Source organism: Alteromonas sp. 1_MG-2023 (assembly GCF_030547075.1).
In the GTDB taxonomy this organism is placed as follows: Bacteria; Pseudomonadota; Gammaproteobacteria; order Enterobacterales; family Alteromonadaceae; genus Alteromonas.
Map to the genome: position 1 here is coordinate 173,015 of NZ_JAUOQH010000007.1, position 57,671 is coordinate 230,685.

Annotated in this window: 43 protein-coding genes (2 of these 43 running past the window's edge); 23 read left to right on the forward strand and 20 right to left on the reverse strand. The window is 42.9% G+C overall.

All coding sequences use genetic code 11. The annotated features are described in order from the left end of the window. The 5 genes from Q4561_RS09800 to Q4561_RS09820 all read left to right on the forward strand — a co-directional run. Window positions 1-104, forward strand: the 3' portion of a protein-coding gene (locus Q4561_RS09800; RefSeq protein WP_303459694.1) for an NAD(P)-dependent oxidoreductase. Its footprint begins 775 nt before the window's first position; only the last 104 of its 879 coding nucleotides appear in the window; its start codon lies beyond the left edge, outside the window; the stop codon is at window positions 102-104. Between the two features lie 435 nt (window positions 105-539). Next, the gene (locus tag Q4561_RS09805; RefSeq protein WP_303459696.1) at window positions 540-884 is read left to right on the forward strand and encodes a cupin domain-containing protein; all 345 of its coding nucleotides are present in this window, start codon (window positions 540-542) and stop codon (window positions 882-884) included. Window positions 885-888: 4 nt separating this feature from the next. Next, window positions 889-2,196, forward strand: a complete 1,308-nt coding sequence (locus tag Q4561_RS09810; protein WP_303459697.1) for an MFS transporter — start codon at window positions 889-891, stop codon at window positions 2,194-2,196. 456 nt (window positions 2,197-2,652) lie between these two features. After that, window positions 2,653-3,219, forward strand: coding sequence for a DUF2780 domain-containing protein (locus Q4561_RS09815; protein WP_303459699.1), 567 nt, complete (start codon window positions 2,653-2,655; stop codon window positions 3,217-3,219). Window positions 3,220-3,307: 88 nt separating this feature from the next. Next, a complete protein-coding gene (locus Q4561_RS09820) occupies window positions 3,308-6,664 on the forward strand; it encodes a DUF748 domain-containing protein (RefSeq protein ID WP_303459701.1) in 3,357 nt (1,118 codons plus the stop codon). A gap of 96 nt (window positions 6,665-6,760) precedes the next feature. Here the strand turns inward: Q4561_RS09820 and Q4561_RS09825 are convergent, their stop codons facing one another. The 9 genes from Q4561_RS09825 to Q4561_RS09865 form a co-directional block, all read right to left on the reverse strand. Then, window positions 6,761-7,726 (reverse strand): VWA domain-containing protein, encoded by a 966-nt coding sequence (locus Q4561_RS09825; RefSeq protein ID WP_303459703.1) that lies wholly within the window; start codon window positions 7,724-7,726, stop codon window positions 6,761-6,763. Window positions 7,727-7,748: 22 nt separating this feature from the next. Next, window positions 7,749-9,245 carry an FHA domain-containing protein gene (locus Q4561_RS09830; RefSeq protein WP_303459705.1) on the reverse strand — a complete coding sequence of 499 codons (1,497 nt, stop codon included), beginning with the start codon at window positions 9,243-9,245 and terminating at the stop codon, window positions 7,749-7,751. Between the two features lie 51 nt (window positions 9,246-9,296). Further along, complete coding sequence (locus Q4561_RS09835) at window positions 9,297-10,115, reverse strand: PP2C family serine/threonine-protein phosphatase (protein WP_303459708.1); 819 nt, start codon at window positions 10,113-10,115, stop codon at window positions 9,297-9,299. A 2-nt stretch (window positions 10,116-10,117) separates the two neighbouring features. After that, a complete protein-coding gene (locus Q4561_RS09840) occupies window positions 10,118-10,924 on the reverse strand; it encodes an FHA domain-containing protein (RefSeq protein ID WP_303459711.1) in 807 nt (268 codons plus the stop codon). Window positions 10,925-10,933: 9 nt separating this feature from the next. After that, window positions 10,934-11,743, reverse strand: a complete 810-nt coding sequence (locus Q4561_RS09845) for a MotA/TolQ/ExbB proton channel family protein (RefSeq protein ID WP_303459714.1) — start codon at window positions 11,741-11,743, stop codon at window positions 10,934-10,936. Between the two features lie 33 nt (window positions 11,744-11,776). Next, window positions 11,777-12,145 (reverse strand): FHA domain-containing protein, encoded by a 369-nt coding sequence (locus Q4561_RS09850; RefSeq protein WP_303459715.1) that lies wholly within the window; start codon window positions 12,143-12,145, stop codon window positions 11,777-11,779. A gap of 1 nt (window position 12,146) precedes the next feature. Beyond that, window positions 12,147-12,674 (reverse strand): hypothetical protein, encoded by a 528-nt coding sequence (locus tag Q4561_RS09855; RefSeq protein WP_303459718.1) that lies wholly within the window; start codon window positions 12,672-12,674, stop codon window positions 12,147-12,149. 11 nt (window positions 12,675-12,685) lie between these two features. Further along, window positions 12,686-13,492 (reverse strand): hypothetical protein, encoded by an 807-nt coding sequence (locus tag Q4561_RS09860; protein WP_303459720.1) that lies wholly within the window; start codon window positions 13,490-13,492, stop codon window positions 12,686-12,688. Between the two features lie 69 nt (window positions 13,493-13,561). Then, window positions 13,562-15,334 carry a serine/threonine-protein kinase gene (locus Q4561_RS09865; protein WP_303459722.1) on the reverse strand — a complete coding sequence of 591 codons (1,773 nt, stop codon included), beginning with the start codon at window positions 15,332-15,334 and terminating at the stop codon, window positions 13,562-13,564. 535 nt (window positions 15,335-15,869) lie between these two features. On the opposite strand from Q4561_RS09865, the gene Q4561_RS09870 reads away from it, so the two are divergent. Genes Q4561_RS09870 through Q4561_RS09880 form a run of 3 tightly spaced genes read left to right on the forward strand, consistent with a single transcriptional unit; the run spans window position 15,870 to window position 22,712 of the window. Next, entirely contained in the window at window positions 15,870-17,732 is a 1,863-nt protein-coding gene (locus Q4561_RS09870; RefSeq protein ID WP_303459723.1) for a PP2C family serine/threonine-protein phosphatase, read from the forward strand. Further along, the gene (locus tag Q4561_RS09875; protein WP_303459726.1) at window positions 17,719-20,139 is read left to right on the forward strand and encodes a M4 family metallopeptidase; all 2,421 of its coding nucleotides are present in this window, start codon (window positions 17,719-17,721) and stop codon (window positions 20,137-20,139) included. Before Q4561_RS09870 ends, Q4561_RS09875 begins: the two co-directional genes overlap by 14 nt. 41 nt (window positions 20,140-20,180) lie before the next feature. Beyond that, on the forward strand, window positions 20,181-22,712 hold the full coding sequence (locus Q4561_RS09880) for an ATP-binding cassette domain-containing protein (protein ID WP_303459728.1): 2,532 nt from the start codon (window positions 20,181-20,183) through the stop codon (window positions 22,710-22,712). Between the two features lie 154 nt (window positions 22,713-22,866). Here Q4561_RS09880 and Q4561_RS09885 read toward each other — a convergent pair whose 3' ends face one another. Beyond that, window positions 22,867-24,264: a DEAD/DEAH box helicase gene (locus Q4561_RS09885; RefSeq protein ID WP_303459730.1), complete on the reverse strand. Its 1,398-nt coding sequence runs from the start codon at window positions 24,262-24,264 to the stop codon at window positions 22,867-22,869. Window positions 24,265-24,660: 396 nt separating this feature from the next. On the opposite strand from Q4561_RS09885, the gene Q4561_RS09890 reads away from it, so the two are divergent. Beyond that, window positions 24,661-26,739 (forward strand): EAL domain-containing protein, encoded by a 2,079-nt coding sequence (locus Q4561_RS09890; protein WP_303459731.1) that lies wholly within the window; start codon window positions 24,661-24,663, stop codon window positions 26,737-26,739. Here Q4561_RS09890 and Q4561_RS09895 read toward each other — a convergent pair. From Q4561_RS09895 to Q4561_RS09920, 6 genes are all read right to left on the reverse strand, one after another. After that, window positions 26,736-27,152, reverse strand: a complete 417-nt coding sequence (locus Q4561_RS09895) for a hypothetical protein (RefSeq protein ID WP_303459733.1) — start codon at window positions 27,150-27,152, stop codon at window positions 26,736-26,738. The genes Q4561_RS09890 and Q4561_RS09895 overlap by 4 nt on opposite strands. Further along, window positions 27,152-28,306 carry a hypothetical protein gene (locus Q4561_RS09900; RefSeq protein ID WP_303459734.1) on the reverse strand — a complete coding sequence of 385 codons (1,155 nt, stop codon included), beginning with the start codon at window positions 28,304-28,306 and terminating at the stop codon, window positions 27,152-27,154. The genes Q4561_RS09895 and Q4561_RS09900 overlap by 1 nt, the downstream gene beginning before the upstream one ends. 248 nt (window positions 28,307-28,554) lie before the next feature. Next, complete coding sequence (locus tag Q4561_RS09905) at window positions 28,555-28,974, reverse strand: hypothetical protein (protein WP_303459737.1); 420 nt, start codon at window positions 28,972-28,974, stop codon at window positions 28,555-28,557. After that, window positions 28,974-30,167, reverse strand: coding sequence for a hypothetical protein (locus Q4561_RS09910; RefSeq protein WP_303459739.1), 1,194 nt, complete (start codon window positions 30,165-30,167; stop codon window positions 28,974-28,976). The genes Q4561_RS09905 and Q4561_RS09910 overlap by 1 nt, the downstream gene beginning before the upstream one ends. 191 nt (window positions 30,168-30,358) lie before the next feature. Continuing rightward, entirely contained in the window at window positions 30,359-30,973 is a 615-nt protein-coding gene (gene eda / locus Q4561_RS09915) for a bifunctional 4-hydroxy-2-oxoglutarate aldolase/2-dehydro-3-deoxy-phosphogluconate aldolase (protein ID WP_303459742.1), read from the reverse strand. A gap of 29 nt (window positions 30,974-31,002) precedes the next feature. Further along, window positions 31,003-31,932 (reverse strand): sugar kinase, encoded by a 930-nt coding sequence (locus tag Q4561_RS09920; RefSeq protein ID WP_303459744.1) that lies wholly within the window; start codon window positions 31,930-31,932, stop codon window positions 31,003-31,005. Between the two features lie 391 nt (window positions 31,933-32,323). On the opposite strand from Q4561_RS09920, the gene Q4561_RS09925 reads away from it, so the two are divergent. Continuing rightward, on the forward strand, window positions 32,324-33,058 hold the full coding sequence (locus tag Q4561_RS09925) for a FadR/GntR family transcriptional regulator (protein WP_303459746.1): 735 nt from the start codon (window positions 32,324-32,326) through the stop codon (window positions 33,056-33,058). Window positions 33,059-33,525: 467 nt separating this feature from the next. Continuing rightward, the gene (locus Q4561_RS09930; RefSeq protein ID WP_303459748.1) at window positions 33,526-34,851 is read left to right on the forward strand and encodes a mechanosensitive ion channel family protein; all 1,326 of its coding nucleotides are present in this window, start codon (window positions 33,526-33,528) and stop codon (window positions 34,849-34,851) included. Here the strand turns inward: Q4561_RS09930 and Q4561_RS09935 are convergent. Both Q4561_RS09935 and katG read right to left on the reverse strand, forming a co-directional pair. Beyond that, on the reverse strand, window positions 34,848-35,333 hold the full coding sequence (locus Q4561_RS09935; RefSeq protein ID WP_303459749.1) for a hypothetical protein: 486 nt from the start codon (window positions 35,331-35,333) through the stop codon (window positions 34,848-34,850). The genes Q4561_RS09930 and Q4561_RS09935 overlap by 4 nt on opposite strands. Window positions 35,334-35,691: 358 nt before the next feature. Further along, window positions 35,692-37,992, reverse strand: a complete 2,301-nt coding sequence (gene katG / locus Q4561_RS09940) for a catalase/peroxidase HPI (protein ID WP_303459751.1) — start codon at window positions 37,990-37,992, stop codon at window positions 35,692-35,694. 545 nt (window positions 37,993-38,537) lie between these two features. Between katG and Q4561_RS09945 the strand changes: the two genes are divergently transcribed. The 5 genes from Q4561_RS09945 (at window position 38,538) to Q4561_RS09965 (ending at window position 45,650) form a co-directional block, all read left to right on the forward strand. Then, window positions 38,538-39,116, forward strand: coding sequence for a porin family protein (locus Q4561_RS09945; protein ID WP_303459753.1), 579 nt, complete (start codon window positions 38,538-38,540; stop codon window positions 39,114-39,116). A gap of 173 nt (window positions 39,117-39,289) precedes the next feature. Next, a complete protein-coding gene (locus Q4561_RS09950; RefSeq protein ID WP_303459755.1) occupies window positions 39,290-41,140 on the forward strand; it encodes a monovalent cation:proton antiporter-2 (CPA2) family protein in 1,851 nt (616 codons plus the stop codon). Window positions 41,141-41,294: 154 nt separating this feature from the next. Beyond that, entirely contained in the window at window positions 41,295-42,428 is a 1,134-nt protein-coding gene (locus Q4561_RS09955) for a diguanylate cyclase (protein ID WP_303459757.1), read from the forward strand. 304 nt (window positions 42,429-42,732) lie between these two features. Next, window positions 42,733-44,934: a VTT domain-containing protein gene (locus Q4561_RS09960; RefSeq protein ID WP_303459760.1), complete on the forward strand. Its 2,202-nt coding sequence runs from the start codon at window positions 42,733-42,735 to the stop codon at window positions 44,932-44,934. Then, the gene (locus Q4561_RS09965) at window positions 44,922-45,650 is read left to right on the forward strand and encodes an endonuclease/exonuclease/phosphatase family protein (RefSeq protein WP_303459761.1); all 729 of its coding nucleotides are present in this window, start codon (window positions 44,922-44,924) and stop codon (window positions 45,648-45,650) included. The genes Q4561_RS09960 and Q4561_RS09965 overlap by 13 nt, the downstream gene beginning before the upstream one ends. On the opposite strand, the gene Q4561_RS09970 is transcribed toward Q4561_RS09965, so the two are convergent. Then, window positions 45,599-46,603, reverse strand: coding sequence for a LysR family transcriptional regulator (locus Q4561_RS09970; protein ID WP_303459764.1), 1,005 nt, complete (start codon window positions 46,601-46,603; stop codon window positions 45,599-45,601). The two genes, Q4561_RS09965 and Q4561_RS09970, sit on opposite strands and share 52 nt — an antisense overlap. 422 nt (window positions 46,604-47,025) lie before the next feature. Here Q4561_RS09970 and Q4561_RS09975 point away from each other — a divergent pair, with 422 nt between their 5' ends. The 6 genes from Q4561_RS09975 to Q4561_RS10000 all read left to right on the forward strand — a co-directional run bounded on the left by Q4561_RS09975 (window position 47,026) and on the right by Q4561_RS10000 (window position 54,291). Continuing rightward, window positions 47,026-49,671: a TonB-dependent siderophore receptor gene (locus Q4561_RS09975; RefSeq protein ID WP_303459766.1), complete on the forward strand. Its 2,646-nt coding sequence runs from the start codon at window positions 47,026-47,028 to the stop codon at window positions 49,669-49,671. Between the two features lie 114 nt (window positions 49,672-49,785). Then, window positions 49,786-50,610 carry a sulfite exporter TauE/SafE family protein gene (locus Q4561_RS09980; protein ID WP_303459767.1) on the forward strand — a complete coding sequence of 275 codons (825 nt, stop codon included), beginning with the start codon at window positions 49,786-49,788 and terminating at the stop codon, window positions 50,608-50,610. A 28-nt stretch (window positions 50,611-50,638) separates the two neighbouring features. Beyond that, window positions 50,639-51,808: a histidinol-phosphate transaminase gene (locus Q4561_RS09985; protein WP_303459769.1), complete on the forward strand. Its 1,170-nt coding sequence runs from the start codon at window positions 50,639-50,641 to the stop codon at window positions 51,806-51,808. 250 nt (window positions 51,809-52,058) lie between these two features. Next, a complete protein-coding gene (locus tag Q4561_RS09990; protein ID WP_303459771.1) occupies window positions 52,059-52,427 on the forward strand; it encodes a response regulator in 369 nt (122 codons plus the stop codon). Then, the gene (locus tag Q4561_RS09995) at window positions 52,424-53,008 is read left to right on the forward strand and encodes a chemotaxis protein CheX (protein WP_303459773.1); all 585 of its coding nucleotides are present in this window, start codon (window positions 52,424-52,426) and stop codon (window positions 53,006-53,008) included. The genes Q4561_RS09990 and Q4561_RS09995 overlap by 4 nt, the downstream gene beginning before the upstream one ends. Then, window positions 53,008-54,291: a sensor histidine kinase gene (locus tag Q4561_RS10000; RefSeq protein ID WP_303459776.1), complete on the forward strand. Its 1,284-nt coding sequence runs from the start codon at window positions 53,008-53,010 to the stop codon at window positions 54,289-54,291. The genes Q4561_RS09995 and Q4561_RS10000 overlap by 1 nt, the downstream gene beginning before the upstream one ends. Window positions 54,292-54,294: 3 nt before the next feature. Here Q4561_RS10000 and Q4561_RS10005 read toward each other — a convergent pair whose 3' ends face one another. After that, complete coding sequence (locus tag Q4561_RS10005) at window positions 54,295-55,305, reverse strand: MBL fold metallo-hydrolase (RefSeq protein WP_303459778.1); 1,011 nt, start codon at window positions 55,303-55,305, stop codon at window positions 54,295-54,297. A 231-nt stretch (window positions 55,306-55,536) separates the two neighbouring features. Between Q4561_RS10005 and Q4561_RS10010 the strand changes: the two genes are divergently transcribed. Continuing rightward, window positions 55,537-57,671 carry the 5' portion of a DNA polymerase II gene (locus Q4561_RS10010; RefSeq protein ID WP_303459780.1) on the forward strand. It continues 235 nt past the right edge of the window, so the window shows 2,135 of its 2,370 coding nt (coding positions 1-2,135); its start codon is at window positions 55,537-55,539; its stop codon lies off the right edge, out of view.

The window sequence follows — 57,671 nt, forward strand, 5'->3', positions numbered from 1 at the left end:
TTGCTGAAGGTTCATCTTCTAACTTGCAAGCTGCATTTGAAGCTGGCATGGGTAACGGTAACGTACCAGAAATTTTTGATTATTTTCTTAAATTAAAAAAGTAGATTCTATCTGAACTACTTAGGCGCTCGATGCTAACCGTTAATTTTTAAACTAAACTCGGTTAGTGTTAAGCGCCTTGCTACATTTCAATTTACAAAGCAAATAGCAAGACTGCTATGATATTTTTTGAATGACGAGACCATAGTTAAAGTGCAAAGCAACCTATGCTGTGCTGTGAAGTTAACCAATCTCTTACTGTATTAGAACTGAACTGTTTCATTGATAATAAAAAAAGGTGAGGTAACACCGGTATGTACTTCTTATCCTGTCTTACGATAGTCATTTCCCATACTTCTGCACGATTTGCTTTGTGGCATGCGTGTGTAGCACCCCATCTAACAAAGACATTAGTTTCAAATCTATACAAATATTCAAAGCCTATTCGTTAAATGGTTGACCGCCATTTAAGAACTGTTTAATTATTAGGAGCAAGTAAGATGCAAAAGCAAAGCGAACTTTTTTTATCCGGCGAAGAAACTGAAATTGAAGACATCGGTGGCGGACTAAAACGCCAAATGCTTGGTTATAACGAAGAATTGATGATGGTTAAAGTCTTTTTCGACAAAGGTGCTGAAGGGTATGTGCATGCACATAGACACTCTCAAGTAACTTACGTTATTGAAGGCGAATTCCACTTCAGCATTAATGGTGAAGTTAAAGTAATGAAACCAGGTGATAGTTGCCTTATTCCACCTCATGCAGACCACGGCGCAGTTTGCCCTACGGGCGGCATATTAATTGACACCTTTAGTCCTCCTCGTGAAGACTTTTTAGAGGGATAAAACTGTGAAATTAAACGGCTTACGTTGGTGGGTAATCGCATTAATTGCGCTTGCCACCGTAATTAACTATATCGACCGTCAGGCGCTTAGCGTGTTGTGGCCTGATATTGTTGAAGAGTTATTTCCGGATGAATCAGCGTTAGAGCGCAAGCAAATATATGCGAATATCTCTATTGTATTTGTATTTGCCTATGCCTTTGGGCAGGCCATTTTCGGAAAAATATTCGACTGGGTGGGTACGCGTTTAGGGTTTGTGTTGTCTATTGGCGTTTGGTCGCTAGCCACCATTGCTCATGCGTTTGCTCAGGGTTTATTAACTTTTAGTCTCTTTCGCGCCATATTAGGTGTTGCTGAAGCCGGCAACTGGCCAGGCGCCGCGAAAGGTAATGCCGAATGGTTCCCAACAAAGGAACGGGCATTAGCTCAGGGTATCTTTAACTCTGGGGCGGCTATAGGCGGCATTATCGCCATTCCGTTAATTGCGTTCTTAACCGTTTATTTCAGTTGGCAAATGCTGTTTGTCGTTGTGGGTGCAGCGGGTTTGCTTTGGTTAATTCCTTGGCTAATTTTGGTGAAAGCACCGCCTGGTGCACATCCATGGATTACTGATGAAGAGCGGGAATATATTCTCACTGGCCAACGACAAACTACTATGTCTGCAGACGCAGTAGAGACAGAAGTAGAAGAGTACAACCCTTCTACCGGTGAACTACTTAAGCGTAAGCAAAGCTGGGGCGTCATTATTGCCTCTGCAGCTATCGATCCTATCTGGTGGCTGTTTGTATTTTGGATCCCTATTTACCTTAATGAAGTTTATTCAATGGATGTTAAGTCTATTGGTATTTACGGATGGGTACCTTACGTAGGCGCTATGTTTGGTGCATGGTTTGGCGGTTTGCTGGCGCAAAATAGGCTTAAAGCAGGCTGGAGCACGGATAAAACCCGTAAACTGACCATCACCCTTGGTTGCTTAATCATGCTTCCATCGCTTCTAGCGATGTCACAACCGGGCTCACCTACCATGGCCGTTATTATTATGGCGATCATCTTATTTGGCTTCCAAACCGCAATTGGTAATGTGCAAACCCTACCCAGCGATTTGCTAGGCAAAAAAGCCGTAGGTACCTTGGCTGGTTTCTCTGGAATGGCAGCAAAGTTAGGTGCAGTGGGCTTAACCGCGCTAGTGCCTATCCTTACTGCGGATGGTAACTATGCTCCTGCATTTATCATTGGCGCAACGCTTGCCATTGTAGCAATGGCAGCGGTATGGCTATTAATTCCTAAAATTGAGCCGCTGAAAAAGCTAGATTAAGTCCAAATAATTCAAGACAAAGAGTAACTTAAGACAAAGATTAGGCTAAGCCGAAGGTGGCTACAATATTCAGTTGTAGCCACTTTATCCTTTTTTTCTGGCCGCTTGAATAATCATCCTAAAATGGCTCCCATTAAACCACTGTGCATAAGCAGCTTTTGCAGCACCCACTAATTTCCTTAAAGCCCCAGTAGTATCACTGTAATTTTGCTTTCCTCGAGCACATTATTAGCGCTGTTTATTTCCCACCACTTTGTAAAGTCGCTTTACACTTTAAATCAGGCAATAGCACTAAATTTACGTTAGGATAGCGCTCTGGAAGACCATTCAAATTTCACCTATTGCAATATCCGGCTCTGCAAAAGCGCATTAGCACATTTTGCTCCTCAGTTTGCTCATATGCTTGCGCTCGCACGGTGAATTGCTATTTCAAAGAGCTAATTTAAGGACAATCAAATGAAAATTTTATCAGTATTAGTTATCGCAACATTATCGTTCTCAGCACAGGTATCTGCCGATGATACGCTTAACAAACTAAAAGGTATGTTAGGCAGTGCAACTACCACAACAGCTTCACAAACCGACGAAGCGACAGCAGCTAGCTCGATGGATGTGTCTAGCCTTGTAAATATGGTGTCTGAAAACTTGGGCGTAAGTGAAACGCAATCTGAAGGCGGTTTAGCGTCTATTTTTGACTATGCGAAAGGTAACCTTAGCACAACTGATTATTCAGAACTTGCTAGCTCAATCCCTGGGCTAGATTCTTTATTAGAAAACGTACCTTCTGTTGCAGCCGATTCTACAAATGGCGGTTCAACTATGTCAGGATTACTAAGCAAAGCCTCTGAATACAGCAGCTCACTAGGGTCAATAAACGAATTGAAGCAACAATTCGATGCACTTGGTCTAGATGCAGATATGATCAGCAGTTTTATTTCGCAAATTAACACTTACCTAAGCAGCAATGAAGAAACCCAATCTTTACTTGAGTCTGGCCTAGGTAATTTAGGCGCGATGCTTTAATATTTATTTAGGCGGCGTAAATAGCTGCTTGGCTTTTGCCAACGCTTAGCCGCCTTCTTTCTCTCCTACCAAAGCGTTAAAAAACACAATGCCTATAAAAAACTTAGCAAGTTCGTTTAAGCAACAACCTAAATGGCGACGTATTTCCACTTACGTTGTTTTGGCATATTTGTTTTACGCTTTATTGGTTGGTTTGATTACCCCTGCCATTTTAGAATCTAAAGTGCCAAAGATATTAAGCGAGAAGTTAGGTCGAAATGTAGCGATTGAACATATTCGAATAAACCCATTCTTGCTACGCCTTAGATTATCCGATTTTTCCATTGAAGAGGCCGATAGCACCGAGCAATTCATCGCCTTTAAATTACTGGAAGTAGATATAGGCTTTTGGCAAACCCTATTCAGTTTTACTCCTACGGTAGAGCATTTCTACCTTGATGCCCCTTATGCGCACCTTGCAAGAATGTCAGAAAGTGATACTTCGCCAGCATCAGACAAAGATACCACCGTATTCAATTTTTCTGACATTATCGACACGCTAGCTAGCGACGAAACACCAGAACCTGAAGCGCAAGAACAGAGCGAAATACCTCATATTCGATTAGGCGAATTTCGCCTGAGCAATGGTCACATATCAGTGGCCGATAACGTCACCGACACTCATCTTGATTATCCAGAGCTATCCTTAAAGCTAACCAATCTTGATACGTTAGCCAGTTCTTTGAACGTGGATGAGGCCAATAGCTCAACCGCTGCTGATAATAGCAGCGACGACAAACCCGCTAATTATTATGCGTTCACCTTGAAAACCACTGAAGGTGGCAGCGTTCACTTCGATGGACAGTTTCAGCTATCCCCCATTGATGTAGCAGGTAGCTTTGAAGTTAGCCAAATTGCATTAGCCCCACTATGGCCATTATCTAACGATGTCATTGATGCAAAAATAACAGATGGCGCCTTAAGTTTTTCTCTAAATTATCACTTATCAGAAGTCAGTAATGATTTTCGCTTTCAAGCAAATAACGCAAACTTGTCTTTGTCTCAATTTGCTATATCTGACAAAGAAAGTCCCAGAGTTAAGTTTGCTGAATTACGTGTTAATGACATAAACCTAGACACAAAAACACAGCAAGTTGATGTGGCCAACTTTAGCCTAGAACAACCTTGGTTGAGTGCTAAAATTGATAAAGTAGGTGTAGATTTAGTTTCAATATTTACCCCAAAAGAGCTTGATGATGACGCCACGCAAGCAGCGTCGAATTCTGTTTCTACAACAGCCCCGTCTTCTGTAACAACAGCTCCGCCCCCAACAACAGGTGTGCCAACGTCATCAGGTTCTAGTTCTAGCACTGTAGCACCAAATACAGGTAACTCAGCAGAAGATGATAAATCAGATTGGCGAGTGACATTGCAAGGGTTCGCACTAAACGACGGCGATATACTCATACAGGAAGGTATGGTTTCTGATGGAGTTAATTGGCGAGTATTCCCGCTAAATTTAACCACGGGCGTAATGGATTCTACACTTACTACCCCTATCGATTACGCTATTGACATGAAGCTCGGTGGTAGCCTAGTGCAGTCATCTCCTGCAAACCTATCAGACACTTCATCGATAGCCCCACCCGCCTCATCAATAAGCAGTAAAGGCATTATTTTGGCTAACGAGCAGTCTGTTTCGGGCACCATTGATATAAGCCAGTTTGGCCTTTCACAACTTCAGCCTTATGTAGAGCAGTATTTAAACCTTGCTCTTGAAGATGGAAGTGCAGCCCTTTCAGGTAGTTTCGAAGCGGATAGTGACAGTAAAATAGTATTTGATGGTCAAGCAAATATAGCTTCACTCACCATTATTGATGGGTTGAAGCAAGAGCCCTTGCTGCAGTGGACCGACTTACAGGCAGAGGGTATTAGCTATAATTCAACCGCAAGCACACTTTCTTTGCAAAAGATCACCCTAGATAAACCTTACGCTAAGCTTTTAATAGCACAAGATAAGCAAACTAACTTTAGCAATATTGTGGTGGAACAAACTGCCTCGACATCTAATACGTCCGAAAGTGCCCAATCTGATGCCGAGCCTGATTCTGATTCTGGCTCGCAAACAGAAGCCCATTCTACTTCAGCCGAAGAAACGTCTGAGCTTGTTATCCGCATTCAAGAAATAGTCTTTAATGATGGTAGCGCCTACTTTGCTGATAATTCTTTGCGACCACGCTTTGCTTCCGGTATTGAAAGCCTAAACGGCACTATTACTAAGCTTTCATCCAATGCCGACACTGCCGCTGATGTAGACATAAAAGGTAAAATCGATGGTTACGCGCCAGTCGCTTTATACGGCTCTGTTAACCCGCTAATAGAAGATATCTTTTTAGACCTCACGTTTACCGTAGAGGGAGCTGAACTAACGTCAGTAAACCCTTATTCTGGCACTTACATGGGCCACTTTATCGACAAAGGTTTATTGTCTTTAGATATACAGTATTCGCTAGAAAATAATCAATTAGCAGGTAATAACCACGTAGTTATCGACCAGCTTACCTTGGGTAGAAAAACGGACTCTGACCAAGCGCTAAGCCTACCGCTTGGGCTGGCCATTGCTTTATTAGAAGACTCGAACGGTGTTATCGATCTTGGTCTTGAAGTGTCAGGCGATTTAGATAGCCCCACCTTTGGGTTTGGCTCTATCATATTAAAAGCGATTGGTAACTTGATCACGAAAGCCGTGACAGCGCCATTTTCGTTGCTAGCGAACTTAGTCGGTAGCGACGACGATGAGCTCAACGAAGTAGAATTTGCTCATGGCTCATCACAGTTAACTGATGCCGCATCAAGCAAACTCGCTACCCTTGCCGATGCATTAACAAAACGCCCAGGGCTTCGCGTAAACATTGAAGGCACAGTAGATGAAGTACCTGATGCCTATGAACTAGCAGAACAGAAACTGCAACAACAGCTGTTAGCACTTTCTGGCCACGAAACACTACCAGAAGGCTTATCGCCAAGTACCATGCCTGTAAGCGGTCCGCTCGCTGACGCATTAAGTGAGTTATTCGTTAGCACCACCGGCAAAACAGTGGAAGAAGAACGCCTAGTGGTAATCGCTAAGTTGCAGCAAAATGAGGCTGGTGAGGGTACTGATAAAGGTGCAGCTAAACAGGCAGGTGACGATGCTGCAAATAGCGGAACAGCATCCACTCAAGCAGAGCCTGATACAACACAAGTTGAACAAGCACTGTATATCGCTATGTACAACCAAGTACGAAGTGGTATTGATATACCGAAGCGAGAGCTTGCCCATTTGGCCGATGCGCGCGCTAAAACCGTAAAGAACGTTTTGGCAAATGACCTTCAGATTGACGCGAATCGTCTGTTTTTGCTTAACAGTCGTCAACACTTACAACTTAAAAAGAGCGGTGTTGCACTCACTCTTGAAGCTAACTAGTCCTTTAGGCAGCTTTTCATATTTTTCGATGCCTGTTGTTACAGATTAGTTATTACAGACTACTTATTACATACAGCTTACTAGTTAGCCGCTTCATTAAGACGCGGCTAATACTGCAATAAGTAGCATTGAGAGCATTTCCGAAGGCTCTTCAGAATAATGCCCATTATCCGCACCACCTATCTCCGACACAGCCTTAAAGAACGGGATACTGTGCGGTTTAGTTAGCGCAATAATATTGTACGAACTGTCACCCCGTCGAGTCGCGTTCCCCGTGTACATGGCCATCACGCTTCGCAGTTTGTTGCCTGAGATAAAACTTCTTACGCTGTTTAATATTTCAGCCTCATAATTTTTGCTCACTTGTACTCCCCTACCCGAGTTAATCAATATATTGGCCTGAGCTTCAGATATTGCATAAATATCAAAACTTCGAGAGCCAATCATTTCATAGGGACCTACATCACCGATAAGTACGTAAGCTTTGCGCACTTTGTTATTGGGTGGCGTGAACATCGCCATGGCATTCGATACCGCTTCTGGTACATCGGTTTCACCTGGTAAAAGCTCAAGCGCATCTATCTGCTGAATGAAGCCTGCCCGAGATGCTTTTGTAATAACAACACTTGGCACAGTGACAAACTTGCCATCGCCACCATAGGCCACCACACCAATCTTAAATTCTCGAGTAACCTTGGGCACTTCAATAGTGAGCCGTTTAATGGCATCTTTTAATCTCTGCAAAGGCACAGCCATCGAACCGCTAATATCAATGGTGATCACCAATTCAATGGGGTATTTATTAATGCCTTCTGCAAGTTCTTGCTTAGCTTCTTCTAAGCTTTTTTGCGTAGAAGCTAACTCTTTTTTGGTCTGGGTGGACTCGGCTTTAGCCGCATCAAGTTCTTTTTTAATTTCACTTATAGATTCGGGAGAAGAACCCGTGTTGGGGAAAAACGGCAGTGCAATGATGGCTAAAAACATAAAAGCGCCCATCGCAGACGCAAAGAGATCAAGTGCAGACATGCTGAATACGTTGACTTCCCTGTTACGTAGTTTCATTTGGTTTCACCTGTTCTTTCACCTAAGACGGTAAAAAATGGACAGAAAAAGTCACCGTACCTATTCGAAGGGTATCGCCGTTTTCTAGTTCGGCCTTCGTATTTGGCGCTAAGTTTTTATCATTGATGGCAGTCCCATTTACGCTGCCTAAATCTTCAATCATTACCTTATTGTCTATCAAAATAACGTTTAAATGCTCTCGTGAAACACCCGGCACATTAATAACGTAGTTGGCTTTTTGTGCTGAACGGCCTATTAATATGCCGCCTTCGGTTCTTGCCAAAGTAGACCCAATCACTTTAATACGATGTTCACCACCCTCTTCATCTTTGCCATCTAGAATAATGTCGTCGAACGTAGCCGATGCCATACTGAGCGCTTCTTGTGCCGATGCCACTTTGGCTTTCTCTGCCGATAGTTGTTGCTTGTTTTCCGAGGCCTCTTGCTCGACTTCAAGCAGTTTTTTTCTACGGCGGCTTAAAACAATAAGCACCACAATCAGCACTAAAATGATTGGAGTAGCATAGTAAATGAGTTTTTGTTGCTCACTTTTCTTTTCTTCTTCGAACTCCTGCTCTTTTTGTTTACTCTTTGCTTCGGTTTCTTTTACTTTTTCTTCTTGTTCTTTAATTGCTTTTTCAGCATCTTCCAGCTTTTTCTGTTGCTCAATAGTCTGTTGTCTGGCTTCTTCCAGTGCCTCTTCGGCCTTTTGTCGTTCTGCATCTTGGCGGGTCGTATCAGCTTTAGCTTCTTCTAGCGCTTTTTTCTTTGCTTCCGCTTCCTTCTTTAACTTTTCAAGCTCTTCTTCCACCGCCTTGCGCTCAGCTTCTTGCTTCTCAAGTGTTGCTTGCTGCTTTTTCTTTTCTTCTTCTAACGCGGCCAGCTGGTCAGCTTCAGACAAACAGCTATTTTCTGATTCGGTGAAATCTATGTTGTGCTTAGAAAGGAACGCTTTTAGGGTTGTTAAGTTGGTTGCGGCTGAAAATGATGAAGATATTTTAAGGCGCTTGTCGAATACCCCTTTGGTATCGTTAACACTCACGCCTAATAGCTCTTGGCAATTGTTCACTAGCGGCGCACCGAACTCGCCTTCAGTTGATAATGCCGTATGCTGCCAGCGCTGTTCAGGGTGGCTTTTATCTACAGGAAGTATGGAGTGAAGAGTACCTGCCGTAGAGAGTCCATTTAGCTTTACCAAATAGATTTTGCTACCAATGGCTGTATTTTCTTTCGCCACCAACACAGGGGTACCCGATAGTCCATTCACATGCAGAATCGCTAAGTCTAAGCTTTCATCTTTTGCTGATAGGTCAGCTATCAACTTTGCCTTGCTGGTAGGGTCGGTGACGACGTACTGATTGCCTTGCGCCAGCAGTTTTTGGTTGATAATGATGGTTTCGTTTGCAACCAGCGTAGCAATGCCTGTTTGCTCAACTTTTCCATCATCAAGCACCTCTATAGGAACGGTAGTAAAGGCATAGGATGGCAAAGTAAAAAGTACCCAAAGTGTAATAAACATCCCTACTCTATACACAAGCGTATTCCTCAAATTATCTATCAGTTGATTTAGTTAATGGGTAGATGGCTCTTCTAGTGTTTCACCTGCTTCCGGCTGCACCGTAGCGGGCTCATTTACCACAGGTTCTTTTACCTGCATGACAATAAGCGTCGCGTTATCTTGCTTGGGTCGCTCTTGTGCTTTAACCGCATTTAACAGTGCCATTGTTAGCTCAGCACTATCATTTGAAGACTGTTGGCATACCCCAATAATGGTTTCATCACTACAACTTTCCACCCCATCACTAGCCAAAATAAGCAAATCATTTGGTTTAAGCTCTCTGGAATCGTCCGGCGCATCAACCCGTTCAATATTTTCGCCCATTACTGCTTCGAGTAATTGAGAGCGAACCGGTGATGTCCTTGCTTCCTCGCTTGATATTTCGCCTAATTCCACTTTTCTAGCCAAGACTTCCGACATAGAATGGTTTTCGTTAAGTCGCACCAACGTATTGTTACGCAGTAACCACATTGGGCTGTCTCCTACACTTAACCACTGTAGATGTAAGCCATCAAAAACTGCCGCTATTAACGTGGTTCCCATACCTGATAACTCAGGGTTTTCTTTTACCTGATGATAAATAGCAAGGTTGGCCGCATCTAACGCGTTAATTAAACGCTGCTTAATATCCTGTTCATCGCTTTTAATAAATTGCTGTTTGAATGTATCGATAACCAAGTTGCTGGCGATATCTCCCCCAACATGCCCCCCCATCCCATCAGCTAACAGCAACAACCGGAAACCGTTAGGCCAAGTTACTACTGAGGCACTGTCTTGTTGGCTTTTTCGCGCACCAATTATTTGAGACCACGCCACCTGAACCGAATACATGATTAATCCTCTTCCATACTTTCCCAAGTGAAGTTTTCACCACACAAAGGCACAAACCTCAGTGTGGTTTCACCAATAGAAATATGACTAAAAGCAGGTAATATCATGGGCTGCAGTACGGGCGCAGGCTGGTTATCTAAATAGGTCATATTGGTACCTGAGCCCGGCTGAATATAGAACTGATTACCCCTAGGATCGTAAGAGATAGTGGCATGATTAGCCCTTGATACTTGCCCATCACCAAAATCAACACTGACTCTTTCAGATGCACTTCGCCCAATACTATTTTGACCAAAGCCCAATTTTAAAAAGTGCCCTTTTCCTGGCCCTTTTACCACTACTAGCCAACCAGAGATAGGGTCTTGCATAGGATCAGGCATAGAATGTGGTGACTGCGCAGCGCTTTCAGTCGTATTGACTGGCGGCGCACTAGGTCTTCTATTTCCCCCTACCACAGTGGGTAGTGCATCGATATCATCGTGTTCTGATATTCCAGAGTTTTCTCTAATATCAACGGACTCAGCAGGTGTTGTTGATTGTTGTCGTTTTGCTGGGGTCGTTGAAGGTTCATCAAATATTAAACCCGAATTTGCAGGCCTTGATGGGTTGGTGCTGGAGGGCACAGTATTAACGGGGGTAGCATTAGAGGGTGTGGTCACTGTTGGCCCGTCATTAGCGGTATTGCTACCTATACCACTCGCACGAGTTTCAGGTTCGGTTGGAGCTGTACCTCCAGACGCTTTACCCTCAGGAGCTATGACTGAAGGCATATCAACTGGAACGCCATCAGGGCCTCGTTTAATCGCCATGGTGCACCTCTATTTGTTTTCGTAAAGTCTATTAATTAAATTATCCATACAATATTGACCGGCACTATTAAGTGCCATTTCTTCTCTGGCCTGCACTATATGCAGTAAAAAAACCAATACCGCTGACATGATCAGCGCCACTAACGTGGTGTTGAATGCTAAACCTAAATCTGTGGTGAGTAGCCCTAGCCACTCTCGAATAGCATCTGTGTCTGATACATCGGGCATGTCTGCCGCCGACGATAAGGCTAATGCGATACCCACCACCGTACCGATAAATCCCAGCGTAGGTATTAACCACACAAGGTATCGCAACATATTAAATTTGAGCTCTATTTCATGCTGCATTAACTCAAGGCTGGAATTCATTAAGGAGTTGGCTTGGTCGGCTGAATTACTGCCTTGGAATTGCAGGATCACCCGTTTGGTAAGCCGTTGAATAAAGAAGTGTTGAGCAACTTTTCGCTCGCATATACCAGTATAAATAGGTACGAGGTCTTTCGCCCTCAGCATAACGTCATCTTCTTCAGGCAAAATATAAAGCTTAAGCTGCTCTAACTCTTTGGCTGAACGATTGTGCCTAACCCACATTTCGCCTAGCCCTATAAAGAACATGAGCCACATGAGGTTTTGTAAGGTAGCGGGAAACATACCACTACTGCGATCGAACAATACATCGCCCACGTTTATTTGACCGGTTTTGGTTTCGCTGACAGGGAGTATTAATGCAAATACTCCAACCACAAATATGGTGATAAATATGGCGACTAAAGCCACAATAACCCGATATTTCTGCTCGTCTGATTCCAATAAATTCATAACGTTTACCAATCCATGCTTCATGTTAGCTATTTACGAGGACGATTCAATTTCACCCGTAGCAGTGTTGCGAATAGGCTTAAATGACATAGGCTCGACATCTTCATTCACTTCTTTTTGCTTTGAAAAGCCAGCCACTGCGGGCGAATTTATAATGCTACTGAGCTTAATTTTTTTCGTTCCCAATACGAGGGAATCGGCTTCGTCTATGTAGCCTTGCTTAAGCGGCTTCCACTCGCCGTTTTTTTTAAAAAAAGTGCCGTGGGTAGACCCATGATCTGCACAAAAATAACGCCCACCACTAGTCATAGTAATTTCCATGTGAATGCGAGAGATACTTGGGTCGCTTACACAGATGTCAGCTTGACTCGACCTGCCTACGGTATAGGTTGCAAACGCCATATTATTCTTCCAATGAGTAGCGGGTTCGCATGGCCACAATGTCTTTTATACCTGTAGATACAATACCCACCTGCTTTTCCACACTGTCTACTTGTGAGTCTAATTGCTTTAAATCGTTAACCAGTTCACCTTGGCTACCTTTTTTCTCGCGAAGCTGCGCATTTTTATTTTCAATGAGCTGAGCACTGTCTTTGTTCTGTTGATCAAGTGCTAGGGTTTGCTGTTCAACTTGTGCTATTTCCTGTTTTAAATCGGCAAGCTGCTGCTCGGTGAGTTCATAGGTAGATAACTCTTTTTTAACCAAAAAAAGCTGACTTTTATAATAATCAACTTCTTCATCTACCCCTTTCACTCGGCTGTTTAAGGCATCCAGTTTTTCCTGCATACTCGCAATGGTTTTTTCATCGAGCCCGCTAACACTTGCCCAAATTCGATCCGCCGTGCTCTGTTCTCTAGGATCAGCAGATACTGCACAGCCCACCACCATTACACTTAACATTACCGCAGCTACTTTATTAAAAGGGTTCATTTCTAAGCTCCTTAGCCTGCAATTAGGCTAGTAAGTGCGGTACTTTGCTCATCGAGTTGTGACGACTGGGTTTGAATAGAAGCCAGCTGCATTGAAAGTTGATTACGCTTAGCCAGTAGCTCTTCATGCGCCTGTTGAGTCTTTGCTTTATCTTCTGTTAGCGACGCAATTTCTTCTTCACTGTCTTCAAGTGCACTGTCTAAATATAAAAGTGTTTCGTTGTAGCGAGTTTCAAGCATTTCATTTTCTTCTCGCAGTGCCTTAACTTCACTTAGAAGTGCTGTTGCCTCAGCAATTTCGGCTTTGGTTAATGACGCTTTGCTTTTAAGCAACTCAACCCTATCTTCCATGGTAGTAATATTTAATTTGGTTGCCGCTAACTCGTCTTCGCGTGTTTTAATCGCGTTTTCAGATGCTTCAATTTCTGACTCTAAGAACTCGTAATTACTGGCATAATTCATCCGTCTTATGGCTATCGCTTCACCTATGTATTTTCCCAATTTATCGCCGGCTATCCCTCCGAGCGTGGCACATCCCGCCATAAGCAGCGTGTTGCCGTTAAATTTCTTATAACACGCGAATCCTCCGACAATAGCGCCAATAACTTGGCCAACAGTCCGAGCAGTACTGATGTCCTCTTTACCTAATTCTTCAACTGGCGAACTCACTTCAAATGAGCTGAAGTCCATACCGCCTTCACTACTTCCCTGATTACTCTCTGGCGTTAAAGCCCCCATCAAACTTTCTGCTGTATTTGTGCACCCTGTCATGAGTAAGCATGCAATGGTCGCTGGTACTACTTTGTTTAACGTATTCATCGTTTAAATCCCTATTAAATTGATAGACGTCTTTCAAGTTTGTATTTCGTATGTATCTCGCGCGTAGTCTCAACTGCAATCTGTCGGGGTCACCGTGATGCGCTTTTCGAGTAACGCGGTGATTTTAGATTTTTCACTTAACGACGATGCTTCTTGAATAAGTGCTTTTAGCGACGTGAGATAATCAGCTTTATCGTATTTTCCGCGCTGTTGATTTGTACCAATCATGTCGTCAAAGACACTGTCAATTCGGCTTGACGAAGATTGATGACGAGTCACCAAATCGAAGACTCGCTCTCTGGCTTTGGCTAAATTCTTTTCAATGTTCAAAGTCCGATTTTCAATACCTGAGCGAAGCAATTCTATATTTCGCTCTCCCGCTTCATCCATATCATCGATGTCTTCCATAGCGCATAACATTCTCTTTTCAATAGTATTACTGTCGTTATCCATTTCAGCCTTAGTGACCAAAGAATAGATAATATCTATCTCTTCGTTCACTAATACTTGATTAGATGCCGTACCATTGTCAGTCGACTGCAAGCCATAAAAGACACCAAGCAACACCACCACAGCCAGGCAAAGTGCGCCAACCCACACCTTGAAGCTATTATTTTTAGATGCTGATGATGGATGGTGAGATTGAGGATGATTTTGATAAGACTGTGGCTCAGCACCATTGGTAGTCGGCCCTGTCTGGTAGCCGGTATTACTGCTCACGGGAATAGGGGGGGAACTGATAGCCCCAGCACCAGAACTAACATCAGAAGTCGGCGGTGAAGTAGCATGTGAGGTTTGAATATGCGCCACATGAGGCGGATAACTTGTCGATGCACCAGGTGGCGAACTAGCCGACGAATCAGGTGAATCTATTCGCGTGGTTTGTTGCTCATCTAACCCAACGCCCGCGCCCTCATAAACATCTGTTGAAACCGGTACACCTTGCAGCGCTGCGATAACCTCGTTAGCCGTTTGGAATCGCTCACTTACCCGTATCGCGATTGATTTTTTAATCGTATTAATGAAATTTTCAGAATACTGGCCTTTAACTTCATCAATACGTGTTAATGCAGGATCAGCCTGCCCTTGAAGCACCCGAGCAGTGCGATCTTCAACACGAGGCGGGTTGGCATTAAGGACGATACGCCACATCATGGCGCCCACAGCATGAATGTCTGTCCATGGCCCTAATTCACCTTCAGAACCTACTTGCTCTAAGGGTGCATACCCATAAGTTTGCATCTGATTTTCAGACTTTTGAGTGTGACCAAAGTTTTGCTTCGCCGCGCCAAAATCTATCAGTAGTGGGCGTTCATCAGTAGAACGAACAAAGATATTGGCAGGCTTAATATCTCTATGCAATACACCTTCGTCATGTATATATTGCAACCCTTCTAGCACCGGAATCATTAGCTTTATAATTTGCGCTTCAGTGAGTGGACTGCCTTGTGCGGTATGGGCTTTGAGTATTTGAGCGAGCTCTTTCCCTCGCTCTAAATTCATTACCAAATACGCGGTTCCATTGTGCTTAAAGAAATCTTTGCAGCGAATAATATTAGGATGATCATCAAACTGAACAAGCTGCTTTGCTTCATCGAGGAATTTTTGAATGCCTGTTTCAAACTCTATTTCATCAGACTGGCTGAGGGGGTAAACCGTTTGACCTTCACGGGTAGCACAGTGCTGTGGCATGAACTCTTTGATCGCCACCAAAGATTCTAGGTGCGTATGGCGGGCTTGATAGACAATACCAAAGCCTCCAACCCCAAGGACTGACTCAATTTGATATTGTTGAAGTTGCGTGCCAGCTGGCAACGCCAGTTTGTGTACCTGACTGCTCATTCGTCCCTCTGCAGTGGTAAAATACTTACCTGTATACTCACAATTATTGTTTTAAATTTTTATCGTAAAATTTTGTTAGATTGTGTGGCGCTTTATAGCGCTAATTTTAGAAACTTTACAAAATACGAAAGCCCTTATCGATCATTTTTTAAACAACCCTAAAAGGTATACACCAAAGAAAATGACGGTGCAATAATTTCCCCGCCCATAATATGTTTATTTTTTAAACGCTAGCCACGGTATAAAAAATGATCAATACTCCTATTTAGTAGTGAAAAGAATTTGCCTCTTTTCGTCGTTCTACGCAGTTATAAAATATATAAAGAATATAAATAAATGCGGCATTGACGACACCAAGGACAGGTAAAATCATGAAAACTACATCTCCCCTTACACCACTCACTACTGTGCCTATCTATTCGATTTACAGGCAACAACCACACCTAATGACCTTAACCGCCATCATGTGATGGATGTTTAGCGATGCTTCATTAATAACGCTATCAATTACTGTTTTGCTTTAAGGGAGGGGGTTATGCAAAACCAATATCGAGTTTTCTCAGCTAGCCATATCGGCCAGCGAGATGAAAACCAAGATGCCTTTGCCGTATTAACACACCCTAAGAGTGATGAGTTACTGTGTGTGGTGGCCGATGGTATGGGTGGGCATGAAGGGGGGGCATTTGCCGCTAAGAAAGTTATTGAAACATGTACCGTAAAGTGGAACGAATCCGATTGTGTTATCGACCCCGACACGTTTCTTAACGAATTAGCCTTCTCAGCTCACGCGGCAGTGACAGACTCTGGAATTACCGAATTCGACCAAGCACAATCTCTAGTGAGTGTGTTGTATATTAATCTGGTAAAAAGCATCTACGTTTCAATGCATGTGGGTGATTGTCGAACCATTCAGTTTGCCAATAAAAACTTCATTAAGCGGACCATCGACCAATCTCTCGCGCAACTCCATGCTTTGAAAGGCGACATTTCAGACGATGAAATTGCCTCTCATCCAGATCAAAGCAAAATTTATTCGAGTATTGGCGGCAGTGAACCGCCTTCTCCCATCATTGAACATTATGGGCTTAACGGTGACACGTTTTTAATTTGCTCTGATGGGTTTTGGGAGCTTTTTACCCAACACGCTTTAGGCGTTGCAATAGAAAAAATTGAGAGCGAGGAAGCGTTAGAAAAACTGATAGAGCAACAGGTGTCAGGTAAGACGCACCACGACAATACCACCGCAATTATTGTGAAGTTACCTCCGAGTGAAGATAGCTCTGCTGTGTTCGCGCCCCCATCCCTTGCCGCGGGGCATCAAGAAAGTGAAGCTGAGGGTTCTCTATCCGCTGATGGCGCTTTGTCCGCTGATGGCGCTTTGTCCGCTGATGGCGCTTTGTCCGCTGATGGCTCTGTACACGCTAAAGGCTCTTTACCTGCTGAAGGCTCTTTGTCCGCTGAAGGCTCTACCTCATCAAATGGTGAGAATACATCGACTAAACTAACCACTTACCACTATAAATTTTTGCTAGGTTTGGGGATCATCATTTTTGTTATCGCCCTAGCGTATTACTTTCTAAGTAGCCCTAATAGTACTGATGATATACCTGAGCCCTTGCCTACATCGCCGAAGACTTCTCCCTCCGACCAATCAACTGATCAGGCAAGTGAACAAAATAAAACTACACCTTCTGAAACCCAAGGGAAACCATCAAAGGAGGCTATAGGCACTCAAGCTTCTACAGGTGAATCAGAAAATATAGAAACCCGTAGACAGACGCCCAACACCCCTATATCGAGTATTGATGATGCTATCGAGAAAACCGAAGACATCATAAGGCAAGATGGAGGTTTGGGTAAAAATGACACGCTTAAAGTCACTACCCGAGGCAGCGCAATAGGTGATAGCCAGGTTATTAAATTCCAACAATTTTACAAAGGTTTACCGGTATATGGCGCCCAAACCATTACCTTAGTTCGAGATAGTAAAATAGCCAGCATAGACAGTAAAACACTCAATGATATCGACATAGATATTTCCCCTGCGTTATCGGCAAAAGAAGCGTTCTTATTGGCTGAGGATGAAGTTGGCACTCGCTTAACTGTACTTCAGGAGCCTCAGCTAATTATCTTTAAAAAAGAAGACAACTATTTGCTGGTATGGCGAGCAGAGGTCGAAAAAGCAAGTGGCGAACAAGTGATGTTATTTCTAGACAGTACTAATGCCTTAATTGTCGAAGAAATTAGCCTGCATATCTCTGGAAGCCAAGAACACATAAGCTCTAAAGATACAGCCTCTGAAGATACAAGCTTTAAAGATACCGCCTCTGAAGTTGAAGGTGAAACCTCTTTAGAGCATGTCCTAGAAGATAAAAGCCTCGAAAATGAAAGAGACTAACTTTTCATTTAGAAAGTGCAAGATAACCGGCGCTTTATGGCTTGCGCTTCTTTTCTTTGTTCAGTTAGAGCCCGTGATTGCAGCAGAGAAAATAGGGGGAAATCGCGCGCCTAAGCCACTCGACCAGCAAGCAGAACTGCATTCGGTATCCGAAAGAAAAGCCTGGGTAAAAGCTGCTTTATCTGCGCAATTTGACTTAGATGAACACAACACCCTACATGTAAAAGACCAGGAACAGCTTTTAAATAGCTTTCGCGTGGTGTCTGTTTTCCAAACATACAATAACGTGCCCGTGGTGTATGGGGAGTCTCGTTTACTTTTAAATGAGAAGAATCAGCCCGCTTACGTTCTGGGTAAGCACGGTAATATTTCTTCAATAGGTACAACAGAACCAAGGCTTAGCGAGGCAGATGCTTTCTCAAGATTACAAAGCGCCAAAGAGGCAGACGTAGCGTCAAGGTTAGTGTATTGGCCATCGCCTGAAGGTCACCACGTTCTGGCTTATGAATTCGAAGGTGAGTTTAAAACTAAATTGGGGTTTGCCCCTTCACAGCGAGTTTTTATTGATGCATCTACCGGTGAAGAGTTAGACCGAGTACCTTTATTTCACACTGCAATGCATCGACAAGTAAATAACTTTGTAGCAGCGTGCAACGAATTTAAAGTTAAATTCCCCCTTATACCCCCCCTCACCGATCGCGTTGAAGCGCGCGCAATGAAAATGCATGCGCGAACTGAAGGCAGTACGCCAAGTAATGATGCCTCTGTTGAAACCGCATTTACGCTGTTAGGTGACGCCTACGAGTTTATAGATTCTGTACTGGGAATGGACAGCATTGACGGAAATGGCTTACGGTTGAACATGTTTATCAATGTGCATTTTTTAAAGGGCATGCCCACAATTCAGTGTTATGGCGATGTATTTAATGCCATGTGGATGTCGCGGAAACAGTCTTTATATGTACCGCAGGAAGGTCTTAATTTTATTGAAATTACTATGCATGAACTGGCTCATGGCATTGTGTCAAACGGCAGTAATCTTGAATATTCTTTTCAGTCAGGGGCGTTAAATGAATCGATTGCTGACTCCATCGGCGTTGCCTTTCGAATTTGGCTAGAGCATTCAAATAAAAAAACCAATTCAATCAAAATTCCCAGGGAGTACTGGGTACTACGGATGCCTTCTGGTCCAGAAAGAGATTTAGCCGACCCAAGTTCTCTTGATTTTGGACAAGGCAGTTATCCCGATCACATGGATGACTTCTTAAATTGGCCAATTAAAAAAGATCGGGGTGGCGTGCATATAAACTCTTCCATAATGAATATGGCGTTCTATTTAATGGCCAATGGTGGGCTGCATCCACGCCATTCTGGTACTAATAAAGTAACGGCTATTGGGCTATCATCAGCAGTGCACATAGTTGCACAAGCAGCATCTAAACTGCTGGTACAAAGTTCAAATTTTGAAGATGCTCGCTTTGCCTACGCCTTGGCCGCAGAGGCATTGCACGGGAAAGGATCAAAAGAATGGGTATCAGTGCACCAAGCGATGGATGCTGTAGGCGTATCCGGTGCTTGGAGTATGCCTCAAGAAATGCCCGAAATTGAACTAGAGCCTGAACCAGAGCCTGAACCAAAAACTACTCCTATCCCTAAACCAGAGCCAACTCCCACGCCAGAACCAGAGCAAAAACAAACCGAAGCGGAAACGGTGCCTGCTCCTCCTGCTCCTGAAACAACGACTGAAACAAAGACAGAAAAAACGCCCGCCTCCAGTGAAAAAGAACACGACAATCAACTTATCGTTATATTAGTGTTAGGCGGCGTAGGCCTTTGCATTGCATTGCTCGCGCTATTTAAGTTAAAGCCGGCTTATAGCAAAAACGAAGGGCCAGTGGGGTATGGCGCCAATCTTTCAACAACGAGAACTTCAACAACTAGAGCTTCATCGACCAGTGCTTCAGCACATGCAAGCCGAGCGTCTAGCGAAACTGCAAAAGAAACCGCTAGCGGAATTGCCAATCCAGCTTCTAGGCAATCAGAAATACAATCACCCCCATCCCATTCAGCGAATATAGTGTCGGTGTCACCCACGCCGCCTTGTTACTTGCAATCGCTTGCTGGTCGCCAAAAACTTGATATCGCAGTTAATACCGCGGCTAAAGGCGAAGGTTTTGTGATTGGCCGAGCTTTGGAGCTAGTGCATTTGCAACTTAGAGATGAACGGATATCCAGACGACACTTAAGAATTAAATTAAAAGGCAGTAGTTTCACGGTTGAGGATTTGAATTCAACACACGGTACTTTGCTGGACGGTGAGCGACTCCACGCTTTTACACCAGCACCCATTACGCACGGACAGCTTCTTCGTATTGCTGACTTTAGCTATGTATTTAAAGTAAATTAAACGAAGCACTGCAAGCGCCAACCAATGTTAACGAGAACAGAATGGCAGAATTACAAGCAGTAAGCGTTACCATAACTTCCTCTAGTGGGGTAGAGTCGGAATTTATCCTGTCACAGAATGGTAAGTTCGATATTGGCCGTTCTGACACTTGCTATGCAAGCATTAATGCTGAGTTATTATCGCGGCGGCATCTAACGTTGCGCTACACAGATGGGCAGGTTTTCGTTACCGATAATAACAGCTCTAATGGCAGCGCTATTGGCGATATGACATTGGTTGGGGGGCAAACCTATGCAGTACAACTGCCCAGTACTATTTTATTGGCCAATGGTAGCATTCACGTTCAGCTTTCATCTGTTGCAGAGCAACTAGATTCAAATTCGCCACCCAATACACTAAAACCGTCTACTTCATCGCACTCATCGCCCTCATCGACCTCACTTTTAACCGAGGAGGGCTCGGATTTGGCGTCTAATTCGAATGCTGTAATGCAAGGGCCTATAACCCATAACGGCTCTGACAATGACGAACTTCATCAACTGCTTTTAACCCACGGGCAAGTATTAATTGGCCGTTCTTACGACTGCAATTACGTGATTGATTCACTACAAGCGTCTCGCAAACATGCGCTGCTTACGCTTTCTGATAATCGCATTACCCTTAAAGATCTCGATACTACCAATGGCACTTTTGTAAATGGTGAAAGAATAGCTGGCTCGGTGCACATCACTGCTACTGACGAGATTACTATTGGTACTACAACGTTTGCGATTCAAACCGGAACCGTAGCGCTTAAATATGCCATTGTGGCAGATAATATTGAGAAGGTTTATGCCAAGGGAATAGTTGGCCTGAACACCATGAGTTTGAAAATACCCAGTCAGCAATTCATTGCCCTAATGGGGCCTTCTGGATGCGGTAAATCAACCCTTTTAAAAGGCTTAAATGGCGCCAACCCTATTACGTCAGGCGCGATTACTGTTCAAGGCTTAAAGCTTAATAATAGTAACTACAATACCCTTAAGAAATACATAGGCTACGTGCCCCAAGACGATATTGTTCATGGTGAATTAAGTGTTGAAAAAACCCTTTTTTACGCGGCCAAATTACGTATTTCAGACGACGTAACCAAGCAGGAAATCAAAGATAAAATTAGTACGGTATTGGCAAGTTTAAACTTAGATACCGACGCTATTAGAAAGAGTAAAGTGAGTGATTTATCCGGCGGACAAAGAAAGCGAGTCTCTATTGCGGTAGAGCTACTTAACGACCCTAAAATACTGTTTCTTGATGAACCCACCTCCCCTTTAGATCCCGAAACTATTGAGGACTTTTTGTCCTGCATTAGGCGGCTGGTGAGTAAAGGCCAAACGGTTATTATGGTAACGCATAAACCGTCGGATTTAGATTATGTTGACCAAGTAATCTTTTTGTCGAAGGGCGGGTATCAGACCTACTATGGCGATAAAAACCAGCTGCTTAACCACTTCGGAAAAGACAATATCATTGAAGTTTATTCTATGATGAAAAACCCTAATCAAGGCAAGCAATGGTACGAACATTGGGTGCGTCAGAACCCGTCTTCTGAACTTAGCGTTAAGCAGGAAGTACTTGCGAAGAAATCGAACACCGCGCTTATTGGGCAATATTTCTGGCTATGTGTTCGCTATTTTAATATCAAACTTAATGACCACGCTAATTTACTGCTACTGCTTGCTCAGCCACTTATTATTGGGGGTTTGTTGGTATTCATATTTAGTAAGTTACAGGTGAGTGTGATGTTTATGATGGCGGTTTCCGCCGTGTGGTTTGGGGTAAGCAACGCCGCTAAGGAAATAGTATCAGAACTGCCCATTTATGAACGAGAACGCATGTATAACCTAAACATCTTTAATTATATTGCGTCTAAACTAACGGTACTGTCGATTATTGCCTGTATTCAAGTTGCCATATTCATTGGGATTACTCATTTAGCTTACAGCGGCGGAAGTAGCGTTAGTGGCGTTGGCGCCGACAATGGCATTAGTGGAGAGACACAACTATGGAGTATAACTAGCACCGCGCTCTTTATGCTTCTGCTATCGGTTTCTGCCACCTTGTTCGGATTGTTTCTATCAGCAATTTTCACGACAACCGAAAAAGTCATGACCTTTGTACCTATCGCCCTAATGCCTCAAATTATGCTTGCCGGTATTATTGCGCCATTAGATAACAATATAAAAATTCTGCTCAGCTATTTAACATTAGGCCGCTGGGGAACGGAAGGGTTTGCCCACATTCAAGATGAAGCCGCTAGAGAGCTAGGTAAATGGACAAATGAAAAGGCCGATATTCCAGCTTCAGTGATGCAGCGTGTGTTAAGGCCACCCGCAGCGGGAAATGAAAATAACGCCGCAGAATTCACCACACAAGGCGCGATGCAGCAACTCGATTTGTATGACGACAAGTCAGGGATGGTAAGCTTATTTCCAGAAGATTTTACTGGAGTACTTATAGCCATCACATTGATAAACATATTGGCTTTTGGTGGGTTGTTACTTGCACTTCGAAGCAAAGATAAACGCTTTATCTAGCTTTAACTAGTGCAGTGAATTAGTAGCAAAGATTTAATAGCAAAGAATTAGCGGCGGGACATTATTAGTAGTTAATTTCCCGCAAGAAAATGGCAGCGAGTAATTTACGGTAAGCAATTAGCGGCAAGTATTCTTACTTGCCGCTGCAACATTATTAGGCTTTGCTGGTAGACGTTCTGCGAGAGCTAGGTTTGCCAGAATTTGAACGACCTGAACCGCCTGGTTTTCCAGAGCCGCTAGGCTTGCCAGAACCGCCCGGTCTGCCCTGCCCTCGAGGTCCGTTTCGACTACCTGAACGACGAGCTGGTCTATCACCTTGGCTATTGCCGTTGCCGTTGCCATTTCCACCTTGAGATTGGCGAGGGCGCTTAGGCTTGTTAGCCTTTTTAGGTGGTGACAGCGTGGTATCAGGTACTTTAGCTTGAGGTTCGAAACCTTCAATTACTTGGCGTGGAAGTAGCTGTTGGATAAGAGTCTCAATATCCTTTAGCTGATCTATTTCGTCAACGCTGACAAAAGACCACGCTTGACCACTTGCCCCAGCTCTCCCCGTTCTGCCAATCCGGTGAACATAATCAGCAGGCGTGTTTGGCAAGTCGATATTAATAACAATAGGTAGCTCGTTGATATCGATACCGCGGGCAGCGATATCAGTCGCTACTAGCACATCAATGTCACCACTTTTAAACTCAGACAACGCCTTAGTACGCGCACCTTGGCTTTTATTGCCATGGATTGCTGCACTGGGAATACGGGCTCTGCTTAGTTTATCGGCAATACGGTTTGCACCATGTTTAGTTCTACTAAACACCAACACCTGCTTCCAGCCATTTTTCTTAATTAAGCTAATTAAGGCAGCTGTTTTCTTAGATTTGTCGATAGGTACTAAATGCTGCTCAACAGTTTCAACTGTCGTATTGGCAGGTGCCGTTGACACTTTCTCAGGATTGTTAGTAATGGTTTGCGCTAGCGTTGTTATTTCAGACGAAAACGTTGCAGAGAACAATAAAGTTTGTCGCTTAGTTGGCAACAATTTAAGAATGCGTTTGATGTCATGAATAAAGCCCATGTCTAGCATTCTATCTGCTTCATCTAATACTAAGGTTTCTAATTGATTGAACTTCACCGCATTTTGTTGGTAAAGGTCAAGCAAACGACCTGGGGTGGCGATAAGTACATCAACACCTGAGCGTAAGGCTTTCATTTGTGGGTTAATCCCCACTCCACCGAATACCACTGCGGTTTTAAGCGGCAAAAATTCACTAAACGATTTTACGTTTTCTTCCACCTGCGCCGCAAGTTCTCGGGTTGGGGTTAAGATAAGCGCGCGAACACAGTTTGAAGCGGCAGGTCTGCCATCTAACAAACGATGAAGCAAAGGCAATGAAAAGCCCGCCGTTTTACCTGTACCTGTTTGTGCTGCTGCCAGTATGTCTTTGCCTTCAAGAATAATGGGAATAGCTTGCTGCTGAATTGGCGAAGGCGTTGTGTAGCCTTGTTTTTCAATAGCTTGTAGTAGCGGGGCAGCTAGGCCCAACTCAGTAAAAGACATGGATAACTCCTGGAAATAAAAATTAGGTTACGCAACGTAACCGGTCTGCGCTGAAGGGTTATCAGTCTGAAGCAGGTGTAAAACGGTAAAGTTCGTAATGCGAATCGCGAGAGGGACTTACAATAGTAATAGTATAAAAGCAGAAACAATTATCAAATTAAAATAGTACCTACAAAATGCGGGCGCATACTACCACTGTTTGCCCCCACTCGCTAGGTTAATTTTTAACCTTGAACCACAAGTTTTAAATCGACTTTTATTCAGTTTCGACGGCGAAATTCCCAAACCAGTATTATACTAAGTCAGGTATACCTTTAATTAGTGTTTTGTGATGAAAGTGAGATAGTTAGGTATGCGCACTATCATTGAAACTAATAAATAAGTTGGGCTTCCTATTTGAAAAGTCTTCGTTCTGACATTGCGTTAACCACAATTGCTTCTGTGGCCATTATCAGCGTATTGATAATGGCGTTATCAATTCGAGTTTATGAAGAATTATACCAAGACTTTGTTGCTTTCGAATTTGACGCCCTTGCTGAAAATATGGCTGTAGACTTACTTCCCGTCATTAACAACAGCGCGGGAAGTTTCAGCCAAACTCAGGTTCTTCTTCGCTTAGACGAATATGAATACGTAGACTTTGCGCGGGTTTACAACGAATATGGAGAGTTGGTAAACCTCTACATCGGTAACGCAAATATAAACGGTGATACCTCTCAAACATCAAGCATCACGGATACAGAATATCAAACGCTGGATAGCGGGTTTCAAACTGATGATGGCAGTATCTTTGTCATTAAAATAATAGGTGAAGCGGATTTTCCTATGGGTAAACTCGTTTTATCTTACGATATTCAAAAGCCTCTTGCTGAAAATCGCTGGGAGTTTATTTCACTCGTCACCCCAGTGGTTTTACTCCTTCTGTTAAGTACTGTATTTATCACATTACGCCTACAAAAACGCTTACTTATTCCGCTGACGTCCCTTATTGCCAAAATGAAGAAAGTAGAAAGGGAAGCGAACTACGACGTTAAAGTTTCAGAAGCGGGAAAATTTGAAATTGCCTCTTTAGGGCGAGGCTTTAACAGTATGATGCGGCATATCAAACAACAAACAGATATTAATCAACGTAAAACCCTCTTGCTAGAACGACAGCAGTCGCAGATGGAGAAACTTGCCAACTTCGATACCCTGACCGGATTACCTAATCGGCAATTTTTAATGAAAAGTCTGTCAATTGAGTTAGCTCGGGCTAAGCGTGATAAGTCAGAAGTCGCCCTTATGTTTCTTGATTTAGATGGGTTTAAGCAAGTGAATGATTCATTCGGCCATGATGCTGGTGATAAGTTACTGTGCGGCATTTCAACTGAGATTTCCTATGCCATGCGAGAAGGTGACATTGTTGGGCGATTAGGCGGGGACGAGTTTCTTATCATACTCGTGGGTAATCCTACCCAGTCCCAATTGCAAACCATTGCTCGGCGCTTAATAACGACCATCACCCAATTACATCATATTGACGGATGGAGAGTAGATCCGAGTGTGAGCATAGGTATTGCACTCGCAACCGATTGTGACTACGCCGCATCTAGCTTAGTAACTAATGCTGATGTAGCCATGTATGAGGCGAAAAAAGAAGGTAAAGGCCGCTATGTTTGGTTTACTTCATCAATGCAAGAGGCAACAAGGCGTAAAAATCAAGTGGCGACGTTCCTGCCGCATGCCATCGAAAACAGTGATTTTCATTTAGTGTACCAAGCTAAAGTTAACGAATTCGGTGAGGTGGTAGGCTTTGAAACGTTATTACGTTGGTATGACGAAGAACTTGGTAACATTTCGCCCGCAGAATTTATACCAATAGCTGAACAAAGCGACAAAATCTCTGAAATAACCCTATGGGTAATCAATCAAGCTTGTATCGAGATACCCCGTATAACTGCGCAGTACGGGGAAAAAATCAGAATTTCAATCAATCTTTCCGCCTACGACTTAATAAACGTTCATGTTACTGACTCTATTTTAAATGGATTGCGCTCGGGGAAGATCCCCAAAGATAACGTTGAATTTGAAATCACTGAATCGGCGTATATGAATAACTTCTCGATCGCTAATACTTTTTTATCCGATCTTAAAAACGAAGGCTGTAAAATATCACTTGATGACTTTGGTACTGGCTATTCATCATTAAGCTACATTACAGAATTCAATATTGATACGCTTAAAATTGACCGTCAATTTGTCAGCCAGATTGGTTTATCGAAACGCTCTGAACTCATTACAATTACCATTATTGAAATGGCTAAAAACTTAAATTTAGAGGTGTGTGCTGAAGGCATAGAAACTCATGAACAGTCTGCATTTTTAACTGACAACGGCTGTCATATTCTACAAGGCTTCTTGTATAGCAAACCCATTCCCCTTGATGCTCTGTTATCACAACAAGAAGAACAGGCATTACTCAGGCTAGCAAATTAGATTGATTCATAAATGACCGTTAACCCTTTAGGTAGAGATGTACCTTCAGGTAGGTAACCTACACTCGCCTTATGCTCTGCAAGAAACAGGAGCATTTCATCTATCGAGTCGACGCTCACAGGTGGACTACTGCGCCCGCTAAAGCGCATTTGCGCCCAAAAAGACTGAATGCGTGCTTCTGGTAATCCAATGACTCGTGTATTAAATACTTTTCGAATATAAGAACCGGGTACAAACTCTACCGGTGACAAGCCTTTTGTAGACCCTCCCATAAACACACTACGTATTTCACTTTTGCTAAGCACCAGTGATGAATCAGCTAAATTAGCCACGACCAACACACCTTCACGGGCATGAACGATTTTTGGAGGTGATACCACTAGTGTCAATATAAAAAGGGGTAAAAAACGCATTAGAATACCCACTCTACACCTACTTGATAAAGGCTTGCCCGCCTATCAAAATCTGCGTTTTCAAGCGCAACATAGAAAAGCGACGTTTTTCCTTCTTTTCCTTTTAAGAAGGAAACTTCGGTTTTGAACGCTAAATGAGTATTGTAATCCCAACGCAAACCTAGGGTTAACGAGTCTAAATCATCGGTGGGAAATAAAGCATTGATGGTATCAACAGATGTAGATAAGACATCGAGAAGCGGGCTAACACCTACAGGAATAGTGTTCTCAATACTGTTTTCGTCTTGCCGTGATCTTGCTATGGTGGCGTGGAACAACACCGAGTTGTAATAACGCCCCACAGTAAGGTAATAGCTAGTGATACCAGACAGGACATCAAGATCAGAATCTACCGACATAGCCTCTGCGTTAACAAACCAATCTAACGATATATACCCTGCGCCAAACACATACACTGATAAGCCATCGTCTAATCTAAACTTAGAGGCTAATTCATCGAAGCCAGCGGAAGTAAGGCCTCCAACTAACTGATCAATTTGCACACTATTGTCAACAACCTCGCTTATTCTGGCAATAGAGGAGCGAAATTGAAAGCCCTTATAGTTAAGTGAAAATACGGCGCCGTAGATATCATTGATATCGACTTCAAACGCTTCTTGACCTGAAAATACCTCACCGTCGAAATCGCCCCAATATCCTTCAATACCTATACCCACATTGCCTAAATGTGTTTGGTATCTTACATTCAGGCCTTCATAGCCAGAGTAGAAAATTCGTCGGCTGTAAACTTGCTCAGGTGCGTTTACCCAAGGATAAGAAAAACCTACATCGATAACATCAGAATAGTTAAGTACAGGTATTCGCAGCCGACCAACGTTAAACTGCCATGATGAAGACGGCTGATAGGTAAGATAAAGCCAATCTAATCCAGAATCTCTATCTGATCCGCTATGAAGTATGCCCTGCGCAGATATTGAAAACTGGGTATTGATGGCGTAGTCGGCTTGCAGTGCAATAAGTGAATCTTCAGAAAAGCTCCACGAATTATCGTAATTTGCATAAGACGCTTCGTTTGTGGATAGCTGCCCCCCCACTACCCGAGCAAATCCAGAAAATGCGAGTTCATCCTTAGTACCAGCGATTGCAGAAGTCATAGGCATGGCTAAGATTATAAAAACAACTGTAGTAATGTACTTCGGCATTTATATTGAAACTCTGGGTTCATTAGGGACAGAATAAGCCATTAACTTTAGGCAAGATTACTTCTACATAACAGATAGCACAGACGCGAAAACATATAAGCAACTAATTATTAAGTTATTTTTCAACCAGCTTTTGCCTCTAACTTTTTCCCAACCTTTCAAGCCATCTTTAACACCCAAAGAAGATACTTCGGGTATCTTCAATTTGTGGTAAACAAAATTGTGAGGGGTTCAGGCAGTGCTATGCCTTCAGGTAGATAGCCAATGCTAGCTTCATTTTCAGTTAAATAACGCACCATTTCTTCAGTGTTACTCACACTGACCGGCGGCTGGTTTCGACCACTGAACTTCATCTGTGCCCAGTAAGACTGAATTCTCGATTCAGGCAACCCTATAACCCGTGTATTAAAGATAATTCGAATTTGGGAACCGCTCGCAATCTCTACAGGGGAAAGTTTAGCTTCGGATACCCCCCCCATAAAAATATTGCGAATTTCGCTTTTACTTATTGAAGTGGGTTGTTCAGTTAAATGAGCAACGACGATCACGCGTTCACGGCTTTGTGCCGCAGCGCAAAAGGCAAAAGAAATGATGAATAAGACCAGAGTAAGTTTCGACATTAAAATACCCACTCAATGCCTAATTGATAAAGAGTGGCTCGCCTATCGAACTCTGTATTATTCACATCTAATTCAAAAAAAGACGTTTTTCCTTCTTTACCTTTCAAAAATGAAACTTCCGTTTTAAACGCTAGATTAGTTCGAAAATCCCATCTAGCACCTAACGTGAGAGAATCTAAATCGTCCGTTGGGAAATAGCTGTTCACTTCCTCAACGGCAAAATATAATGCGTCCAGTTCAGGTGAAAAACCAATAGGGATAGGGTTATCAATTTCATTTAATGACTGACGTGATGAGGCTATAGTCGCGTGTAGCAAAATTTCATCAAAATAATACCCAAACGTAATGTAAGAACTATCGATTGCGGCTAGTACGTCTATCTCAGACTCTACCTTTATTATTTCAGCGGTAACAAACCAGTTTAATGAATCGTAACCTACTCCTAACAAGTACGACGACGATGCTCCATTGATATCTAACGTATCCGCCGTATCACCGAACCCCGCGGCTCTTAGCCCTTGAATTAAAGGCTGTAATTCATCTAACTCCACGGCTGTATCGTTCGCAAAACTTGTCGCAACTCTAAATTGAAAACCTCGGTAACTGGTTTCAATGACGCCACCAAACATACCGTCTACTTCAACATCTGAAGAAGTGCCATTACTCAAAATTTCATCATCAAAGTTTCCCCAGTAAAGCTCAACAGAAAAGGTAACTTCGTTGTAATAGCCTAGATAGCGGGCGTTGGCTCCCTCATACTGAGAAAACAAATAACCGCTATAAAGTTGCTGTGGGGCGTTTAACCAAGGGTATGCAAAACCTACGTCTATTACGTCAGAGAATTTTAAAAGGGGGGTACGAAGCCGACCAATATTAAATTGCCACGATGCATTAGGCTGATAGGTTAAATATAACCACTCCACTCCTGACTGCCTTGATTCATCACTGTGCCATAACAGCTGGCCAGACATCGAAAAATAGTCATTGAATGTGTAATCAGCTTGCACTGCAGCAAGTGACTTTTGAGAAACACTAAACGAATTATCGTAGCCTTCATATTTGGCTTCATCCGTAGATAAGTAACCGCCAACTACGCGAGCGAATCCTGAGAATTCTAAATCATTTGAAGTATCTGCGAGCACTCCATGGGAAAAAAGACTCGTGATAAGGAAGAAAGATGCGAACCGTCTCAACAAAGGAAAACCTTATAAACGAAGTAGCGTTCAATTAATAATTACCAACGTTCAGTGATTATTAACCCAAACTTCATTTTTCGCCAGTTTAAGCAGTTAGTTAAGAAAAAACATATAAGAAAGGTATTTAATGGCTACCAGAGAAATGGGGTTACTCTGGTAGCCTTGGTGAAACGACTTATTTCACTAGATTATTTAACTTCAGAGCACGCTTGGGTAATAGCTTGCCAATTTTTCGCTTCAACCCACTCAGGTTTTGCAACCCAAGTACCACCCACAGCAAAGATGTTGCTCATCGAAAGGTAATCTTGGTAATTGCCTTCCGATACACCGCCAGTTGGGCAGAAACGAGAATCTTTAAATAGGCCACCAACGGCTTTTAAGAATGCAGCACCACCTGAAAGTGACGCTGGGAACAGCTTCATTTCTCGAAAGCCGTGTTCTCTTGCAAGTACAATATCACCAACCGTTGAAACACCAGGCAATACCGGTAGGCCACACGAAGCTAGTGCGGTTAATAAACGCTCTGTCACCGCTGGAGTAACAATAAAATCGGCACCCGCGTCTATAGCCACTTTAAGCGACGCTTCATCAATAATAGTGCCGGCACTTACAATCATGTCAGGCAAAGCTGCTTTTATAGCTGTAATTGCTTCAGCTGACTTCTCTGAGCGAAGTACCACTTCCACTGTACGCAAGTTTGCTTCATACATAGCTTTTGCAATAGCAACGCCGTCTTCTGCGTTATTTACTTGGATAATAGGTAAAAGCTTCTGCTCTCCCATAATTGAAGAAATAGAATTCATAGTTTTCTCTGTGTAATTTTGCGTAAGGATCAGGTTAAATTTTGACTAAAGAGGCTGTAGGCAGCGGCATCCACAATGGCACCTTTATGCTGAATAACAAATCCAGCACTTTTAGATGCTTTTTCAACCGCTTCTTTTTGTGATGCATCTTCAAGTCTTGCGCCAAGATAAACACCATTAAAGGCATCACCAGCAGACGTGGTATCCACAACATTCTTAACTGGTGTAAGCGGAACTTGTGAAATATTGCCTTCTTTATTTATAACGGTAACCGCGTCACTGCCATTTTTAATAATGACTTCATCGAATGTGTAATCACTTAAAAATTTGAGTGTTTCTTCGATGGTATCGATGCCATATAGGAAGTTGAAGTCTTCAATACCAGGAAGGATGATATCGGCAAGCTCGTACGCTTTTGCGTAGAGACGCTTAGCGTCGTCTTTGCTTTTCCATAAAGACGGACGATGGTTAATATCAAAGACTAACTTAACACCAGACGATTTTAAACGGGTTAATAAAGCGAAGTATTTAGGCAAGTCTTCTTCGTTAATTACCGCTAAGCTGATACCACTGAACAACACCATATCGAATGCCGTCATCGCAGCAATATCATTGCTATCCAATGTTTGCATCATGCTTTTAGCAGCAGAATCAGAACGCCAATAAACGAATGAACGCTCACCCGTGTCATCTGTATATATTCGGTACAGGCCTAGGTGCTTTTCTTCATGTCTGCCAATAAAACGCGGGTTTATCCCCTCATTAACGGCATGCATAACCATTTCGTCACTTAATGCGTCTTTGCCAACGGCGCTAACGTAATAAACATCATGTTGTGGAAAAGTGCGCTTCATATAAACGGCAGAATTGTAGGTATCGCCTGCGAAACCTTGAGAGAGTAAGCCGTTCTCGGCTTCCCTAAGCTCTGACATACATTCGCCAATAAAACCAACTCTCATGCTACACAGACTCCAATTTAATTTGCACTGACTACTTAACGTAGTAGTCGTTTATTATTAAGGCCAGTTAGAAGTGTCTAGTAGGCTTATTGTCAGTACCTAACAACTCTATATATTGAAACTCGACCTTATGTCTTGTTTGCTCATGTTCTTTTTGTGTAAAAGAAATGTCACACCAAACCACAATCTAACCAATTGGGCGACCAAATACAACCAATTTATTTTACCAGAATAGCATTTGGTTATTACCAAGATAGCGGTGGACGTTTTTCTTTATTCTAATTCACCTTCAACTTCTAACATTTTTTTGCGTACTTTGCGATTTAGCATACTTTCAGGCTACAATCGGTGTAACAGTTACGTTACCAAAATATGTTCATAAGGTTAATAAATGAAATCTCGCCGGCTTTTCTGGAGTATCGTAGAAAAACTTGAAGACTTAATCGATCAAGGTGTTTGCCCCGCTGGAAGCCGTTTGCCCGCTGAACGAGAACTAGCAGAAACGTACAAAGTAAGCCGCCCCACTATACGCGAAGCTATTATTGCACTAGAGGTGCGAGAGCGAGTGGAAGTGAAAACGGGGTCGGGCGTTTACGTACTTAAGCAGAAAAAAAATCAACACACCGCAAAAGCGATTAGCGCTTTTGAATTAACCCAGGCAAGAGCATTGATTGAAGGGGAAGCTGCAGCGCTTGCTGCATCAACAATCAGTGATGAAGAAATATCAGCTCTGCAAACCTCTTTAACTGAGATGGCAGCCCCTGAAACAGCAGACTCAGCCGACCAACGATTCCATCATATTATTTCTCAAGCCACTCATAACCATGCTGTTCAATTGTCGGTGGAGAATTTATGGGAGCTTCGCCGCTCTACGCCTCAAATCGTAGCTGCGTATAGTGACGTGTGTTCACAAGGTATTGAACAGAGAATTAGAGAGCATACAGAGATCTTTAACGCGATTGCTAATAGAGATACCGCTGCTGCGCGAAAAGCAATGCATAGCCATTTTAACCGGCTGATAAACGCGTTGTTTGATGCAAGTGAGGCAAGAGAGTTAGAAGAGATTAGAAGAAAGACTGATAAAACACGTGGGCTCTACTCAATTTCTCATCTAAGCAAGCCCTAGGCTTTAATGATAAATGCGCTTTTTAAATGACTAGGTGCTATTTTCAGGCTTTAGAAACAAAACAGGCTTCTTTCGAAGCCTGTTACTTACTAGGGTACTCAGAGTATTTTTGTTTTTCTTTTGTGAGTTTGTATATGGGTAGATCTGTTTTTACTAATATTGGTGTATAAAAATTAGCTGAGCAGGTTTTGCTTACGCTAGATTTCGATACAAAATATATAAACATCACGCCACTTTGTCAACCACAAACAAAAACAGTTATTACCAAAAAGCATTACCAATAAACTTAGATGGTTTCATATAAGCGCGTTAGCCGTGCCTATAACGCATTTATCGTACTGAACTAAATACCTTACCCTCGTACGAAATTGCTTTACGGCATGCCAAATTCGGTTTAAAAAGCGCACTATTGTTTAGTCTTTACTTTCGAGTATCCTGCTCGTACTAATTTTGCGAATATTAATCAAATGACCCTAGATACGCTTTTCGAGCACATTCAAGAAAAATGGACACTAATCCAAGCGTCGGTTTATACCTCAACGTTTCTTATACAGGTTTTGCTTATTGCCGTTATTTACGCGGTGGCGTTTATTCTTTCTCGCCAAGTTAGAAAGCCATTCAAGTTCACTAGAGAAGCACCAAATAGTGGCGTGCACACGCTTCACAATATGTTGTACAAGCTGGGCGGCACCCTATTCCCCGTAATTACCATCAGCTTACTAAAATTAACGACCGTATTGGGCGCGCAATTTCAGTTCGATCCTTGGGTCCTTGAGATTGCCGTGGTGGTGGCGGTCATGCTATTCGTTGCTTCTCTAATTCGTGGATTCATCGACAACCCTATATTTGCCGGCTTCATGCGTTGGATAGGCTTACCTATTCTATTTTTGTACTTAGTGGGCGTGCTGCCCGTTGTGACCGCCGCTTTAGAATCTATGTCTTTATCTATTGGTAATGTAGATATCTCCGCATATGGAATTACTCGCGTTATCTTGTTCGGCGTATTGCTTTTTTGGTTGGGTAGAGCGTCGAATAATCTTGGCCAAGATATAATTCGCAGTCACACCAAGTTGGATGTATCAACCAAAGAAGTGTTCGCAAAACTGTTTGAAGTTGCCTTGTTTTGTATCGTATTTCTGCTTTTACTAAATGTAATGGGTATAAACCTAACCGCTTTGGCCGTGTTTGGTGGTGCTCTGGGTGTGGGTTTAGGCTTGGGTCTTCAATCTATTGCCTCTAACTTTATATCGGGCATTATTATCTTGCTTGATAGGTCGTTAACTGTGGGCGATTTTGTAGAGTTGGAAGACGGCCAAAAAGGCATAGTGCGAGAATTTAAAATGCGTTACGCCGTACTAGAAACCTTCGACGGTAAAGACATACTCGTACCTAACGAAAAGTTTATTAGTTCATTACTTATAAACTGGACCCACAAAGATCCCAAACAGCGCTATCGTATTGATTTTTCGGTTGCTTACAAAACTGATATTCGCGCAATGGTAGAAATTATTAAAGAGACGGTATCACAACATCCCCAGGTCATTAGCGGTGAAGATATACCATTTGAAGAGCTACCCGACTGTGAAATTGACAGCTTTGGTGACTCGGGCGTGAATATGTTTGTGGAGTTTTGGATGGATGGGGTTGATGATGGAAAAAACCGTGTTGGCGGCGATCTGCTGTTAACCGTATTCGAGACGCTTCGCGAACATAAAATTGAAATTCCTTTCCCTCAGCGTGAAGTACGAGTGGTTAACGAAAACGGCATTGGTATTCGTAACACTACGCCCTAATAGCGAGAAAGTAACACATCCCACTGCCACTGCGCATCTTGCAAATTGAGCAGGCCGATAAACTTTTGATAATCGGCCTGCCCCATGGCATGGGCAACTGTTTTTAATTGAGATTTGGCTCGTATCGCTTTTACCTGCAACAACTCCAGTCGTTTATCAGCATTTTCACCAAAGTTAGTATCTAAAATTTCGTTGGCTTTCTTATTCGCATCCCAAAATGTTAGCACGTAGCCAATAAGCTTAAGGTGCACCCCTATCATTTGTTTGCTTTCTATAACCGCCGCTAAGATTGATGAAGCCAACCTCTTTTTAAAACCGCTTTCGGTTTCGCCCCGGGCACTTTCCCACAATAGCTCAAGCGCTACTTGGTATTCTTCAATTAGCCTTATATGCTGCTCGCACCAATGCTGTTCACTAGGAAGTGTATCTAAGTCCTCGGCCAACATTTCTAGGTTTACAAGCTGTCGCTGTATGGTTGCCATGATGCTCTTTTGAATGAGTCGGTTTAAATAAGTAGGTTTATAAAAAAAGCTTATGCGCCATTGCTTTATAACTTTGCCAGTTAAAAGCCGTTAGTAAATAGCGGCTATGTAATAGCTAAAGCGTGAATTTGCTTTTTATCTGAGCTATTCAGCTTATAGAAATCCTTTTACTAATATAAGTGCTTTGAATAAGTGTATAGAAAGTTAGTGGCAGGTACAGAATTAATCGTAGGTAAGCGTTTCATTGCATATAGTTGTATAGCTATTTGAATAATCGTTATGTAACAGCCAATAATAAACGCGGGCAGTGTCACCTGCCCGCGTACTTATAATGTGTAATGAGTAAACGTGTTAACGTCTATTGGTTTAAAGGACTGTTTAAGTCATGGCGTAAATCGAAACGGTCGAGGGTCATGACCTTTGTCCATGCATCTACAAAGTCTTCAACAAACTTGGTTTTCGCATTATCGTACGCATAAACCTCAGACACCGCACGCAACTCGCTATTCGAACCAAACACTAAATCGACAGGTGTAGCTGAGTAGAGCACTTCACCGGTTTTACGGTTTATGCCTTCATAAACCGCAGGGTCGTCTGTTTTTCTCCACTTCACATTCATATCAAGCAATGTAGTAAAGAAATCGTTGTTCAGCGTACCCACGCTACTTGTGAAAACACCATGAGTGCTATTGCCGTTGTTCGCACCTAGGGAACGCATGCCACCTATTAGCACAGTCATCTCTGGAACGGTTAAATTCAGTTGATCGGCTTTATCTACCAACATTTCGGCAGGAGATCGATAGCTAGTGTCTGCGTTGTAGTAATTGCGGAATGCATCAGCGGTTGGCTCTAACAATGAAAATGAATTCACATCAGTTTGGGCCTGTGTAGCATCTCCTCTGCCCGGTATGATGGGCACAGCCACCTCAACACCTGCATCGGCAGCTGCTTTTTCAATTGCTGCACCTCCCGCAATAACAATAAGGTCAGCCAACGAAACTTTAGGGCTTGATGAATTACCGCCATTAAAGTCTTTTTGAATTTCTTTTAAAGTAGAAACAACCGCCTTCACTGTCTCGGGTTCGTTAACCGCCCAATCCATTTGTGGTGCTAATGCGATACGGGCACCGTTTGCACCACCTCGGTAATCAGACGACCTAAAACTGGCAGCTGCTCCCCAAGCAGTTTTCACTAATTGCTGTACGCTTAATCCTGAGTCTAAAATTGTGGCTTTTAATTTTTTAACATCACCATCGGTTACTGGCTTATGATCAGTTGTGGTGACAGGGTCTTGCCATACGAAGTTTTCTTTCGGAATGTCGTTACCAAGATAACGAGCTTTAGGGCCCATATCCCGATGGGTTAGCTTAAACCATGCTTTGGCAAACGCTGTTTGGTACTCTTTTGGATCGGCTAAGAAGCGTTCTGCTATCTTGCGGTACTCTGGGTCATATTTAAGCGCAAGGTCAGCTGTGGTCATAACAGGCGCATGGCGTTTACCTTCAACATGAGCATCAGGCACTGACGTTTGCGCCGACTCATCGGTAGGTATCCATTGAATTGCACCCGCTGGGCTGCGAGTTTGCTTCCACTCAAAGCCTAATAGATTTTGCAGATATAAACTGGTCCATCGTGTAGGAAGTTGTGTCCACGCCCCTTCTAAACCACTGGTAATGGTATCTTCAGAATGCCCTTTGCCGCAGTTGTTTTTCCAACCTAAGCCTTGCTCTTCTACACCAGCACCACCCGGTTCAGCTTCTAAACAGTCGGCAGGCTTGTGAGCGCCGTGCATTTTGCCAAACGTGTGCCCACCAGCAATTAGCGCCACTGTTTCCTCATCATTCATGGCCATACGATTAAATGCAGTACGGATATTTTTCGCAGAGCCCATAGGATCAGGTACACCTTTAGGCCCTTCTGGATTAACGTAAATCAACCCCATGTGGGTTGCACCCAATGGGCGTTGTAACTTACCGTCTTTTTCTTCGCGATCACTGGCGAGCATTTCTACTTCTGGCCCCCAATACACCATGTCCGGTTCCCAGTCATCGGTGCGGCCACCCGCGTAGCCATAGGTATCAAAGCCCATATTTTCCATACCTACGGTGCCGGCAAGTATCATAAGGTCTCCCCACGATAATGCCTTACCGTATTTTTGCTTTATGGGCCATAGTAACCGACGGGCTTTGTCTAAGCTGGCATTATCAGGCCAGCTATTAAGCGGATCAAAACGCATTTGGCCACCGTCACCCCCGCCGCGACCATCTAACGTACGGTATGTACCTGCACTGTGCCATGAAAGTCGAATAAAGAAGGGGCCATAGTTTCCATAATCTGCTGGCCACCAATCCTGTGAGGTAGTCAGTAGTTCATTTACGTCAGCTTTTACTTGGTCTAAGTCTAATGATGCAAATGCTTCTGCATAGTCGAAGTCATCGCCTAGCGGGTTTGAGCGACTGTCATGGTCGCGCAGTTGGGATAAATTAAGTTGTTCTGGCCACCAAAAGTTATTGGTTCGCGCCTGAAAAGGCTGAACCATTCCTGTGCCTTTTGCGCCAGCTGGCTTACTGATTTGATCGTTAGCAAATGACGCGCTTGTGCCTAATGCTAGTGTGACCAACCCTGCTAATGTAGCTTTGTATACCCTGGATATCTTCATGTTGTTTTCCCAATGCTATGTGAGTTTTGCCGATAATTTTTAAGTCCAATATCATCAAATCCATTGTTATTTATGGCTACTGAGTGACTATTGGCTATTTATTAGTAAGCGACGATTATTTGTTAACAATATATTCACATACGTAAAGTAATTAGAGCTTCATAGAAAAGACAGTTGAAAAATTGGATGAAGACGATAGGAAATACTAATTAGATTTTTTCACTTTACTTAACGCCAACTCAAGTTTTCCTAAAAAGTCTTTTGTAAAGAGTCGATTATGAACGCTTCTTTGCTATGTACTCTTTTCAAAAGGTAAGAAACTTATGCCGTACAACTTTTAATCAGCGATTAAAATGCAAACAACTCATCCGGAAAAGTACGGTAAATCGTGAAACTCTTTCCCATTATTTTCCTCATTTAAGACTTTTTTACGCTGGCATGTTGATTGAATAGGTAGTGATATCAAACGTGAGGCATTTCATTCTCACGTAGATCTTCCTTATGGAAGCTAATGGAACGTTGGAAACTAAAACGAGGATGTCATTATGAAAAACACACTTACAGCACTTGCAGGTATTGCAGCACTTACATCATTTGGTAGCTTTGCTCAGTCAAACGACTACTCAGTCGACGAGAGTGGCTTTTATGTCGGTGGTAACTACGGTTATCTTCGTGTAGAAGGTGAAGACGATTTTGATGACGATAAAGATGTATGGCAAGGATTGCTAGGTTATAAATTCAATGAATGGGTTGCGATAGAAGGTAGTTTCATCGACTTTGGTGACTACGGCAACGACATTGCTGGTGGGGATACCGATGGGTACACGGCAGCAATTAAAGGTATTCTTCCAGTAACCGACAAATTTTCGTTATATGCAAAGGTTGGTCAATTGTGGTCAGAAACTGAATACAACCTAGGCGGTGTATCAAGTGACTATGACGACGAGAGCCTTTTTGTTGGCGCAGGCTTAAGCTACGCCATTACCAAGAACTTTTTAGTTAATGCAGAATACACTGTTTACGATGCCGAATTAGATGCCGATGAGGCGGTAGATGATATTGACGATACTAACTTCGAAACAGATTTAAAGCAGGCGAGTATTGGTGTTGAATACCGTTTCTAACCTGCTCAGTTAATACACCTACTAGAAATGCGGCGCGCAAAAGCGCCGCATTTTTTATTGGTCTCTTTTTCTAAAAACTGTTAACTCAAAAAGCACTAAATGATTGTCAAGCTAACGACATCTTTTTGATATAGCATTAAGCATCTCTAAAAAATAAAACGGCAGAAGTAACCATGCTAACACTTGCTCTTATCTACCTTGGTGCAGCGCTAATTGCAGTACCTATTGCCAAACGATTGGGATTAGGTTCAGTGTTAGGTTACCTCATTGCCGGCATTTTAATTGGCCCATTTGTTTTGTCACTAGTTGGCGATCAAACCGAAGTGATGCACTTTGCCGAATTCGGTGTAGTCATGATGCTGTTCTTAATAGGTTTGGAGCTTCAACCCTCCCGATTATGGACATTAAGACACTCAATTGTAGGTTTAGGTGGGTTGCAAGTTCTGCTTTCTACCGGCGCTATATTCGCCATTGTTTATTTTGGCTTAGGGCTAGCGTGGCAGAGCGCCTTGGCCATAGGCTTGATGCTAGCTTTGTCTTCTACCGCTATCGTCATTCAATCGTTAGAAGAAAAAGGGTGGTTGAAACTAGACGCAGGGCAAAATAGTTTCTCTGTGCTGTTATTCCAAGATATCGCTGTTATCCCCATATTGGCACTAATGCCATTGCTTTCATTCCTTCCAGCAAGTGCCGTAGACGGTTCAAGTCATTCGCTGGTCTCTGATTGGTCGGCCATGGGGAAAGTGGGTATTTCTATTGCCGTTATTATTACTATTATTTTGGCAGGAAAATACATTTCCACACCCATTTTCCGCTATATATCTCAAACCCATATGCGTGAAATATTTACGGTTTTCGCGTTATTTCTAGTAATTGCCATTGCGCTTCTCATGCAAACCGTTGGCCTTTCCCCAGCACTTGGTACTTTCTTAGCCGGCGTTGTACTAGCAGAAAGCGAATTTAGGCATGAGTTAGAAGCCGATATCGAGCCCTTTAAGGGGTTATTACTTGGCTTATTTTTTGTCACCGTGGGCGCATCTATAGACTTCGGATTATTGGCAGACAACACCTTACTTATTCTATTACTGGTGTGTGGCCTTGTTGCAGTAAAAGGGCTCGTACTGTTCATACTTGCGCATTTATTCTCGATTAACTCTCGCCAGCGACTCTTATTCACGTTGGCGTTAGCACAAGGGGGGGAGTTTGCTTTCGTATTACTGTCTTTATCTAGAGAACTAAGTATTTTAAGTGGCAAAGAAGCAAATATCGTTACCCTAGTTGTTGCCCTTTCTATGGTAATTACGCCTCTATTGTTAATGGTTTACGACCGTGCTCAAAAATTCCAAAAATCAACAGCACCTGAATTTGATAGGCCTGAAGAAATTGAAGCGTCTCGACATGTCATCATTGCTGGCTACGGCAGGTTTGGCCAAGTTATCGGCCGATTATTAAAAGCCCAAGGTTACGAAGTAAGCGTACTTGACCATAGCCCTAGCCAAATTGACTTATTGAGAAGATTTGGAAACAAGGTGTTCTACGGCGATGCTGCCCGAAAAGAACTATTAGAGGCCGCGGGAGCCAATTCCGCCGATCTTCTCGTGATTGCAATCGATGACCCGTATAAAACCCTCGAAATTATTAATATTGCGCGAAAGCATTATCCTAATTTAAAGCTGGCAGTTCGTGCTCGTGATAGACGTCATGCGTATGAGCTAATTCGTATGAAAGTTAAGACCTTTAACAGAGAGACATTCGACTCAGCATTAGTGTTAGCCGTTGAGTCATTAAAGTTATTAGGTAACGATGATATTGATGCAGAACGTGCTGGTAAGTTATTCCGAAAGCATGATGTTGAATCGATGAACCTACTTGCTGAACTATGGGGAGACGACCATTCCTACGGGGTTGCGATTAAACAGCGCATGGATGAACTCACACAAGTATTAGCTCAAGATACTGAGGCAAGAGAGAAGTTTAACACCTGTGATAGCACCACCGCTCCCAATGAAGCGAAAGAAGGTTAATACAAGCACAGTCTGGTATTAAAATTTATAACTTTATTTAACTAATAATACTCGCAATGAGGTGAGTAGCCTAGTGCACTAATTATACTTTGGTATAATCCTGACCTGAATTTACTATTAGGGCTGTGTGTTGCACATTTTTTTAGCCACCTGCATGCTAGTTTCAATTGCGGTATCTGCTGTTCTTTGTGGCTACTTTGCAATTAAAGCTGTCTATCAGAAAAAAAGAATATTTCGCTACTGGTCAATAGCCAGTGGTTTACTTTGCGCTGGCTTTATTACTCGTCTTAGCGACATGCTATTTTCTACGCCTTCATCTTTATTTATTCTAGGGCTTATTACCTTTGTAGTGGGCTTTTATCAGATATTTTTAGGCTTAGAGTCACTTCAAAAGCATAAAGACTACAAATTAAATCGACATGCGTTGCCCGTACTTGGCGTTGGGGTATTAAGTATTTGCGCCCTATGCATGCTGCCCTCTCTCGCTGAGTCTGTAGCGATGTTCTTCTGTGCCGCACTGGTATTGTTAAGTGAAGGAGTACTTTATAACGATAATAGAGTAAAACAAGAAAAGCGCGCAGTGCTTCGCCCTCTATTGCTTGTCGCTTCTTTTTCACTCTTTTTACACGGAACGGTCTCGGTTGTGCATTCCATTACAGGTGGCATGGATGACTTATCGGTACTTTATCAACTCACTAGCATGCTTATGATAATCAGCACGGTACTAATAGTGCTGACTTTGGTGCACTGTAGTACCGACCCTACAACAGGGTCGCGCTTTACCCGTTCGCCAAATGATATTGGCTCAGTAGTATTAACTCGAGATGGCTTTACTCAGGCTGCAATTAAAAAGCTCAAACAGAGTAACAAGCATGAAAATGTACTCCTGTTAGTTGAAATAGATGATTATCAGGAGGTCTTAAACCATTATGGCGCAAGCGCTGGAGAAAGTGCGAGTTACCAAGTTGGACAGTCACTGATTCATTTTACGCGCTCCCACGATATTGTAGGTCAAATTAATGAGAATCGGTTTGCAGTGTTACTTAGCGATATTACTATTGAATCGGTTCACGTAGTGGCAGATAGGTTAGTAAAACAAGTATTTTCAAAAAACATTCAATCTATAGACAACTCCCCTATGTTCACTGCAAGTATTGGTATTGCACCCTCAACTGATATCGTATTTTCTTGGAAACGGGAAGAGCCTTTCAATGAAGGCAGCGTTAAAAGGGATAATCATACCAGTTTGGTTTATATGCTAACGCCCCTCAATAACGCTGTTTTGTAGATTTGTAAGACAATTAACGGGCTTTTTCTCCTTCTTACTTAAACCTGATTGGCTCATTATTTACTTGTTTCCTACTCTATATTCAGCCTCTTGCCATTATCTCCCTATTACTCTTAATCCATGAAAAAGTTACATTCCTCTTAAGTATATTTATCATCGCGACTTCACAAGAAAAAACAAAAAACCCTTTTATGTTAGACAGTTAGATAATACGGATTGCGTATAACTGATCCGGAACGTTTCCTGCAGCTTTCAACAGAATAAATAGTAACTTTATTACACGGAAGCGATTTCGGGAGACGACATGGTTGATAAAAATAATATATTCAAACCAGGTGAAAATTGTTGGGTAAGCAGCAAGGCGAATTTTGCTGCACCACTCATCGATTGTGGCAACTATTACAAAGCGCTACACAGCGCAATTGTAAAAGCTAAACACAGTATTTTTATCATTGGATGGGACATTGATAGCCGAATCCGCCTATTAAGAGGTGATGATGAAGCCAACAGTGAAGCTCCTAGTGTCGTCAGTGATTTGCTTGCGTGGAAAGCTGAAAACAACCCAGATTTAAACATCTATCTACTTCGTTGGGATTCTTCGTTGGCGTTTTTCTCTAAACGTGAAATGTGGGCGAAAGAAGTGTGGGAAGAGAAAACCCCAGACAATGTACAAACTGAACTGGATGACACTATTCCCATGGGCGGAAGTCAGCATCAAAAAATCATCGTAATTGATGATGAATTGGTATTTTCTGGCGGGATGGATATTTCTACCAACCGCTGGGACACCCGTGATCACCCAGTCGTATCAGAAGAGCGAGATGGCCCTGATGGTGAATACCCTCCTTTGCATGATGTGCAAATGGTGTCTTCTGGCCCGGTAGTGGCAGACTTTTCTCAATTGGTCCGTTGGAGATGGTTGCGGGTTGCCGAAAGCAAGCCTGTTGATATCCGTGAAGATGCGGATACATCATTTGATGGCCCTAAACCTCAAACTTGGCCAGATGATTACCCTCCCCTTTTTAAAAATGTGGATTGCGCACTAGCCAGAACCATCCCATTTATGGATGAAGTAGAACCCGCGCAGGAAGTGCGTACCATGCTGCTTGATTTAATTGGCGAAGCTGAGTCTCTCATTTACATCGAGAATCAATTTACTACCCGCCAAGAAATTGCTGAAGCGATTAACAAGCGAATGAAAGCTCGCCCAGATTTACACGTCATTATTGTTAGTTCGTACGAACCTAAAGGTAAGTTTGAGTGTGAAGCGTTTTGGGCAAGTCGTATCGAATTCAAAGCTATTCTTGAGAAAGACATCGACCCTAAAAGAGTGAAGCTTACTTATTCGTCGTGTGAAGATATGCAGGGAAGAAAAGCGTATAAGCGTATTCACTCCAAGGTGATGACGATTGATGACAAATACCTCGTCATTGGATCATCAAATTTGAGTAATCGCTCAATGACCCTTGATACGGAAATTGATGTCGTACTAAACGGAAACAACGATGCCAATCGCGAAGCTATCTTGCATGTTCGAAATGATTTGCTTGCCGAACATACGGGCAGAGAAATTGACGAAATGCCTGCGCTTTTCGAGCAAAAATATCCTGTTGAAGCATTAGTACTTGGGCAAATTGCTCACGGCTATGTATTAACAGAAGTACGGGATGAGGTATTTACAACGCATTCGGTTAACAATGTATTCCGCTCTTTGTCCGATCCTGAAGAGCCGTTAATCTCTATGCCTTCATTTGACGGTGACATTATGCCTGCTAGAAACCCTAGACGTAGAACCATCATGATCATGTTAGGTCTTGCCGTTATTGCCATTCTGGGCGGTTTAATGTTCTGGGCCAGCCAATCTATTTCATGGTTAAGTGGCGAGAGCATTAATGCGTTTCTTGAGAAGAGTCGGGGTACCTACTTCGCCCTTCCTACTGTGTTATTAGTATATGTAGTGGGAGGGATATTATTCTTCCCTGTTACCGTATTATCACTGGCAGTGGCAGCGATATTCGGGCCAATTTGGGGCCCTGTTTATGGGATTGTAGGTGCCTTACTAAGTTCCGCTATTCTATTTGGCATTGGTAAACTATCTGGTGATGCAGGATTAAGAAAAGTGGGTGGGCCGAAAGTAGAAGCCCTCGACGAAAAACTTAAACAAAGCGGTATTGTAGGTGTAGCAGCAATTCGAATGCTTCCTATCGCGCCTTTTAGTTTGGTTAATCTGGTTGCCGGTATTTCATCCATTGGTTTACTCCAATTTCTTATTGGCACCTTCCTAGGTATGTTTCCGCCGATGATAGCGAAAGGCTTAGTTGGCGACTCTATTACACAAATTTTCCGTAACCCATCTGCTGAAAGCATCAGTTATTTGGTTGGGGGCATAGTGCTTTGGGGACTTATGATTTGGGGCTCTCAGAAATTTGCACGCTATTATCAAGAAAGCCGTAAGAAGCGTGCATCTGACAATAAATCATCGGATAGTGAAGAATGTGCCGCATAATTAGTTATAACATTCACAGCGGACTAGGAAGAGATAAGTTACAAGATTATCGACGTATTGGGCAGTTTCTTGCTGAATCGGGTGCTGATATTGTGCTGTTGCAAGAGATGGACACTCGGCCTTCAGAACGTGCGATTGAGCGAGATGTTGAGGACATTTGTGCCAAAAATGTTTACAACTTGGTGGCATCTCCTGCTTTGCACGAGCCAAGTGGGTGGTATGGTAACGCCATACTCACTCGCTTCAAAGTATTGGAGCAAGTCACTTTTGATGTAAGCCAACAAGGTCGTCAGCCCAGAAACGTGCAAATCGTTGTGCTACAAACAGATAAAGGCCCACTTACTGTGGTCAATACCCACAAAGGGTTAAAGCGATTGGAGCGCCGTTCTCAATTTGCTTTGCTGCATGATTATCTTGCTGAAAGGATGAGGACTAACCCAATGCCTTTGGTATTAGCGGGAGATTTCAATGAGTGGCAATTTTTTTCACGAGCGTTCACTTCGTTGAATAAACTTTTGGTTCAACACAAAGTAGGACCTACTTTCCCAAGCCAATTGCCGATATTTTCTCTCGATCGAGTTTGGGTTAGTGATGATATTGCAGTTTCAGAATGTATAAAGTTAACGTCGGAAAAAGCCAAAGTGTTTTCTGATCACCTACCTGTTCAACTCGACATTAGGCTTCCAGAAGCAAGCGTTCCCTTTACCTCTGAATAATCGGTAAATGCCAAGGTACCTCGCCAGTGTTGAATTGCTTGCTCACTGGCGACAACTTTTTTGATTACCTTAAGCATTTTCAACACGGCTTCATTTAATGGGCTCGTTTTATTAGTAGCCGCCAGCACTAAGCGCTGCATTTCTGGCTCTACAATTTTTAACGTTGATACCAAGCCTGACTCTTCAAGGTGAAAAATAGCCGATGTAGGCAGAATCATCACCCCCTCTCCTTGCATAACTTGTCTTAATCCTGTCATTAACTGGCCCGAATACGCTAAATTATGCTGCAAACTGACACCCGTCGCCTTTTCATAATGTTCAATAAGTTTGCCCAACGCATCTTTGTTTCCAGGTGACAACAATGGAAATTGGCTAAGAGCCCAAAAGGGTATGCTGTCTCTTCCCGCTAATGAGCTGTACTCACTAGACGTTGCCTGACTTGCCATGACTAGGTGTAAATTCTCTCGAATGAGGGGCGAAACCGTCATAAATCGCGGATCGACATCTTGCTCGTAAGTTAACGCGATATCCACATGCCGCCCTTCTAGCCAGCCTTTGACGGAGTAAGAAGGTCCAGTGCTAATTTCTAATTTCAATTTAGAGTGATTTTGTTTTACCTCAGCAATTAACGGCATCGACAGAACATTCCCGATAGAGGGAAGCATACCCACTTTCACAGTGCCTGCGGTTTTTCCTACTAGCTCTCGTAACTCAGACTTTGCTGTATTGATGTCATCCATGAGTTTAGTGGCATGGACAAGAAATAAGTCCCCCGCTGGCGTAAGTGTCACCCCCGAAAATGTGCGGCTTAACAGTTGCGCCCCCATTTCCCTTTCGAGGCTGGCCAGCTGCTGACTAATGGCAGGTTGCGCGATATCAAGTTCTCGTGCAGCGCCGGCAATGCTGCCTTTGTGCACTGCGGTTAAAAAATACTGCAATTGCTTAGAGTTCAATGAATAGGTTCCCGAATATGACAGATTTATAACACGTTGCCATAAAGCACAGGTCGCTTTATTGATATTGAAATCAGCAAGTTACATGCCATCTAACGGTTTAACCTTATTTGCATTTGTAAAATTAAAGTTAACGTTAAAGCTGTATTTATTTTTTTTAACGCTTACTGAAATAATTAAGACAAACAAAATCATGATGTTAGGTAGAGCCTCAATATTATTCTTATACCCCTCAATATTCTTTTTTCTTTCACGATTTTAAAAGAATTTTTAGCCTGAGTATCAATACAGGTAACCACACACAACATTTATAAGATGAAGGATGCATCAAGGTGGTGCTTGTAATGCCAAACGTGGGCGGCATTAGTCCCTGCTCCAAATGAAGAATAACAACTCATAACGGCTTGTTTTAGGGAACACACATGAGAAAAAACAAATTACATAATGCAATTGCACTAGCGTTTACTGGTATTACTTTGTCTTTGGCTGCACCACTCGCACTAGCGCAAGAAGCTGAAGAAACCGCGGTAGACCCCAAAAATGTTGAAAAAATTGCTGTTGTTGGTGCACGTGGTGCACCTCGCTCGGTAACCAGCTCTCCTGTACCTGTAGACGTATTAAGCGCTGAAGATATTGAAGCTGTCGCCTTCACCGATATGAACAACGTGCTGATGACGTTAGTTCCTTCGTACTCGGTAAGCCGCCAACCTATTTCAGACGGTGGTACTTTCATAAGACCGGCCACACTGCGTGGTATGCCTACAGATAAAACCTTAGTGTTAGTTAACTCTAAGCGCCGCCATAGAGCGGCACTCGTATCTATTGGTGGTTCAGGTACTCAAGGCCCAGATATTGCTACTATACCAACCGCCGCGATTGGCAGCGTAGAAGTGTTACGTGATGGCGCAGCAGCACAATATGGTTCTGATGCCATTGCAGGGGTTATTAACTTCCAGTTAAAAGAAAATACTGAAGGTGGTTCATTCACTGCTGATTACGGCAGCTACTTTGAAGGTGATGGCGACCAAATCACTATTACGGGTAACAAAGGTTTTGCGCTCGGCGATGATGGCTTTCTAAGTATTTCAGCCGAGTATTCAGACAGTGAAGCAACCTACCGTGGCGAGCAATACTGCGAAGATTGGTTTTGTGTAGACGAGCAATCTGACCAATATATTGCCGATGCCACCGCAATGGCTAACTCAGTTCATGGCTCTGATGAAGTACAACCGTGGGGCCAACCGAATACCAGTGGTACTCGCATCTTTTTTAATGCTGGCTATGCATTAACTGCTGAGATGGAGCTTTACGCATTTGGTAACTATTCAGAAAGTGAAGGCGATGGTTCATTTTATTATCGCTACCCAGGTAACGGTACGATTGAAGATATTCGCTTAGAAGATGGTTCTATTTGGAGCCCTACAGAGATATTCCCAGGCGGTTTCACCCCACGCTTCTTTGGTGATGTGACCGACTATTCTTTGGTTGGCGGTATCAAAGGAACGTCTGGCGACCTAGGCTACGACATTAGTGGTCGCTACGGGTATAACGATATTTCTTACACGCTTTCCAATACTATTAACCCTTCAATGGGTAACGACTCACCTACCTCATTCAAACCAGGTGATTTGACTAACGAAGAAACACAGATTCAAGCCGATTTCACCTATGATTTTAATGAGTATATTTTAGCCTTTGGTGCAAGTTATCTTGATGAGTCTTATGAAATTACTGAGGGCGAAGTAGATTCTTACTTTGCAGGGCCATATGCAACGTCTGATCCTTGGGGCTTCTGTAATGATGATTACACAACAACGGATGCCGGTCTTGCTGCGATAGCGGCTGGTTCTTCATTGAATTGTGCTAATTTCACTTCTGATACTGACGATGATGGCGTGCCGGATGATGGATTCGATGGTGTTGACGCGGTTTATACCGTAGTTGGTGTAGGCTCAAATGGTTTCCCAGGCTACTCTCCTGATTACTCAGGTACCTACAGTCGTGATTCTTACGCGGTATATGCCGATATTTCTGGTGATATTACTGATGAGCTATTTGCTCAGGCAGCTATCCGTTATGAAGATTACTCAGATTTTGGTTCTGAAGTGGTTTATAAGGTTGCCGGCATTTATCAAATTAATGATGAAGTTGCGGTTAGAAGCTCATACGGCACAGGCTTCAGAGCGCCAACACCAGGTCAGCAAGGTACTACTAACGTATCGACTCGCTTACCCGATGGCTTCCCCGTTGCTACCGGCTTGTTTCCAGCAGGTGGTGACGTAGCGCAGGCATTAGGGGCTGAAGAATTACTTCCTGAAAAATCGACTAACTTTACATTAGGTTTAACCGCCAGCTTTGGTGATTTAACCCTTACTGCCGATTACTACAACATTAAATTAGAAGACAGACTGTACTCAGTATCAACACGAGACGTTTCTACTACAGTAGTTACCGACCCTGATGATGACGGCTACGATGCTTACCAGAATTACCTTGCACTTTCAGGTGCTGGCGTATCTGGTGCAGAATCAATTGGGGGGGTGTTCTTCTTCCAAAATGCGTTCGATACGGTTACCGAAGGTGTTGATCTTGTTGCCACTTATAAAATGGAAACGACGTACGGCTCTACTATGATTACAGGGTCTATTAACTATAACGATACCACGTTCGACTCAGACCCTAGCGAATACCTAGATGCAGAAGATGAGTTTGACTTTGAAAATAGCACCCCAGAAATGCGTGGTGTATTTTCGATAACACATAGTTACGACGTATGGTCTGCTGTAGCAAGACTTAGCTACTATGGAGAATACGAGAATGCGGGTGACGACGACGGAGAAGATCCAATAAATATCCAAACCTATGGCTCTGAATTTATGTTTGATATTGAAGGGTCATACCTTATCAATGAAAACTTAACATTATCGGTAGGTGTTCGTAATTTATTCGACAACTACCCAGATCCTACCACAACCAGCGATGCCTGCTGTGGTCAAATCTACGACTCTGCGTCGGTCGTCGACTGGCAGGGTGGTTACTACTACACCCGCTTAGCGGCAAGATTCTAAAAGTAACCTAATAAACACCGGCAAATGCCGGTGTTTATATTTTCACTGTTCGATTTAAGTAAAATTTAAAGGTCAATTCATGTTATTAGAAGTAGTTACTGGAGAGGTGGTTTCGTGGAAATAGAACTTCTCTGGTTCGTTGTTACTCTTTGTATTACTGGTGCTATTGCAGGCATTACCGCAGGTTTGTTTGGAAACGGTGGTGGCTTTGTTGTAGTTCCCGCCTTACTGGCAGTATTTCCTTTCTTTACCCCCCCTTCACAAGAGTTGGTAAAAGTAGCAATAGGCACGTCTTTAGCCTCTATTGTGGTATCTAGTACCCGTTCAGTGATGGCACATCATAAGAAAGGGGCAGTAGATTTCGCTATTTTAAAATCATGGAGCATCTGGATAGTATTGGGTGTAATAGGCGGTATCTTTATTGCCAGTAGCACAAGTAGCGATGGCCTAACGGTCGTTTTTGCGGCAGGTGTCTTACTTTATTCTATCTACTTCTTGTTTCCAGAATTTGTAATTCGCCCTGGAGTGGCTTTATCGATGCCTGAAGGTGTTGCTAAGTCAGTACTCGCTTTTGTACTAGGCGGCTTTTCGGCGCTTCTAGGGATTGGTGGTGGCACGCCCATGGTAATTACTATGGTTATCTGTCAACGCACAATCCAGCAAGCGGTAGCTACCGCCGCTGGGGTTGGTTTCCTAATAGGTCTACCTGGCGCTATCGGCTTTCTCTTTATGACGCATCCCGAAACCGCCATTTTACCTGTAGGTACAATAGGTTATATCAACATTCCCGCATTAGTTGCCATTAGCATTGGTGCCATTATCACTGCCCCAATGGGTGCAAAAATGGCGCATAACTTTAGTGAGAAGAAGCTAAAGAGAATGTTCGGCATTTATTTAGTAATTGTCTCAAGTGCTATGTTTTACAAAGCACTGAAATAGTTATCATAATTGAGTTAAGGAATTAGTAATGACACACAATGTTTCAAGACGCATATTTTTAGGTGGCAGTGCTGCTGCTACCGCCATTGGCGCCTCAGGCTTGATTACGTCGGCGGGCCTTCAGGCTGCAACGCCAGCCATGTCTAAAGTACTTTATGGCCCTAAACCAGGTATCGCTAAATTAAATGCCAATGAAAACCCATTTGGACCAAGCTCGGCAGCGTTGAAAGCGATTGCAACTGCATCTGCAGAGGGTGGCGCTTACTATGCTTACCCCGCAGCAATGACCTTGTTAGACATGATTGCAGAGCGCCATGGAATTACCCCTAAGAATATTTCGTTAAGTGCAGGTTCTAGCCCGATTCTCTCTTACGCTGCCCTTGCGGCAAGCAAAAAAGGAAAAATATTAGGCCCCGACCTTTTCTGGGATACTACCTCAAAAGCACCAGAGAAACAGGGTGCACCTGAAATCGTTCGGGTACCTAACACCAAAGAATTAGCTATTGACTTGGATGCCATGTATGCCGCCATCGATGATAGTGTTGGTATGGTGCATATCACCAATCCTAACAACCCAACCGGACGCCTTCTAGATCCTGCAAAGCTTCGAGAGTTCTGTATCAAAGCGTCTAAAAAGACCTTAGTACTGGTTGATGAAGCTTATAATGAACTTACGGACGATCCGCCAGCAAACTCGATGATCCCGTTGGTAAAGGCTGGCCACAATATTATTGTTGCGCGAACCTTTTCTAAAATTTACGGGTTAGCAGGTATGCGTGTTGGTTATATGATTGCGTCTGAAGAAAACACAGAGTGGATCAATCGTTATGGCATGGGTGGCTACACGTTAAACCAAGCTGGTTTAGCGGCTGCAATTGCCTCATATAATGACGAAGCCTTCTTAACATTTGTTAAAGATAAGGTTATAGAAGCAAAAGGTTTAGTGATGGATGGCCTCAAGGCTAATGGCCTTACAGCTCTTCCTTCCAGTACTAACTTTGTTTTTGTCGATCTCGGTAAAGGAGATGCTGAATTATTTAGAGCCGCCATGGCGGAGAAAGATATTCACATCCGCGGTATTTATCGCACCTATACTAATTGGTCTAGAGTAAGCATGGGTAAAATTGCAGACGTTCAGCGTTATGTAGATGCTATTCCGCAAGCGTTAGAAACCATGACTAAAAAACAGAATTCTTAAGTGGATTAAAACATCTTTATAATATGCGCGCGGCCACTTCACGCTGTGCGCTCTTCTCGTTCCACCCTTATCAATCCGCATTTACACGTAAAGTCTAATGCTCATAAACGTCCTCTTTGTCATATACTCCTTAAGTTCCTAGCTCGAATACCCCTATCTAGGTTTTAGATATTTAGTTTGTTTACTATGCTTCTTGCAGGATCGTAATAATTGCACATACTGTATTAATAGACGTAAATGGAGGCTGTTGATGGCACTATCTGTCTTAGTTGCTGACGACTCTAAATTGTCACGCCGTAGCGTAAAAAAGTCGCTACCGCCGGAATTAGATTACGATATTTCAGAGGCAACGAATGGCCAAGAAGCCATAGATTTTTTAGCTGAAAACACCTTCGACCTTGTGCTGCTTGATTTAACGATGCCAGAGGTTGATGGTGTGGATGTGCTGGAATACTTATCCAAACGTGAAGAATGCTTCCCTAATGTCATTGTGATCAGTGCAGATTTTCAGCCAGAAATACAGCGCATCGTGCTTTCCTTAGGGGCACAACGATTCATCAGAAAACCATTAGACAAAGAAGAGCTGGCAATGACTATGTTCGAGTTGGGGTATCTATGAGCGTTGTAATTCCGTTAGATGAGGAACAACGCGATGCACTGCAAGAATTGCTCAACATAGCAATGGGACAGGCAGCTAACTCGCTAGCCCAATTAATTGAAACAAAAATTGATATTTCAATTCCCAAAATCACCTCAGTTACACCTGCCCAGCTTTACAGTTTGCTGTTTGGTTCGCAAGATACCTTTCACACCCGTCAGTCATTTTTAGGTGACATACAAGGCGAAGTCATTTCAGTACTATCTCGCTCTGGATTAAGTGAGATAGCCAAACTGATGGACTATAGCGATCCGCTAAGTAAAGAGGATGTGGAAGAAATCATACTCGAGCTATCCAACATTCTAGCTGGAGCCTGTTTGGCGGGTTTATCCAGCCAATTAGAATTGACTACTAATTTGAACATGCCAACTTTATTTACACCAAATAAAGAAAACTTTGATGAGCTCAAATGGCAACACAGTTTAGTAATGGAAGTACAATTTACCGTGGCTGTTTCATCCTTTTCTATGCGTGTTGTTTTCTGCTTAGATGACGATTCACTGACAAGAATGAAAGATACTTTAGATGAACTTCTAGACTAATGTTTGAACAGCTGGTTGAAAAACTTCCTGTTGGAATTGGCATCGTTGATGAAAATTTTTTGGTCATTTATTTAAACGACTTCTTTAGAGATCGCCTTCCACGAGAATATCGGAATTCGTACAAGGACACACCGGTTACCGATATTTTTAGCCACCAAGCTAAGTTTCTTGAGCGAAGGCTTAAATCAGTTTTTGTACTTCAGCATCCTAGTTTCAGCTACTGGGAACAGCGCCCCCATATATTTCCTTTTAAAAGTAGTAGACCGATAACTGGCGAAGAAACGCAGATGTATCAAAACATGGAGATTTTGCCAGTAAAGGACAAAAGCACAGGAAGAAAATACGCCTGCATTTTCTTGCAAGACGTTACCGCGCAAGCCAGCTACTTCCGTACCCAACAAAAGCTATCTGCCGCACTTAAAGAAGAACACGAAGCTCAACGCAAACTTATTCATAAACTTGATACCGCTCAATCTCAACTCATTCAAGCGGAAAAAATGGCATCAACGGGCCAATTAGCTGCGGGGATTGCCCATGAGATAAATAACCCAATTGGCTTTATTAATTCAAACTTAGACACCCTGTCACAATACGCTAATAACTTAATATCTATTTGCGATGGGGTAGAAAATCACGTTACCGATTTCAACGATGAAGTGAAAGAGCAAATAAAAAATCTTTTCGAAGCGCAGCACTATGATTTGATAAAAGATGACATTGAAGAGTTGCTTGAAGAATCGAAAGCAGGCTTAAATCGCGTTAAGGATATTGTCGATAATCTAAAACAGTTTTCCCTCGACAGCACAAAAGGCAGTCAGATTGTAGAGTTAAACGACGTCGCCTCACAAACCATCAAGCTTGTATCTACCCAATATGCTTCTCATCATTATAAGGTTGAATCAGCCGACGAAAAGATAGAGATAATGGCCAACCCAGGGATGATCAAACAAGCCTTGATGAACATATTGCTAAACGCCGCACAGGCTATTCCAGACAAAGGCTACGTTAAGTTATCCTTATTAAAAAATAGCGAGAACATTACGATTAAAGTGTTAGACAGCGGTGAAGGTATAGAGCATAAAAATATGAAAAGAGTCTTCGAACCCTTTTTTACTACCCGCCCTGAAGGTCAAGGGCAAGGGTTGGGATTATCCACTGCCTATACCATTATAAAAAAGCACAAAGGCAAAATTTCAATCAATAGCAAAGTGGGCAAAGGTACGGTGGTTACAATAGAACTACCTATCACTTCAAAAGACAATTCAGCTACAGCCCCTCAGTAACCTCTATTGTTGAGCGCCGTATACATAAATTCCGTCATCAGATAAATGTCGCGTTATTTTGCCATGAGACAATAGGTAGTTTAAGTGGGACACACACTCAGCTACGGCAAACACGATATTTCTACCACTCAGTTCCCGTTTAAATAAGACAGGCAACAACTCGACCACCGTCTGAGGTTTGCTGCAAGCCTCCACAAGTGCATTTAAATGACGATGGTGATGTTCAATAAGCTCATTTACTCGGTCTTTTACACCAACAAAAGGCTGTCGGTGTGCGGGTAACACTAGGGTTTTTTCCGGTAAGTCAGTGAAAGGCAAAAGCGTAGACAAATAATCTTGAAGCGTATTGCCCTCAGGTTCTGTTGAATACACGCCTATATTGGGTGTTATCTGCGGCAGGATATGGTCGCCAGCTAACAGTATCCCAAGTTCTTTGGAATATAAGCATACGTGTTCTGGTGAATGCCCTCTGCCTATCATCACTTCCCATGAGTTACCCTTTAGCGTAAGCACATCACTTTGCTTTAACCGTCTATAGCTGATGGGAATTGGCGATACAACATTGCTGTAACCTTTATTGCCTGACATGAGCGAGGTTACGTCATCTGGCTGTAAACCGGCACGGTGATAATACTGCTCATCCCGCCATGCTGAGGTGTCGCTTTTCCCTCCAGTGAACGCGCGCGCAGTAAAATACTCAACCTGCGACATGTATAAAGGCACTTTGAATTGGTCGGCTATCCAACCGGCTAAACCCACATGATCAGGATGCAAATGCGTAACTAAAACCGCTGAAATGGGCTTATCCAATGCGGCAAAAATCTCATTCCACAATGTCTTAGTTGTATTCGTACCGAGCCCAGTATCGATAACCACCCAGCCATCATCATCTTCAACAAGATAGAGATTTATATGATCGAGTTCGAAAGGCAGTGGCATACGAAGCCAAAGTACACCTTTTGTTATCTCAGTCCACTCACCTGGAGACGGAAGCGCTATTGTGGGGTAATGCATACATCTTCACCTTTTCGCTGGTATACTTACTTCTATAACGATAGGTAGACAAAAACAAACGTATCTGTTTGATAATCAACTATAGCGTTAAGTAATATCATCATCTTTCCTACGGATAGCGAGAGTTAGCGAGCAATAGTGAACAATTTACCTCTCTCATCTTAAGTAAAGAAAATCGACTGCTCTGTACCATGCGTCCTTCATTATTTCACCAACGAAAATTAACTTGCCGTGATTAGAAAAGGCTACATTCTCAGTAAACACACTCATGTTAAACATGCGAACAGTAAGCATAAAGGTGCTTGTGTTGAAGTGTGGGTGTCTACCGATGATGGTCCAGTATGTCTTCAAAGCGCTATGCAGAAACCCTCATGTTTTGTGGCAACCGAAAATACGAAAAACATATTGGAAAAGGCAAAGCGAGAAGGTATTGAGGTTGAAGTTTCCTCAGACAGTTTCTTTACTCTTGAGCAAGTGGAAGTAGACACCCTTAAAACCACGTCTGACTCTCACATGCACCAATTAAGGCTGCTTGCTAAAAGTTTACACATCACTTTGTATGAAGCTGATATAAGACTTGCCGATAGGTATTTGATGGAGCGGTTTATATACGGTTCGTTGGAGTTTGTTGCTGCTGACGCAAACGCAACATTAATACCTGATGCGCGAATTAGGCCCGCAATCTATACGCCAAACCTTTACTCGATTAGCATCGATATTGAGTGCGATGAACATGAAAACCTATTCAGTATAGCGCTAGCTTCCAGCGACGTTAACGAGGTGATGTTGGTTTCTGCGCCCACTCACCCCAAGACGCTAGATGTTCCAGACACATTTTCACTGAGCCAGTTTTCTACTGAATCAGCGCTACTTACTGCGTTTGCAAAGCGTATACGCGATATTGATCCAGACGTTATCTTAGGCTGGAACGTCAAACAATTTGATATGGCCGTGCTTGCAAGGCGAGCAAAAAAACAAGGCGTCAAATTTACAATAGGCAGAGACAAACGAGAAGCCTTCGTTAGGGATTGGGATGGCCAAACTATCGTGGATATACCCGGTCGAAGTATTGTAGATGGCATTGAAGCGCTAAAGACTATGACCTATCAATTTGACTCTTTCTCTTTAGACAATGTTGCACAGCAATTACTGGGTGATAAAAAGCTTATACAGAGTGAAGACAAGCTTGCAGCAATAAAAGCCTTGTATTACGAAGACCCCTCTTCGCTTGCCAGCTATAACCACAAAGACTGTGTATTGGTAAATGAGATTGCTGCAAAAACCCGATTTATCGAATTTCTTATTTTAAGAGGCACCTTAACAGGGCTCGATTTAGGAAGACCCGGTGGGTCAGTAGCGGCATTTCTCAATGTGTATTTACCAAAGTTACACCGACAAAGGTACGTAAGTGGTGTACGCCCAGAGCACGGCGGGTTGGCTAGCCCTGGCGGCTATGTGATGAATTCACAGCCAGGCCTATACTCTGATGTACTCGTACTCGACTTTAAGAGCCTATACCCGTCAATTATTCGCACGTTTAAGATTGACCCAATGGGGCTTGCCGAAGGCCTTAAAGATCCTAGCAGTGCCATCGAGGGATTCAAAGGAGCTATGTTCAGTCGTAACAATCATTTTTTGCCCGATATTATAGACAACCTATGGCGCCAAAGAGACGAAGCAAAAAAACAAAACGATGCGCCACGCTCTCAAGCAATAAAAATCTTAATGAACTCCTTTTACGGTGTATTAGGGAGTGGCGGATGCCCCTTTTACGACCCGAGATTAGCAAGCTCTATAACTTTGCGCGGGCATGAAATAATGCAAACTACTGCAAAGTGGATAGAAGAAGCAGGGTTCTCAGTTATCTATGGCGATACAGACTCTACCTTTGTACACGTGAATAACAACACATCGTTAGGCACGCCTAACGAAACGGGACAGTCCCTAGCAAATACTATTAATCATAAGTGGCAACGCAAGCTTCGAGAAGACTATGATATAGACTGCCATCTGGACATTGAATTTGAGACCCACTTTGAAACCTTTTTTATGCCCACAATTAGAGGCTCTGCGTTAGGTAGTAAAAAGCGATATGCAGGTTTAAAGCAAACGGGTGACAAAAAAGAGCTGGTTTTTAAAGGGTTAGAAAACGTACGTTCAGACTGGACCGAATTAGCTAAATACTTTCAGTATGAATTGTATCGACGTGTTTTTGAAAAAGCCCCTGTAACTGATTTTATTAAACAAACAGTTAATAATATTCGCCAAGGGAAAGAAGACGCCAGACTCGTGTATGCAAAACGATTAAGGAAGCCATTAAGTGATTACATCAAATCGTTGCCTCCTCATGTAAAAGCAGCGCGCCT

Coding starts and splice junctions, on each gene's coding strand:
- Q4561_RS09975 (WP_303459766.1), top strand. CDS start 47,026: ATGAGAAAAAACAAATTACATAATGCAATTGCACTAGCGTTTACTGGT.
- Q4561_RS09825 (WP_303459703.1), bottom strand. CDS start 7,726: ATGAAACTACGTAACAGGGAAGTCAACGTATTCAGCATGTCTGCACTT.
- katG (WP_303459751.1), bottom strand. CDS start 37,992: ATGAAGATATCCAGGGTATACAAAGCTACATTAGCAGGGTTGGTCACA.
- Q4561_RS09875 (WP_303459726.1), top strand. CDS start 17,719: ATGAAAGAGACTAACTTTTCATTTAGAAAGTGCAAGATAACCGGCGCT.
- Q4561_RS09885 (WP_303459730.1), bottom strand. CDS start 24,264: ATGTCTTTTACTGAGTTGGGCCTAGCTGCCCCGCTACTACAAGCTATT.
- Q4561_RS09955 (WP_303459757.1), top strand. CDS start 41,295: ATGCTAGTTTCAATTGCGGTATCTGCTGTTCTTTGTGGCTACTTTGCA.
- Q4561_RS09965 (WP_303459761.1), top strand. CDS start 44,922: ATGTGCCGCATAATTAGTTATAACATTCACAGCGGACTAGGAAGAGAT.
- Q4561_RS09920 (WP_303459744.1), bottom strand. CDS start 31,932: ATGAGAGTTGGTTTTATTGGCGAATGTATGTCAGAGCTTAGGGAAGCC.
- Q4561_RS09895 (WP_303459733.1), bottom strand. CDS start 27,152: ATGCGTTTTTTACCCCTTTTTATATTGACACTAGTGGTATCACCTCCA.
- Q4561_RS09905 (WP_303459737.1), bottom strand. CDS start 28,974: ATGTCGAAACTTACTCTGGTCTTATTCATCATTTCTTTTGCCTTTTGC.
- Q4561_RS09995 (WP_303459773.1), top strand. CDS start 52,424: ATGAGCGTTGTAATTCCGTTAGATGAGGAACAACGCGATGCACTGCAA.
- Q4561_RS09880 (WP_303459728.1), top strand. CDS start 20,181: ATGGCAGAATTACAAGCAGTAAGCGTTACCATAACTTCCTCTAGTGGG.
- Q4561_RS09985 (WP_303459769.1), top strand. CDS start 50,639: ATGACACACAATGTTTCAAGACGCATATTTTTAGGTGGCAGTGCTGCT.
- Q4561_RS09925 (WP_303459746.1), top strand. CDS start 32,324: ATGAAATCTCGCCGGCTTTTCTGGAGTATCGTAGAAAAACTTGAAGAC.
- Q4561_RS09815 (WP_303459699.1), top strand. CDS start 2,653: ATGAAAATTTTATCAGTATTAGTTATCGCAACATTATCGTTCTCAGCA.
- Q4561_RS09860 (WP_303459720.1), bottom strand. CDS start 13,492: ATGAATACGTTAAACAAAGTAGTACCAGCGACCATTGCATGCTTACTC.
- Q4561_RS09870 (WP_303459723.1), top strand. CDS start 15,870: ATGCAAAACCAATATCGAGTTTTCTCAGCTAGCCATATCGGCCAGCGA.
- Q4561_RS09930 (WP_303459748.1), top strand. CDS start 33,526: ATGACCCTAGATACGCTTTTCGAGCACATTCAAGAAAAATGGACACTA.
- Q4561_RS09850 (WP_303459715.1), bottom strand. CDS start 12,145: ATGGCGTTTGCAACCTATACCGTAGGCAGGTCGAGTCAAGCTGACATC.
- Q4561_RS09960 (WP_303459760.1), top strand. CDS start 42,733: ATGGTTGATAAAAATAATATATTCAAACCAGGTGAAAATTGTTGGGTA.
- Q4561_RS09990 (WP_303459771.1), top strand. CDS start 52,059: ATGGCACTATCTGTCTTAGTTGCTGACGACTCTAAATTGTCACGCCGT.
- eda (WP_303459742.1), bottom strand. CDS start 30,973: ATGAATTCTATTTCTTCAATTATGGGAGAGCAGAAGCTTTTACCTATT.
- Q4561_RS10000 (WP_303459776.1), top strand. CDS start 53,008: ATGTTTGAACAGCTGGTTGAAAAACTTCCTGTTGGAATTGGCATCGTT.
- Q4561_RS09805 (WP_303459696.1), top strand. CDS start 540: ATGCAAAAGCAAAGCGAACTTTTTTTATCCGGCGAAGAAACTGAAATT.
- Q4561_RS09845 (WP_303459714.1), bottom strand. CDS start 11,743: ATGAATTTATTGGAATCAGACGAGCAGAAATATCGGGTTATTGTGGCT.
- Q4561_RS10005 (WP_303459778.1), bottom strand. CDS start 55,305: ATGCATTACCCCACAATAGCGCTTCCGTCTCCAGGTGAGTGGACTGAG.
- Q4561_RS09840 (WP_303459711.1), bottom strand. CDS start 10,924: ATGGCGATTAAACGAGGCCCTGATGGCGTTCCAGTTGATATGCCTTCA.
- Q4561_RS09950 (WP_303459755.1), top strand. CDS start 39,290: ATGCTAACACTTGCTCTTATCTACCTTGGTGCAGCGCTAATTGCAGTA.
- Q4561_RS09945 (WP_303459753.1), top strand. CDS start 38,538: ATGAAAAACACACTTACAGCACTTGCAGGTATTGCAGCACTTACATCA.
- Q4561_RS09900 (WP_303459734.1), bottom strand. CDS start 28,306: ATGACTTCTGCAATCGCTGGTACTAAGGATGAACTCGCATTTTCTGGA.
- Q4561_RS09830 (WP_303459705.1), bottom strand. CDS start 9,245: ATGTTTATTACACTTTGGGTACTTTTTACTTTGCCATCCTATGCCTTT.
- Q4561_RS09835 (WP_303459708.1), bottom strand. CDS start 10,115: ATGTATTCGGTTCAGGTGGCGTGGTCTCAAATAATTGGTGCGCGAAAA.
- Q4561_RS09865 (WP_303459722.1), bottom strand. CDS start 15,334: ATGAGCAGTCAGGTACACAAACTGGCGTTGCCAGCTGGCACGCAACTT.
- Q4561_RS09935 (WP_303459749.1), bottom strand. CDS start 35,333: ATGGCAACCATACAGCGACAGCTTGTAAACCTAGAAATGTTGGCCGAG.
- Q4561_RS09855 (WP_303459718.1), bottom strand. CDS start 12,674: ATGAACCCTTTTAATAAAGTAGCTGCGGTAATGTTAAGTGTAATGGTG.
- Q4561_RS09820 (WP_303459701.1), top strand. CDS start 3,308: ATGCCTATAAAAAACTTAGCAAGTTCGTTTAAGCAACAACCTAAATGG.